Annotated in this window: 36 protein-coding genes, 1 tRNA gene and 1 pseudogene; 17 read left to right on the forward strand and 21 right to left on the reverse strand. The window is 59.3% G+C overall.

From position 1 onward, the window contains the following. Positions 1-169: 169 nt before the first annotated feature. Entirely contained in the window at positions 170-937 is a 768-nt protein-coding gene (locus tag BMY73_RS23330; protein WP_092410119.1) for a class II aldolase/adducin family protein, read from the reverse strand. A gap of 263 nt (positions 938-1200) precedes the next feature. Here BMY73_RS23330 and BMY73_RS23335 point away from each other — a divergent pair, with 263 nt between their 5' ends. The 5 genes from BMY73_RS23335 (at position 1201) to ppk2 (ending at position 6399) form a co-directional block, all read left to right on the forward strand. Further along, positions 1201-2220 (forward strand): 2-keto-3-deoxygluconate permease, encoded by a 1020-nt coding sequence (locus BMY73_RS23335; protein ID WP_305882060.1) that lies wholly within the window; start codon positions 1201-1203, stop codon positions 2218-2220. Beyond that, the gene (locus BMY73_RS23340; RefSeq protein WP_092410081.1) at positions 2217-3512 is read left to right on the forward strand and encodes a four-carbon acid sugar kinase family protein; all 1296 of its coding nucleotides are present in this window, start codon (positions 2217-2219) and stop codon (positions 3510-3512) included. Before BMY73_RS23335 ends, BMY73_RS23340 begins: the two co-directional genes overlap by 4 nt. Next, the gene (gene pdxA, locus BMY73_RS23345) at positions 3505-4506 is read left to right on the forward strand and encodes a 4-hydroxythreonine-4-phosphate dehydrogenase PdxA (RefSeq protein WP_092410083.1); all 1002 of its coding nucleotides are present in this window, start codon (positions 3505-3507) and stop codon (positions 4504-4506) included. The genes BMY73_RS23340 and pdxA (BMY73_RS23345) overlap by 8 nt, the downstream gene beginning before the upstream one ends. A 54-nt stretch (positions 4507-4560) precedes the next feature. Further along, entirely contained in the window at positions 4561-5325 is a 765-nt protein-coding gene (locus BMY73_RS23350; RefSeq protein WP_062385256.1) for a DeoR/GlpR family DNA-binding transcription regulator, read from the forward strand. A gap of 150 nt (positions 5326-5475) precedes the next feature. Further along, complete coding sequence (ppk2, locus tag BMY73_RS23355; protein ID WP_062385254.1) at positions 5476-6399, forward strand: polyphosphate kinase 2; 924 nt, start codon at positions 5476-5478, stop codon at positions 6397-6399. A gap of 22 nt (positions 6400-6421) precedes the next feature. Here the strand turns inward: ppk2 and BMY73_RS23360 are convergent, their stop codons facing one another. The 7 genes and pseudogenes from BMY73_RS23360 to rpsU form a co-directional block, all read right to left on the reverse strand. Beyond that, positions 6422-7468 carry an FUSC family protein gene (locus BMY73_RS23360; protein WP_092410085.1) on the reverse strand — a complete coding sequence of 349 codons (1047 nt, stop codon included), beginning with the start codon at positions 7466-7468 and terminating at the stop codon, positions 6422-6424. A gap of 34 nt (positions 7469-7502) precedes the next feature. Next, positions 7503-8207: a YniB family protein gene (locus BMY73_RS23365; protein ID WP_139214271.1), complete on the reverse strand. Its 705-nt coding sequence runs from the start codon at positions 8205-8207 to the stop codon at positions 7503-7505. Beyond that, positions 8194-8270, reverse strand: a tRNA-Ile gene (locus tag BMY73_RS23370). The genes BMY73_RS23365 and BMY73_RS23370 overlap by 14 nt, the downstream gene beginning before the upstream one ends. A 16-nt stretch (positions 8271-8286) precedes the next feature. Further along, positions 8287-11241: pseudogene (locus tag BMY73_RS23375) on the reverse strand (EAL domain-containing protein); the annotation flags it as partial. Between the two features lie 425 nt (positions 11242-11666). After that, positions 11667-13511 (reverse strand): RNA polymerase sigma factor RpoD, encoded by a 1845-nt coding sequence (gene rpoD, locus BMY73_RS23380; protein ID WP_062385225.1) that lies wholly within the window; start codon positions 13509-13511, stop codon positions 11667-11669. Positions 13512-13578: 67 nt separating this feature from the next. Further along, entirely contained in the window at positions 13579-15549 is a 1971-nt protein-coding gene (gene dnaG / locus BMY73_RS23385; protein WP_062385223.1) for a DNA primase, read from the reverse strand. A gap of 246 nt (positions 15550-15795) precedes the next feature. Then, positions 15796-16011, reverse strand: a complete 216-nt coding sequence (rpsU, locus tag BMY73_RS23390) for a 30S ribosomal protein S21 (RefSeq protein ID WP_002551877.1) — start codon at positions 16009-16011, stop codon at positions 15796-15798. Between the two features lie 196 nt (positions 16012-16207). Here rpsU and tsaD point away from each other — a divergent pair, with 196 nt between their 5' ends. Further along, on the forward strand, positions 16208-17233 hold the full coding sequence (tsaD, locus tag BMY73_RS23395) for a tRNA (adenosine(37)-N6)-threonylcarbamoyltransferase complex transferase subunit TsaD (protein WP_062385551.1): 1026 nt from the start codon (positions 16208-16210) through the stop codon (positions 17231-17233). Positions 17234-17287: 54 nt separating this feature from the next. On the opposite strand, the gene plsY is transcribed toward tsaD, so the two are convergent. After that, positions 17288-17857: a glycerol-3-phosphate 1-O-acyltransferase PlsY gene (plsY, locus tag BMY73_RS23400; protein ID WP_175500239.1), complete on the reverse strand. Its 570-nt coding sequence runs from the start codon at positions 17855-17857 to the stop codon at positions 17288-17290. A gap of 74 nt (positions 17858-17931) precedes the next feature. Here plsY and folB point away from each other — a divergent pair, with 74 nt between their 5' ends. Together folB and folK are read left to right on the forward strand one after the other, a co-directional pair. Beyond that, the gene (gene folB, locus BMY73_RS23405) at positions 17932-18285 is read left to right on the forward strand and encodes a dihydroneopterin aldolase (protein ID WP_092410091.1); all 354 of its coding nucleotides are present in this window, start codon (positions 17932-17934) and stop codon (positions 18283-18285) included. After that, on the forward strand, positions 18276-18809 hold the full coding sequence (gene folK / locus BMY73_RS23410) for a 2-amino-4-hydroxy-6-hydroxymethyldihydropteridine diphosphokinase (RefSeq protein ID WP_092410093.1): 534 nt from the start codon (positions 18276-18278) through the stop codon (positions 18807-18809). The genes folB and folK overlap by 10 nt, the downstream gene beginning before the upstream one ends. Before the next feature lie 97 nt (positions 18810-18906). Here the strand turns inward: folK and BMY73_RS23415 are convergent, their stop codons facing one another. From BMY73_RS23415 to BMY73_RS23465, 11 genes are all read right to left on the reverse strand, one after another. Next, positions 18907-20136: a multifunctional CCA addition/repair protein gene (locus tag BMY73_RS23415; RefSeq protein WP_062385216.1), complete on the reverse strand. Its 1230-nt coding sequence runs from the start codon at positions 20134-20136 to the stop codon at positions 18907-18909. Between the two features lie 70 nt (positions 20137-20206). Beyond that, entirely contained in the window at positions 20207-21769 is a 1563-nt protein-coding gene (locus tag BMY73_RS23420) for a SpoVR family protein (protein ID WP_062385215.1), read from the reverse strand. After that, a complete protein-coding gene (locus BMY73_RS23425) occupies positions 21766-23037 on the reverse strand; it encodes a YeaH/YhbH family protein (protein ID WP_062385214.1) in 1272 nt (423 codons plus the stop codon). The genes BMY73_RS23420 and BMY73_RS23425 overlap by 4 nt, the downstream gene beginning before the upstream one ends. A gap of 170 nt (positions 23038-23207) precedes the next feature. Continuing rightward, positions 23208-25130 (reverse strand): PrkA family serine protein kinase, encoded by a 1923-nt coding sequence (locus BMY73_RS23430; RefSeq protein WP_062385212.1) that lies wholly within the window; start codon positions 25128-25130, stop codon positions 23208-23210. 287 nt (positions 25131-25417) lie between these two features. Then, the gene (gene glpE, locus BMY73_RS23435) at positions 25418-25738 is read right to left on the reverse strand and encodes a thiosulfate sulfurtransferase GlpE (protein WP_092410095.1); all 321 of its coding nucleotides are present in this window, start codon (positions 25736-25738) and stop codon (positions 25418-25420) included. A 56-nt stretch (positions 25739-25794) separates the two neighbouring features. Further along, positions 25795-26676 carry a symmetrical bis(5'-nucleosyl)-tetraphosphatase gene (locus BMY73_RS23440; RefSeq protein ID WP_092410097.1) on the reverse strand — a complete coding sequence of 294 codons (882 nt, stop codon included), beginning with the start codon at positions 26674-26676 and terminating at the stop codon, positions 25795-25797. Continuing rightward, complete coding sequence (apaG, locus tag BMY73_RS23445) at positions 26676-27056, reverse strand: Co2+/Mg2+ efflux protein ApaG (RefSeq protein WP_062385205.1); 381 nt, start codon at positions 27054-27056, stop codon at positions 26676-26678. The genes BMY73_RS23440 and apaG overlap by 1 nt, the downstream gene beginning before the upstream one ends. Before the next feature lie 118 nt (positions 27057-27174). Beyond that, positions 27175-27981 carry a 16S rRNA (adenine(1518)-N(6)/adenine(1519)-N(6))-dimethyltransferase RsmA gene (rsmA, locus tag BMY73_RS23450; protein ID WP_092410099.1) on the reverse strand — a complete coding sequence of 269 codons (807 nt, stop codon included), beginning with the start codon at positions 27979-27981 and terminating at the stop codon, positions 27175-27177. Then, positions 27978-28967, reverse strand: a complete 990-nt coding sequence (gene pdxA, locus BMY73_RS23455; RefSeq protein ID WP_092410101.1) for a 4-hydroxythreonine-4-phosphate dehydrogenase PdxA — start codon at positions 28965-28967, stop codon at positions 27978-27980. Before pdxA (BMY73_RS23455) ends, rsmA begins: the two co-directional genes overlap by 4 nt. Next, positions 28964-30286, reverse strand: coding sequence for a peptidylprolyl isomerase (locus tag BMY73_RS23460; protein ID WP_062385200.1), 1323 nt, complete (start codon positions 30284-30286; stop codon positions 28964-28966). Before BMY73_RS23460 ends, pdxA (BMY73_RS23455) begins: the two co-directional genes overlap by 4 nt. Beyond that, positions 30267-33071 (reverse strand): LPS-assembly protein LptD, encoded by a 2805-nt coding sequence (locus BMY73_RS23465; RefSeq protein ID WP_092410105.1) that lies wholly within the window; start codon positions 33069-33071, stop codon positions 30267-30269. The genes BMY73_RS23460 and BMY73_RS23465 overlap by 20 nt, the downstream gene beginning before the upstream one ends. Positions 33072-33200: 129 nt before the next feature. Between BMY73_RS23465 and BMY73_RS23470 the strand changes: the two genes are divergently transcribed. From BMY73_RS23470 to BMY73_RS23480, 3 genes are read left to right on the forward strand one after another with little or no spacing between them, the layout of a single operon-like run. Continuing rightward, entirely contained in the window at positions 33201-34217 is a 1017-nt protein-coding gene (locus tag BMY73_RS23470) for an aminoglycoside phosphotransferase family protein (RefSeq protein ID WP_092410107.1), read from the forward strand. Positions 34218-34265: 48 nt separating this feature from the next. Then, positions 34266-34934 (forward strand): N-acetylmuramate alpha-1-phosphate uridylyltransferase MurU, encoded by a 669-nt coding sequence (gene murU / locus BMY73_RS23475; RefSeq protein ID WP_092410109.1) that lies wholly within the window; start codon positions 34266-34268, stop codon positions 34932-34934. Further along, positions 34935-35705 (forward strand): DnaJ domain-containing protein, encoded by a 771-nt coding sequence (locus BMY73_RS23480; RefSeq protein WP_092410111.1) that lies wholly within the window; start codon positions 34935-34937, stop codon positions 35703-35705. A 331-nt stretch (positions 35706-36036) separates the two neighbouring features. On the opposite strand, the gene BMY73_RS23485 is transcribed toward BMY73_RS23480, so the two are convergent. After that, positions 36037-37014, reverse strand: a complete 978-nt coding sequence (locus BMY73_RS23485; RefSeq protein WP_062385191.1) for an alpha/beta hydrolase family protein — start codon at positions 37012-37014, stop codon at positions 36037-36039. A gap of 191 nt (positions 37015-37205) precedes the next feature. Here BMY73_RS23485 and BMY73_RS23490 point away from each other — a divergent pair, with 191 nt between their 5' ends. From BMY73_RS23490 to BMY73_RS23515, 6 genes are all read left to right on the forward strand, one after another. Beyond that, positions 37206-39221 carry a PAS domain-containing sensor histidine kinase gene (locus tag BMY73_RS23490; RefSeq protein WP_092410113.1) on the forward strand — a complete coding sequence of 672 codons (2016 nt, stop codon included), beginning with the start codon at positions 37206-37208 and terminating at the stop codon, positions 39219-39221. Beyond that, positions 39218-39847 (forward strand): response regulator, encoded by a 630-nt coding sequence (locus tag BMY73_RS23495; protein WP_062385187.1) that lies wholly within the window; start codon positions 39218-39220, stop codon positions 39845-39847. Before BMY73_RS23490 ends, BMY73_RS23495 begins: the two co-directional genes overlap by 4 nt. Positions 39848-40137: 290 nt before the next feature. Beyond that, positions 40138-41262, forward strand: coding sequence for an ABC transporter ATP-binding protein (locus BMY73_RS23500; protein WP_092410115.1), 1125 nt, complete (start codon positions 40138-40140; stop codon positions 41260-41262). A gap of 91 nt (positions 41263-41353) precedes the next feature. Beyond that, positions 41354-42385 (forward strand): polyamine ABC transporter substrate-binding protein, encoded by a 1032-nt coding sequence (locus BMY73_RS23505; RefSeq protein WP_092410117.1) that lies wholly within the window; start codon positions 41354-41356, stop codon positions 42383-42385. Positions 42386-42603: 218 nt separating this feature from the next. Next, positions 42604-43851: an ABC transporter permease gene (locus tag BMY73_RS23510; RefSeq protein WP_062385184.1), complete on the forward strand. Its 1248-nt coding sequence runs from the start codon at positions 42604-42606 to the stop codon at positions 43849-43851. A 10-nt stretch (positions 43852-43861) separates the two neighbouring features. Further along, entirely contained in the window at positions 43862-44686 is an 825-nt protein-coding gene (locus BMY73_RS23515) for an ABC transporter permease (RefSeq protein ID WP_062385183.1), read from the forward strand. The last annotated feature ends 582 nt before the right edge of the window (positions 44687-45268 follow it).

The following is a 45268-nucleotide window of genomic DNA, read 5'->3' on the forward strand; positions in this document are numbered from 1 at the left end:
TTCAAGTAACCCGCCGAAGGCGGAACAGTTTGGCCGTCAGGACAAACCACACCGTCAGCGTCACCCCAAATAGTGGAAATGCGCACCATACAAGCCGGCTTGCTGACGAATGCAGTGGGGAAGCGGCATCAATGGAAGCTGGCTCGGCGCTTTCGCCAGAGACTCGCGATCAATCCTTGTAATCCGGTGCCACGCGGTCCAGCAGGCGCAGCAAGGCCGCCCAGGCAAAATCGACGGCATCCAGATCGATCAATTCACCTTCCGCGACGCCTTGCCCTGGTGCGTTGAACTGCCTTTCCGTACGCCGGCATACCTCGTCAGGCGGCAAGACCAGGTCGCCACTGGCTTGGGCCGCGACCTGAATCTCACAGGCTTTTTCCAGGTAATACATGCGCAGAAAGGCTTGTTTCACGCTGTCGCCCACGGTCAATAAACCGTGATTGCGCAAGATCATCACCGAGTTATCGCCAAGGTCGGCCACGAGGCGCTGTTGCTCACTGAAATCCAGGGCGATGCCTTCGTAGTCGTGATAACCGACACGGCCATAGAACTCCATCGAGATCTGATTCAACGGCAACAACCCGCACGCTTGCGCGGCGACCGCGCACCCTGCCTTGGTGTGCGTGTGCAGAACACATTGAGCATCTTCCCGCGCACTGTGAATGGCGCTGTGGATCACGAAACCCGCGGGATTCACCGGATAGGGCGAAGCTTCGACCTTGTTGCCGTGAAGATCGATTTTCACCAGATTGGAGGCCGTTATTTCCTCGAACATCAGCCCGTAAGGGTTAATCAGAAAGTGATGCTCCGGGCCGGGAATTCGCAGGGAAAGGTGGGTGAAGATCAGGTCGGTCATCTTGTAATGAGCGATCAGGCGATAACAGGCGGCCAGTTCTTGCCTGAGTTGCCATTCCTGCGGGCTGTACGGGTGAGACATGTCGGGCTCCAGTGATTTCGTTGTACGCCGGTGCAGCCTGCCAGCCCCTTTGGCCGACGTCGAGTGCCGGACCGTCAGCACGCGCAGCATTTCAGTTCGAATTGCTCAAAATGATCATTTTATTGATCGGTTTGCGCAGTTTGCTTGAATGGAATAAGCTGATTTGCGCGAACCGATCAAAAATATGATCGTTTCGCTCAAGATCAGGCATTCAGCCTGTTGCATAACATCACTGCCCCACTATAAAAATAAGGAGTGCTCCCGTGGCCCAGATTCCTATCAAGCGCACCATCGAACGTGTACCTGGCGGCATGATGATCGTGCCCCTGCTGATCGGTTCGCTGGTCGCAACATTTCTGCCTGACATGCCGAAGTTCTTCGGCTCGTTCACCAACGCACTGTTCACCGGCTCGCTGCCTATTCTCGCGGTGTTCTACGTGTGCATGGGCGCCAGCATCGACATCAAAGCCACACCGTATTTGCTGAAGAAAGGTGGTGTGCTGTTTGGCACCAAGGTCGGGACCGCCATCGTCATCGGCGTGATCATGGGGCACTTCCTGGGGGAGCAGCCGATCACCTCGGGTATCTTCGCCGGGCTGTCGACGTTGGCGGTCGTCGCCGCCATGAATGACACCAACGGTGGACTGTACATGGCACTGATGGGCCAATACGGGCGGTCCGAGGATGTCGGCGCTTATTCGGTCATGTCGCTGGAGTCCGGGCCGTTCCTGACCATGGTCACGCTGGGTGTCGCCGGGTTGGCGGCGTTTCCCTGGCCGACACTGGTGGGGGCCATCCTGCCGCTGTTGTTGGGCATGCTGCTGGGCAACCTCGACCGCGAGATGCGCGACTTCCTGGCCAAGGCCGTGCCGGTGATGATTCCGTTCTTCGCATTGGCGCTGGGCGCCAGCCTGGACCTGCACAAGGTCTGGCAGGCAGGCTTGCTGGGTATTGGCCTGGGCCTGGCGGTGGTTGTGTTGACCGGTATCCCGCTGTATTTCGCCGACCGTGTGTCGGGCGGAACCGGCGTTGCGGGTGTCGCGGCGGCCAACACGGCGGGCAATGCCGCCGCAGTGCCGGCGCTGGTGGCGGCGGCGAATCCGGTCTACACCGAGGCCGCGAACTCCGCGACCCTGTTGGTGGCGGCGTGTGTGGTGGTCACCGCTGTTCTGTCTCCGATTCTTACGGCGTCCGTCGCAAAGCGCTACAAAGCGCGTCACGCTGACATGCCATTGAATGACGAGCCGGTGAAAGTGACGACGGAGCGGGAGACGGTTCGATGACATTGCTGATCATTGCCGATGACCTGTCCGGAGCAGCCGACTGCGCGATTGCCTTCGCTGGCGCCGGGCTGAGCACGGTAGTGACCCTCGATGCGTCCCATGACACCGGCGATGCAAGCGTGGTCGCTATCGACACGGACACGCGTCGGCTGTCTGCAGCGCAGGCCGCCGAGCACACCTTGTCGGCGTACCGCACGCTGCTCAAGCCCGGGCAGCGGCTGTACAAGAAGATCGACTCGACCTTGCGCGGCAACTGGGCGTCGGAAGTCGCTGCCCTCCAGCCGGACGTGGGGCTGGCGATCATCGCGCCAGCCTTCCCGGCGACCGGGCGCACCACGCTGCAAGGCAAGGTGCTGGTCAACGGTCAGCCGCTGGAAACCACTGACACCTGGAGGCTGGAACACGCAGACCGTTCGGCCGACATCGATACTTTGCTTGAGCAGGCGGGTCTGCGCACCGCCAAGCTGTCGCTCGACACCCTGCGTGGCGACGCCGATGTGCTGGCCCGTCATATTGCCGAGATTACCGCCAGCGACACCCAGGCACTGATCGTCGACGCGCAAACCACCGAAGACCTGAGAACCTTGGCGATCGTCACCACGAGTTTGTCGGCGCCCCTGTTCTGGGTGGGCTCCGGTGGGCTGGCGCGTGAAATCGCGGCACTGCCCGATGTGTTATCGGCATCTGCGCCAAGCCCCGCGTTCACACGTGAGCAATACGCACCCACGTTGATTCTGGTCGGCAGCTTGTCCGGCGTGTCCGAGCGTCAATGCGCCCTGCTGAAAGAGCGTGCATCCATCGGCGAACTCGTCGTGCCGCCCGCAGTGCTGCGGCAAGGGATGGCGCACCCGGATTGGGCCGGCTGGGAAATTCGCATCGGCGAATACCTGCGTCGTGGTGAGGATCTGCTGTTGCGCATTGGCCGGGACGAGGCCTTTGATCCGGCGGAAGGTGCGCGCCTTTCGACGTTGCTGGCCGCGCTGGTACGACCTCACTTCGCCTGGGTTGGCGGTCTGGTCGCTACAGGTGGCGAAACCGCGCGCGCCATGCTTGAAGCGGTGGGTATCGGCAGCCTGCAATTGCTCTGCGAGATCGAAGCGGGTGTCGCATTTGGCCACCCTATCGCCACACGCCACGGTCACCGCCCCGGCATCGTCACCAAGGCCGGTGCGTTCGGCACGGACCACGCGCTCTACGCGGCGTGGCTGCACATGAATAACGCTGTAGAGCCTGCGGAATACGCCACAGGCTCGGTGAAGAATCCTGCGCTACAAGGTAACCATCATGAGTAACTATCTGCCCGTCATCGGCATCACCATGGGCGACGCCGCAGGCGTGGGTCCCGAAATCATCGTCAAGAGCCTGACCCACGACGTCGTGTATCAGCAGTGCCGTCCGTTGGTAATCGGCGATGCCGGACGTCTGGAACGGGCGAACGAGATCGTCAAAGGCAGCGCGAAGGTTCGCCGCATCAAGGAGGCTTCCGAGGCGCAGTACGAGCCAGGCACCATTGATTGCATCGACCTGAACCTCATCCCTGCCGATCTGCCATTCGGTCAGTTGTCGCCGGTGGCCGGAGACGCTGCGTTTCAATACATCGCGCGCGCCGTACAACTGGCCGAGGCCGGACAGATCGACGCCATCTGCACCGCACCGCTGAACAAGGAAGCGCTGCACGCCGGTGGCCACAAATACCCCGGCCACACCGAGATGCTGGCGCACCTGACCCATGTCGACGAAGTCTCGATGATGCTGGTCGCACCGCACCTGCGGGTCATTCACGTGACCACGCACATCGGCATCATCGACGCGATTCGCAAGATCGAACCGGGCCTGGTGCAGCGCACCATCGAACGCGGGAATGCGACGCTGATCAAGGCCGGCATCGCCAGACCGCGTATCGGTGTGTGCGGCATCAACCCGCACGCAGGCGAGAACGGCCTGTTCGGCTATGGCGAAGAAGAAGAGAAAATCATCCCGGCTGTGAAGGTGTTGCAAGCGCAAGGGCTGGATGTGACCGGCCCGCTGCCTGCTGACACCTTGTTCTTCCGCGCGGGGCGTGGTGATTTCGATCTGGTGGTTGCGATGTACCACGATCAGGGCCATGGCCCGGTGAAAGTGCTGGGGCTGGAGGCGGGCGTCAATGTCACCGTGGGCCTGGAAGTGATCCGGACCTCGGTAGACCATGGCACGGCGTTCGACATCGCCGGTAAAGGCATTGCCGATGAGCGCAGCTTGCTGGAAGCGCTGCGTCAGGGCGCCGAACTGGCCACGCGTCGGGGATGAGGTGTCAGGCCCTGGTCGTGTAAGATCAGCGGCCTTTCTCTTGCGAGCCCGTCCATGAAAGCCACCGATCGTCATCGCGCCATTCTCGAACTGGTGCGCGCCCGCGACACCAACGTCGAGCAATTGAGCGCTGCATTGGGCGTGTCGGAAGCCACCGTGCGACGCGATCTGGCCATGCTCGCCAAACAGCGGCATCTGGTGCGCACCCACGGCGGAGCCACGGCGCTGATCGGCGTGCATGAACCGGAAGCGTCGCTGGAAGAGCGCAAAGCAACCCGGCGCGATCAGAAAGACGCCATCGCCAAAGCGGCGGCGCTGCATGTTCTGGATGGCGACACGGTGTTGCTCGACGGAGGCACCACGTGTGCGGCCCTGGCGCTGCACCTGTGTTCGCGGCAAAACGTGCACGTGGTCACCAACAACCTCCTGGCGGTCATGACGCTGGCCAACGCGCCGGGGATTCGTCTGACGTTGATCGGCGGGGATCTGCGGGATTCGAGCATGAGCACGCTGGGCCCGCTCGCTGAGCTGACCTTGAGCCGATTGAGCGTCGACAAGGCGTTCATGGGCGCCGACGGTGTGGTCGCAGAGTTCGGTCTGTGCGAGGCCAGCGATCAACAGGCGTACCTCAAGGAATGCATCATCAAGCGCGCCGCGCAGGTGTTCGTTCTCGCCGATGCCGACAAACTCGGCCGCGCTCGTCAGCAGCACTGGACGCCCATTGAGCGTGAGTGGACGCTGATTACCGCATCCCAGGCGGATGAAGCGTCGCTGGCGCCGTTCCGGGCGGTTCAGCAGATCACGGTTGAGACGGTTTAGTCGCGACTTCTCCATACCTGAATGTGCAGCAACAGCATCTGTAGGACTTTTCCTCGCTGTCACCGCTTTGTCATTCAGCTGTCACTCCCGGCATGTCTAAATCGGCCTTCTGACGTTTAGACCCTCTCACTCCACGCCGGGAGCCCCGCCATGACCGATAGCCAGCATCTGGATTTGTCCGAAACCGCCCATTACATCCGCGCCGACATTCTCGACAGCTTCGACGAAGAGCTGGAGATGGAGTACGACGATGCGCGGATGGACGATCTGCTTTCTGGCCTGGGCGAAGAGGTGCCGAAGGGCATTGATCGACGCGTCTACTTCCGCGAGTTGCTGCGCCTGCAGGGTGAGCTGGTCAAGTTGCAGGATTGGGTCGTCAGCCAGAAGCTCAAAGTCGTTGTGTTGTTCGAAGGGCGCGATGCAGCTGGGAAGGGCGGTGCGATCAAACGCATCACTCAGCGTCTGAACCCTCGTGTTTGTCGGGTCGCCGCACTGACTGCGCCGAGCGAGCGTGAACGCACTCAGTGGTACTTCCAGCGCTACGTTTCCCATCTGCCGGCTGCGGGTGAAATGGTGTTGTTCGACCGCAGCTGGTACAACCGCGCGGGCGTCGAGCGCGTCATGGGATTCTGCAACAACGACGAATACGAAGAGTTTTTCCGCACCGTGCCCGAGTTCGAAAAGATGCTGGTGCGCTCGGGGATCATCCTCATCAAGTACTGGTTTTCGATCACCGACGACGAGCAATATCGCCGCTTCCTCATGCGCATCCACGATCCGCTGAAACAGTGGAAGCTGTCGCCCATGGACCTGGAATCCCGGCGTCGCTGGGAGGACTACACCCGTGCGAAAGAGGAAATGCTCACCCGCTCACACACGGACGTTGCGCCCTGGTGGATCGTTGAAGCGGATGACAAGAAGCGCGCGCGGCTGAACTGCATTCACCATTTGCTGGAGCAGATTCCGCGAGGCGATGTGGAGTCGCCGCAAGTGGTCCTGCCCGAGCGCGAATACAACGCCAACTACCTGCGTGCGCCTGTGCCACGCGAAATGGTCGTGCCTTCCCGCTATTGACCGAACCCGTTGACGGCGAAGATCAGATCTTCCACTTCTTCGCCGTCTTTGCGAGTCGCTGCTGAAGGCCTTCGATGTTCAACGCCAGTTGCCGGGTCATCAACTGATAACCCAACACCTCGGCTGAATCGGCTGGCGTCTCCGGGCCCACAGCCAAGGACTCGGTAGGCCGTTCCAGGCGCTCCGTCGCCCCTGTTTTCAACGCCCTCGCCATGCCGATGAGCATGCGTCGAATCCGCCGCTGCTCGGCATTCATGCTCACGTTGCCCAGGTCTGCCGGACGCAGGTTCGAGAGGATTTCCAGCGTACTGAGGCACATGCGGAAGTGCCCTTGAATCGCGTCCAGTTCGACCAGCGATATCTTCACTTCTTTTGACACCGACGGCATCAGCGAGCGCAGTTGCAGCATCGTGGCATTGAGGCGAGCCATCAGCTTCAGATGCTCGTCGGCCGAAATCGACTGCCCGCTGCTGATGCGCTCGTACACCTTGGCGCAGTCCCGCAAGCCACTGGCCAGGTTGTAGCGCCACGAATACACCGCATACAGCGGCAGAGCGAAGGAAAACGCCAGCGCCAGCGCGATGCCGATCAAGATATCCACCGTGCGCCAAAGGCCGTCAGTAATTGGGTTATCGCCATGCCCCGCCACGATGAACAGCGTAATCGCCGACAGCAGCGCCGTGTAACCACCCTTGCCGATGGCGTGATACGCGAAGAAGCCACAGATCAGCGACATGATCACGTACGTGAGCAACGGCATGCCCAGGTAACTTTCCTGCGCCACCACGGCCAGACCCAGCGCCGCGCCAATCAACGTGCCGTATGCCCGTTCTACCGACTTCTTGCCGATATTGCCGTGATGCTGCAAACCGCCGATCACGATCAGCATCGTGACCGACGCCCACTCACCATGCGGCAGATGAATCCCCGTCGTAAGCAGGATCGACACCAGCAGCCCGACCACGATGCGACCGGCATGAATGTAGCGCGCGTGGCGATAGCGGCGGTAAGGATCCAGCAAGGGGCGCAGGACCCGGCGAAGCCAGTGAGGCAGGAAAGGCGTATTCATGGGGTTACTGACCATCACTCAGGCAAATTTATCCTTAGGTCAATCCTGACGCTTTGGTGAGCAATGCGCCTATGTAAGTAATCAACAGCCCGACCAGAATAAGGCCCGCCGGACGCTCCCACCAGTTTTTGACTTCTCCAGGCGGCATCTGCAGCGCCAGGACCGTGACGCTGGCTGGCTGATTGATAACCGTTGCGGCTTGATCCTGCGGAAGCATGGAGCGCAACCAAAGCTCGTCTCGTGCTTTTTTCCTGATGGCGGCGACGTCATCTGCAAGCTGTTTGCCACACTCGCGAATGTATCCTCCGGTACCGATGACGACCATGATGCCGAGGAACATCAACGTTTCAAGCGTGAAGGGCTGGTGAACATTTACGCGAGGGGTGATGTCCCACAGCATCTTCAAGAAGCTGGTTTTCTGGTAAGCGATCAAGGAGAAGTTTTGCAGCGTATAGCCCACTTCAGAAAGAAGTGTTGCCTTGAGCTGTTCCCCCACATCGTAAATGAACAGGACCGAGAACATCGTCAGTTGAATGGCGCCCAGCAGCATCACCATCAGGCCCGACTTCTTCATTCTTGCGGCTTTTTTTATGGCTTCAGAAACCGTCATGTCGCTTCTACTTCCTTTAGTTAAAGAGATATTCAGTGTTTTCGCATCCTGCGAGCGATCATGGTTTTCAGATTCCTCATCAATAAAAAAGCCGCGCAGAGCGCGGCTTTGAAGGTGGTGGGCCCACACGGACTCGAACCGTGGACCAAAGGATTATGAGTCCTCTGCTCTAACCAACTGAGCTATAGGCCCTCAGTCAGGCGGCGGATTATAACGATGGTTTCCGAGCTGTGCTATCCGAAAAGTCCGAAACTGTTATACGAAGAAACGTCGCGCAGAATTCTTCCGGGGGCAGGGGGAGGCTGACGATGTAGCCCTGGATTTGTTCGCAGCCTTCATCGGCCAGGAATTGCTGCTGTTCGAGGTTTTCCACGCCTTCGGCGATGACGGTTAACTGCATGCTGCGGCCCAGGGCGATGATGGCGCGAACGATGGCGGCGTCGTGTGGGTCGTCGGGGAGGCCGCGTACGAATGACTGGTCGATCTTGAGGGTGTCCAGCGGCAGGCGCTTGAGGTAGCTGAGTGATGAGTAGCCGGTGCCGAAATCGTCGATCGCCAGTTGCACGCCGAGTTTTTTCAGGCGGTGCAGCACGGACAGGGCTTCCTCGGTTTGCGACATGATGAAGTTTTCAGTGATCTCCAGTTGCAGGCAGCCCGGTTGGAGTTCGTATTGTGTGAGCAGTTGCTCGATCCGCGTGACCAGATTGGGCTGGCGCAGTTGGGCACCCGCGAGGTTGACGGACAAGGGCCCGAACACGTCATATCCCTGGTTCCACTGGTGGAGTTGCTGGCAGGCCATCTCGAGCACCCATTCGCCAATCTGCAGGATCATGCCATTCTCTTCCGCCAGGGGAATGAAGCGCTCCGGCGGGACTTCTCCGAACGTCGGGTGGGTCCAGCGAATCAGTGCCTCTGCGCCAACCAGTCGCTGGGTCAGCAGGCTGACCTTGGGTTGGTAGGACAGCGTGAATTCATTGCGCTCGATGGCGCGGCGCAGTTCGTGTTCCAGCGCAACGCGTTCACTGGCCTGAGCGGTCAGGTCGCGGGTGTAATTCTCCACGCGGTTGCGGCCTTTGGCCTTGGAGCGGTACATGGCCGCGTCAGCGTTCTTGATCAGCGTCGCGACGTCCGCACCGTCACTGGGAAACAGCGCCGTGCCGATGCTGGTGCTGATGAAGAATTCGTGTTCCCCGGCCTGAAACGGCGCCGAGAAACTGTTCAGCAGTTTGGTGGCGAGGACATCGGCATCCGCTGCCGTTTGCAGGCCAGGCAGAAGAATGATGAATTCGTCGCCGCCTAACCGCGCAACCGTGTCGATATCCCGCAGGTTTTCCTTCAGTCGCTGGGCAATGCCCTTGAGCAACAGGTCGCCGACCGGATGGCCGAGACTGTCGTTGATGTGTTTGAACCGGTCGAGGTCCAGGAACAGCACCGCGCCCAGGCTCTTGGCCTCTTTGCAATGGGTGAGCGCGGCATGCAAGCGGCTTTCGAACAGGGTGCGGTTCGGCAGGCCGGTCAGCGGGTCGTGATGAGCCTGGTAATCCAGTCGCGCCTGAGCCTGTTTGAGGCTGGAGATGTCGGCAAAGACAGCGACGAAATGGGTGATGAATTTGTCACGATTACGCACTGCGCTGATGGTCAGCCAACTGGGGTAGATCTCTCCGTTCTTGCGTCGGTTGCTGATCTCGCCCTGCCAATGGCCTTCGGCGGTGAGCTGGTACCACATCGCGGCATAGAACGCGCTGTCGTGCAGGCCCGAGGCGAGCAGGCGCGGGGTTTCGCCGATCGCTTCATCTTCGCTGTATCCTGTGATTTCACTGAAGGCCCGATTGACCGCGTTAATGCGCTGGCGGGTATCGGTGATCAGTACACCCTCAGCGGTGCTCTCGAAAACAGTGGCCGCCAATTGCAGCTTTTCCTGCATCTGGTGCCGGTCAGTGATGTCACGGGCGATGGTCAGCATGCAATCTTCCCCGCCGATCGGCAGCGGTCGCGACGAAATTTCACACAGCCTGATCTGACCGTCCCTGCGACGAATATGGCTCGTGAAGTCTTTGACGAACCCGTCGCGGTTCAACTGCTCAAGCAACTGCTGTCGCTCGTTCAGGTCGACCCAGATGCCAAGGTCCAGCGTCGTTCGGTCCAGGGACAGCGCGCTGTGGTAGCCGGTGATGCGACTGAAACCATCGTTGATCTCCACCAGCAATCCATCGCTTTGCCGGGTAATCAGCAGACCGTCGGGGGAGGAGTGAAACGCTTTGGCGAACTTCTCCTCGGACATTTGCAGTTGCTGCTGGGCTTCCTTGAGTGGGGTGATGTCCCGCACGACCACGACGACGGCTGGCGTTGAGTCCAGATCGAAAGGTTCGGCCGATAACAGGCCGGTAAAGGTCTGTCCGCTCTTACGTCGGAAAGGCATTTCGAGGTTGCGGATGCTGCCTTTTTGCAGGCGTTGCAACAGGCTCGCTCCAATATCGGGAATCCCCCAGATATTCAGTTCACCCGGCGTTTTTCCGATGATCTCGCTGGTGGTCAGGCCGATCTGTTCGACGAAGGCCGGGTTGGCTTCCAGGAAGCAGCCGTCCGACAGCCGCGCGATCACCAGGATGTCCGGACATTGGGCGAACACGGAGGCAAATTTGCCTTCGGACAGGCGTAAGGCTTCTTCGGTTTGCTTGGTTTCGCTGATGTCGATCATCAGTCCGCGCATGACGGGCTCGCGGCCATATGTGATGAGGCTGACGATGTCGCGCACCCAGACCACTCGTCCATCGGCTCGGGTCACGCGGTAATCCAGGCTGTGGTCGTTGCCCAGCGAGGTTTGCTGGTGGCAATAGGTTTCGGCCCGCTCCAGATCGGCAGGATGCACGATGCTGCGCCAGAAGCCCGGTTGGCGCCACTGATGAAGCGGATAGCCCAGCAGGTTCTCGGCGTGTGGCGAAACGTAGTTGTAGGAATAGTCGTGAGTGTTGGCTTCCCAGGCAATGGCCGACAGGCTCTCGATCATGCCGCGATAGTGATACTCGCTGCTGCGAAGCTCCTGCTCGAGTGCCACGCGTCGCGAGATTTCGGAGCTGAGGCGCCGGTTGATGCGCACGACCACTACCAGAATGGAAGACAGCAACAGCAGGCCCGGAAGGCCGTAGAACAGAAAATCGCGCCACGAAGGCGGGTGTTCCGAGGGAAGTTCAGCGGACGAACTGGCCGAAGTTTGGGGGAGATCGCTCCCTGAGGTGACGAAGTAACCGCTAATGTCCGAGCGCTGATCTCCAGAGGACGCCGGTGTACGGTCGTCGCCTGGATGTTCGATGTCGGGCAGTGCAGCATCCGTACTGTTCATCGATTTCTCATGCGTGCCCTGCAAGGTCGTTTCCCCTTGGAGAAGGACCTGCGCGTCGACATTCGCCGACCCTATCAAGCACAAGAAAACAATGGCCGGCATCCAAACCATGGCAGCCTCGATAGTTTCAACGGTGAGAATGTGTCGAGTGTAGTCGGGCTGGAGGAAGGTGGCACACTGCCTGAATTTTATTCTTTAAAACGCAAAACCCCCGGCAGGGCCGGGGGTTCTGTTGATGCGTTTTTCGCTTACTCGTCCAGGAACGAACGCAGATGTTCGCTACGGGTCGGGTGACGCAGCTTGCGCAGCGCCTTGGCTTCGATCTGACGGATACGCTCACGGGTTACATCGAACTGCTTACCGACTTCCTCAAGGGTGTGGTCGGTATTCATGTCGATACCGAAACGCATACGCAAAACCTTGGCTTCACGGGCGGTGAGGCCCGACAGCACTTCGCGTGTCGCTTCTTTCAAGCTTTCAACGGTAGCGACGTCGATTGGAGACTGCATGGTGGAGTCTTCGATGAAGTCACCCAGATGCGAATCTTCGTCGTCACCGATCGGGGTTTCCATGGAGATCGGCTCTTTAGCGATCTTCAATACCTTGCGGATCTTGTCCTCAGGCATTTCCATGCGTTCGCCCAGCTCTTCCGGCGTCGGTTCGCGACCCATTTCCTGCAGCATCTGACGGGAAATACGGTTGAGCTTGTTGATCGTCTCGATCATGTGCACCGGAATACGGATGGTGCGGGCCTGGTCGGCGATCGAGCGAGTGATCGCCTGACGGATCCACCAGGTGGCATAAGTCGAGAACTTGTAACCACGACGGTATTCGAACTTGTCCACCGCTTTCATCAGGCCGATGTTGCCTTCCTGAATCAGATCGAGGAATTGCAGGCCGCGGTTGGTGTACTTCTTGGCGATCGAAATCACCAGACGCAGGTTCGCTTCAACCATTTCTTTCTTCGCGCGGCGGGCCTTGGCCTCACCGATCGACATGCGACGGTTGATGTCCTTGATTTCCAGGACGGTCAGGCCGGTTTCTTCTTCCAGCGCTGTCAGCTTTTGCTGGCAACGTTGAATGTCGGCTTGCAGTCGGCCAATGGCTTCGGCGTATTTGCTCTTGCCTTTGGCCAGCGCGTCGGTCCAGCCCTGATCGACTTCGTTGCCCGGGAACTGGCGCAGGAAATCGGCCCGTGGCATGCGTGCATCACGTACACACAGCTGCATGATGGCGCGTTCTTGTGCACGCAGACGCTCCAGGGCGCTGCGAACACGCTCGACCAGGCCTTCAAACTGTTTTGGAACCAGTTTGATCGGCATGAACAGGTCGGCGAGAGCCAGAAGCTCCTCGTTGGCCTGCTTGCTGCCGCGGCCGTGCTTTTTCAGGGCCTTGAGGGTGACCGCCATCTGATCGGCGACCGCACCGAAGCGCTGAGCAGCCACGACAGGGTCTGGACCGCTTTCGGCCTCTTCCTCGTCGTCGCCATCAGACTCTTCGTCATCATCGTCAGCGACGTCAGTCTTTTCGGCTTTCTGATCGATCGGCGGAGGGACCTCGGCTGGCGGCGCAATGCCGTCGTCCGGGTCGATATAGCCGCTCAAAACGTCGGACAGGCGACCGCCTTCGGTGGTAACCCGAGTGTATTCGGAGAGAATGTGCTCGACCGTGCCAGGGAAGTGCGCGATAGCGCCCATCACTTCGCGGATGCCTTCCTCGATACGTTTGGCGATTTCGATTTCGCCTTCACGTGTCAGGAGCTCGACCGTTCCCATTTCGCGCATGTACATGCGCACCGGGTCGGTCGTGCGACCGATGTCGGTTTCGACTGCCGCCAACGCTGCGGCTGCTTCTTCAGCGGCCGCTTCGTCAGTGTCAGCTTCGGCCAACAGAAGGGCGTCCGCATCCGGAGCACTCTCGAATACGTTGATCCCCATGTCGTTAATCATGCGGATGATGTCTTCCACCTGTTCCGGATCTGAAATATCCTCCGGCAGGTGGTCGTTGACCTCCGCGTAAGTCAGGTAACCCTGCTCACGACCACGGCTGATCAACTCTTTGAGGCGAGACTGCTGTTGCGCTTTTCCGGACATAACACCCTATCCACTGAAGGTCTTGGCGGGCAAAAAACAAGCCGAGGATTATACCCGAGCTCGGACCTCACGCGCCAGTTGAGGTCGGGGTTTGTGCAGGAACTTTGCGATTTAACAGGTTGAGAAGCTGAACTTTTTCATCTGCGCTCAACCCTGTCTGCCGTTCCTTCCTGATCAATTGATCCAGGCTTCGCTCGCGTTGGCGGGCGGACAAGCTAGTTATAGTGTCGAAAAACTGTTGTTCAAGGTTATCGGCCGAGATCAGCCATTCCTTTTCCGCCAGTTGTCTTAATAATCGTCCCTGATCGGTCCCGTGCCAGCGAGCGATCAATTGCAGCGATCGCAGCTTCGGGTTTTTTTGCAGTGCTTCGAGCAATGCGACCAGCAGTTGCGAGTAAACGTTGTCCTCGGCTGCAAAATGGCTGGCGTCTTCCACTTTCTGTGACAGTTCAGGGTGATGCAGCAGCGTCCTGAGTGCTGTCAGTGTCGGTGGCTCGACCGTTGCCGGTGTGCGGGGTGTTCGGGGCTCAAAGTCGGGCCGTTTTCCGTTCTTGTCCCACTTCTTGCCTTTTTCCCAAGGCTTGTTTTCCCATTTTTTCTGCTGGCCGCCAGAGGCTTTCGGCGTCCACTCCTGCTGAGGTTCGTACGCCTCGTGCGGGGGATAGTCGCTGTAATCCGGGACGGCATCGTAGTCGAAACCCGGGTCATAGACCGGCGGCGCCTCAGGTGGTGCGCTCTGCACCAGCTGGTTCACTGCGGCCGTGTCCAGGCCGGTAATCTCCTTGAGACGGCGGCGCATCAGTTCGCGCAAGTTGGCGCCCGGCACTTTTTCGATCAGTGGCGCAGCCAGCGTCACCATGTGCGCCTTGCCTTCCAGCGAGCGAGGATCGGCTTCCTTGGTCAGTTGCTCAAAGAAGTAATCGGCCAGCGGTTGCGCATGCTGGTTGATGCGCGCCTTGAACGCGTCCGTGCCTTCGGCGCGAACCAGCGTGTCCGGATCTTCACCTTCCGGCAAAAACAGAAACCGGGCGCGCCGGCCATCCTGCAGGCTGGAGAGCGTTGCCTCCAACGCGCGCCAGGCGGCGTTACGACCTGCCTGGTCACCGTCGAAACAGAACAGCACGTTCGGTACGACACGGAACAGCCGCTTCAAATGTTCTTCGCTGGTCGCGGTACCCAATGTCGCCACGGCGTTGCGCAAACCTTGCTGCGCGAGCGCGATGACGTCCATGTAACCTTCGACCACGATGATCTCGTCGAGGTTGCGGTTATATTTACGCGCCTCGAACAGGCCATAAAGCTCCTGGCCTTTGTGAAACACCGGTGTCTCCGGGGAGTTCAGGTATTTCGGTTTGTCATCACCCAGTACGCGTCCACCGAATGCGATCACTCGCCCGCGGCTGTCGCGGATGGGAAACATCACCCGATCGCGGAACCGGTCATAACGCTTGCCGGTTTCGGCATTTTCAATCAGCAAGCCGGCATCGATCATGGCTTTTTGCTGAAGGGTGTCGCTGCTCAGGTGTTTGTAGAGATTGTCCCAGCCGGGCGGGGCGAACCCCAGACCGAAGTCGCGTGCAATCTCACCGGAAAGGCCGCGGCCCTTGAGGTAATCCACTGCCGACTTGCGTGTCGGGTGGCTTTTCAGCGCAGCGCGGTAAAACTCGGCGGCGGCGGTGAGCAGCGGGTAAAGCGGCGAATCCGTCGGTTGCCTTGGCTTCTGTCCTTTGACGCCCTGTTCGCGAGGCACTTCCATGCCGGCGGCTTTCGCAAGGTCTTCGACTGCCTGGGGAAAATCCAGGTTGTCGTGGTCCATGATGAAGCCGAGGGCGTTTCCGCCTGCGCCGCAGCCGAAGCAGTAATAGAACTGTTTATCCGGGCTGACGGTGAAAGAGGGTGTCTTTTCCTTGTGGAAAGGACAGCAGGCACTGAAATTCTTGCCGGTTTTCTTTAGCTGAATGCGCGAGCTGACAACATCGACGATGTCGGTGCGGTTCAGAAGGTCGTCAATAAAACCTTGGGGAATCAGTCCGGCCATGGCGTTCTCATCATCAGGCGCCCCGCCAGAAAGATCGTGGCGAATCCAAAGCGTAACGACGGTTGCTTGGTCAGTGTAGACGGGTCAACGCGGCCTGAGTCAGGCTGGAAGAGTTCGACGGGGTGTGTCTCGGTCGCATCTGCGGCGTCGACAGCCTCTGTCGGTGCTGCTTGAGGCTAAAACTGCAACTGCCGGCAGCCCGGCTTTGGGGCCGGGCGAGGCAGAAGCTTGCGACGGACGTCTGTATTAATACAGACGAACGGCGCGGCGCTGTTCGCGCTGAACTTTCTTGGCGTGACGCTTAACAGCAGCAGCTGCTTTACGCTTACGCTCAGAAGTCGGCTTCTCGTAAAATTCGCGGCTACGAACTTCAGCCAGAACACCGGCTTTTTCGCAGGAGCGCTTGAAACGACGCAGAGCTACGTCGAAGGGTTCGTTCTCTTTAACTTTGACGGCTGGCATCCAGAGCTACCTTCATTCATTACCGGGGTCAACGCCTCGTGCAACGCTTGCACTAAGTACGTCGGTTTTTAAGGGTTGCGGATGTTAACCCCTCGCCGCGAGGAATGCAAAGCCTCTGATCGAAAACCGCTGGTCGCAGGCATGAGCGGCGACTATTATGCGCGCCTTCGAAATTGGCCTCTACAAGGCGTACCCCATGTTAGTACTGGGATTGGAAACCTCCTGTGACGAGACCGGCGTTGCGCTGTACGACAGCGAACGCGGTCTGCTTGCCGATGCATTGTTCAGCCAGATCGACCTGCACCGCGTCTACGGTGGCGTGGTGCCTGAGCTGGCGTCCCGTGACCACGTAAAACGCATGCTCCCCTTGATTCGTCAGGTGGTGGCCGAGGCTGACTGCGCCGTCACCGAGATCGACGCGATTGCCTACACGGCCGGTCCTGGCCTTGTCGGCGCCTTGCTGGTAGGTGCTTCCTGCGCTCAGGCGCTGGCGTTCGCCTGGGACATTCCCGCCCTCGGTGTTCACCACATGGAGGGTCATCTCCTGGCGCCGATGCTGGAAGCGCAGCCGCCTGAGTTTCCGTTCGTCGCTTTGTTGGTTTCGGGCGGTCACACCCAGCTGGTTCGGGTCGACGGCATCGGTCTTTATGAGCTGCTGGGCGAAACGCTGGATGACGCGGCCGGTGAAGCGTTCGACAAAACCGCCAAGATGATGGGGCTGAATTATCCCGGCGGTCCTGAAATTTCCCGTCTGGCGCTCAAAGGCGTTCCGGGGCGTTTCACGTTCCCGCGCCCGATGACCGACCGTCCCGGACTGGACTTCAGTTTCAGCGGCCTGAAAACCTTCGCCCTGAACACTTGGCAACAATGCCAGAGCGCTGGGGACGACGGCGAGCAAACCCGTTGCGACATCGCACTGGCCTTCCAGGAAGCGGTGGTGGAGACTCTGACCATCAAATGCAAGCGTGCGTTGAAGCAGGCTGGCATGAAGCGACTGGTGATCGCCGGCGGCGTGAGTGCGAACAAAGCGTTGCGGCAATCGCTGGAAAAAATGCTGAGCGGTCTGGGCGGCAACGTTTATTACGCGCGTCCTGAGTTCTGTACCGATAACGGCGCGATGATTGCGTTTGCCGGGTGCCAACGGTTGCAGGCGGGTCAGAAAGAAGGCCTGAGCATCAGTGTGCAGGCGCGCTGGCCGATGGAGCAGTTACCGGGGTTGTGAAGCGGGTTTCGCGTGATGAAAAAGGCTCGGATGAGCCTTTTTCATCTTTTGCATTCAGAAATGCCGTTCGCGCCCGGCAAACAGGTCGCGTAGATTGCCGCGATGACGCCAGACAATCAGCAGCGTCAGCAGCGTCATGGGCAACAGCGCATGAGGCTCCTGCCAGGCGAGGAGTGGCAAGGTCAGTGGCGTGGCGATCAGCGAAGCCAGTGAACTGGTGCGGGTCAGGTAGAACGTCAGCAGCCAGGCCGTGATCGCCAGCAGAGCAGCAGGCGGGTACAGGCCCAGCAGCATGCCGGCCGCAGTCGCTACGCCTTTGCCACCCCGGAAGCGGAAGTACAGAGGAAACAAGTGGCCGAGGACCGCGCAAAGTCCGATCCAGGCTTGTTCGCGAGGGTCGAGACCGACCCCGCTGGCAATCAACACGGGGATCAGGCCTTTGCAGACGTCGCCGATCAGCGTCAGGATAGCGAGCTTCTTGCCGGCCAGGCGCAGCATGTTGGTCGCGCCGGCATTGCCCGAGCCGCTGACACGCGGGTCCGGGTTGCCGGTAAGGCGACTGAGCAGGATGGCAAAGGACAGCGAGCCGAGCAGGTAGGCGAGGATCGCCAGTAACCAAAACATGCTAACCATTCCGGGCGGGGATGCCTTGATTCTAACGGCGCATCGCGCCCTTGTCGTGTAACGGAGAAAAAGGCTTGGACAGAGTTTTCATTGAGGGTCTGGAAGTCGATACGGTGATTGGCGCCTACGACTGGGAGCGCGGCATTCGCCAGTGCCTGCGCCTGGACCTGAGTTTTGCCTGGGACAACCGGCCGGCTGCGGCGGGTGACGACCTGAGCAAGGCGCTCGACTACGCCAGCGTTTCCGCTCGCATCCAGGCCTTTGCCGAAGTGGCGCAATATCAGTTGGTCGAAACATTCGCCGAGCGTCTGGCCGACGTCCTGATGAGCGAATTCGACATTCCCTGGCTGCACCTCAAACTGACCAAGCCGGGAGCCGTGCCAGCGGCCAAGGGCGTGGGTGTGGAGATCGAGCGCGGATGTCGCTGACACGAATTTTCCTCGGCCTGGGCAGTAACATCGACCGGGAGCGCCATTTGTGTGCCGGGCTGGACGCGTTAGCCGGTTTCCTGACCGACATGACCTGTTCGCCCGTCTTCGAAAGTCACCCGGTGGGCATCAAGAGCGGGCCTTTTTTCAATCTGGTGGTGTCGGCGCTGACTGATCTGCCATTGATCGAACTGGACCGTCGACTGAAATTCATTGAGGCCGACAACGGTCGCTATGCCCCAGATCGTAAAGGCTTGCCGCTGGACATCGACGTGCTGCTGTACGACGAACACGTTGGTAATTTCGACGGTTTGGTATTGCCCCGCGCCGAAATCCTGAAGAACGCATTCGTGCTCTGGCCGCTGTCGCTGATTGCATCTGATCGAGTGCACCCAGGCGTGGGGGTGCCATTTGAGCGGCTGTGGGCAGAGGCGCAGATTGATCAGAAGCTCTGGCCGGTCGCATTTGAGTGGCGCGGCGCGCCGTTGACACCGGATTCCCTGCTTCAGGCTTCTCCCCTGTAGGCGTGAGCTTGCTCGCGATAACGGTTAGCAGACCTGTTGCAGTGCCTGGAGCAATGCAATCGCGAGCAAGCTCACTCCTACAGGGATTGAATCCCCGTTATCCCTGATACGACGCCTTATAAACCATCAGTGTGTCCAGTCGCTCACGCTTCAGTGCTTCTCCCAGCGCTTGCCCTTGATATCCCTTGTCCAGAAGTGGCTGAACCGCGACCTGCCTCGCCGCCTGCGCCGCACCGCGCAAATACTCCGCCTGTGGATAACTCCGGTTCTCGAAGCCCTTACGGCCTCGCGCGTCCATTTCGCAGGCGACGATAAACTCTTCGAACCGCTGCGGGCGGCGGTAGACGTCAAACGTTTGCAGCAAGTCGAGCAAGGTTGAAGGCTTTAGCTCAAGGGCGCGATGGGCGTGCGTGTGATATTGGCCAACCAACAGTGCCAGCTCCTGGCAATCCCTTGGCACCTTGAACCGCAGGTTCACGGCCTTGATGGCCTTCAACCCTTTGTGTTCGTGGGCGATATGCCGAGGCCATTCCTCCTCCGGCGTCAGGCCTTTACCCAGATCGTGCAGCAGGCATGCCCAGCGAACGCTCAAGGGCTGATGATGCAGGGCGGATTGATGCAGCACGCTCAGAACATGCAGACCCGTATCGATCTCCGGGTGGTGCGCCTCCGGTTGAGGCACACCAAACAATGCGTCGATCTCCGGCATCAGCACCTTGAGCGCGCCGCATTCACGTAGCACCTCAATGAATACCTGAGGTTCACGCTCCATCAGGGCGCGGGATATTTCTTTCCAGCTGCGCTCAGGCGTCAACGCCTCCAGCTCACCGGACGCGCTGAGTTCGCGCATCAATGTCATGGTTTCAGGTGCGATGCTGAAACCGTCGGGGGCATAGCGGGCGGCGAAGCGGGCAACGCGCAGCACCCGCAGCGGATCTTCTGCGAACGCCGGAGAAACGTGGCGCAAAATGCGCGCTTCCAGATCGCGTTGGCCGTGGTAGGGATCCGTCAGGTGGCCCTCTTTATCTTCCGCCATCGCATTGATCGTCAGGTCGCGGCGGATAAGGTCTTCTTCGAGTGTGACGTCTGGATCGGTGTGAAACACGAAGCCACCGTAGCCCCGTCCGGTCTTGCGTTCGGTGCGCGCCAGCGCGTATTCCTCGCCGGTAAGCGGGTGCAAAAACACGGGGAAGTCCGTCCCGACCGGACGATAGCCCTTGATCATCATTTCGTCGGTCGTCGCGCCGACGACGACCCAGTCGGTATCCGCGACGGGCTTGCCAAGCAGGCGATCGCGAACGGCCCCGCCAACTTTATAGATCTGCATAAAAAACCTCCGTAAGCGCGACAGGATAAACCTTAAGTCGTGCTTGCGGAGGTGAGAATCGCGTTATCGGTCAGAGGTGAACGACGGCCAGATCGAGCCGGGGATACTCACTGTCAGCGTGTTCGCTTCTTGGGGGTACATGGTGGGTTTTCATGACCTGATCGCCTTGCAGCGTCTCCAGATGAATGTCGAAACCCCACAAACGATGCAGGTGTTTGAGCACCTCATCGGTGGAATCACCCAAGGGTTTGCGGTCATGTTGCTGGTGGCGCAGAGTCAGCGAGCGATCACCACGGCGGTCGATACTGTAGATCTGCACGTTCGGTTCACGGTTGCCCAGGTTGTACTGCGCGGCCAGTGTTTCGCGGATGATCCTGTAGCCAGACTCGTCATGGATCGCCGGGACCAGCAGGTCGTCTTTCTGGTCATCGTCCAGGATGCTGAACAATTTCAGATCGCGGATGACCTTCGGCGACAGGTACTGCAGGATGAAACTCTCGTCCTTGAAGCTGCTCATCGCAAACTTCACGGCTGTCAGCCAATCGGTGCCCGCCAGATCAGGGAACCAGCGGTAATCCTCCTCGGTAGGGTGTTCGCACATCCGCCGAATGTCCTGGTACATGGCAAAACCCAGTGTGTAGGGGTTGATACCGCTGTAGTACGGACTGTCGAATCCGGGCTGGAACACTACGCTGGTATGGGATTGCAGGAATTCGAGCATGAATCCGTCAGTGACCAGGCCCTCGTCGTACAAGTCGTTCATCAGGGTGTAGTGCCAGAACGTCGCCCAACCCTCGTTCATCACCTGCGTCTGACGCTGTGGATAAAAATACTGCGCGATCTTGCGCACAATCCGCACGACTTCGCGCTGCCACGGCTCCAGTAACGGCGCGTGTTTTTCGATGAAGTAGAGGATGTTTTCCTGGGGTTCAGCGGGGAAACGGGCGTTGTCCTCCTTGTCGTTCTTGCTGGCGTTCTTGGGAATGGTGCGCCACAAGTCGTTGATCTGCTTTTGCAGATGCTCTTCACGATCTTTCTGACGACGGCGTTCTTCTTCGGCCGATATGGGGTATGGGCGTTTGTAGCGGTCAACGCCGTAGTTCATCAATGCGTGGCAGGAGTCGAGTAAATCCTCCACGGCATCGATGCCATGGCGCTCTTCGCACTGCATGATGTACTGCTTGGCGAACACCAGGTAGTCGATGATCGAGCTGGCGTCGGTCCAGGTGCGGAACAGGTAGTTGCCCTTGAAGAAGCTGTTGTGACCATAGCAGGCATGGGCCACAACCAGGGCCTGCATGCAGATGGTGTTTTCCTCCATCAGGTAGGCGATGCACGGGTCGGAATTGATAACGATCTCGTAAGCCAGCCCCATCTGGCCCCGGGAGTAGGATTTCTCCGTGCTGAGGAAGTGTTTGCCGTAGGACCAGTGGTGATAACCCAGCGGCATGCCCACCGACGCGTAAGCGTCCATCATCTGCTCGGCGGTGATGACTTCGATCTGGTTAGGGTAGGTGTCCAGTGCATAACGTTCGGCGATGCGACTGATTTCCCGGTCATAGGCCTGGATCAGCTCGAACGTCCACTCTGAACCCGTGGAAAGGGGTTGGCGCTTCTGCTCTCTAGCGGTCATGTCACTAACCTGCGCTGGAAGAGTTCACGGAACACCGGATAAATATCACCGGCAGAAACCAGCTGCTGCTGGGCGAACGTGTCGGCGAAGGCCTCACCGATACGCTCGTATTCAAACCACAGCGCCTGATGTTCGCGCGGGGTGATTTCGACGTAAGTGTAGTACTGCACGAATGGCATGATCTGTTTGATCAGAATGTCGCGGCAGATAGGTGAATCGTCGTTCCAGTTATCGCCGTCCGATGCCTGGGCCGCATAGATATTCCACTCGTTGGTGGGATAGCGCTCAGCCATGATTTCCTGCATCAGCTTCAAGGCGCTGGAAACGATCGTGCCGCCGGTTTCGCGGGAATAGAAGAACTCCTCCTCGTCGACTTCCCGGGCGCTGGTGTGGTGGCGGATGAACACGACTTCAATCTTGTCGTAGTTCCGCTTCAGAAACAGGTACAGCAGGATGAAGAAACGTTTTGCGATGTCCTTCGTGGCTTGCGTCATCGAGCCGGAAACGTCCATCAGGCAGAACATGACGGCCTTCGAGCTGGGGTTGGGCTGCTTGACCAACAGGTTGTACTTGAGGTCGAACGTGTCCAGGTAGGGCACGCGCTTGATGCGCGCCTGCAGGCGTTGCGCTTCGACTTCGAGTTCTTGAATATCGCCGAAATTGTCGGGTTCTTCGCGTTTCAGGCGCTCAAGTTCAGCGAGCACTTCCCTGAGCTTGGCGCGGCTGCTGCCGGACAATGCAATGCGGCGAGCGTGCGCCGAACGCAGGGTGCGGATGATATTGATGCGCGACGGGTTGCCTTCGTTGCTGATACCCGCGCGTACGGTCTTGAAGGTGTCGGTGCCAGTCAGGTTACGTTTGACCAGGTTGGGAAGTTCGAGGTCCTCGAACATGAATTCGAGAAATTCCTCCTGAGTGATCTGAAAGACGAACTCGTCCATGCCTTCGCCGGAATTGCTCGCCTTGCCAGAGCCTTTGCCTCCACCGCCGCCTTGGGGGCGTGCGATGTGTTCGCCTGTAGTGAATTCTTTGTTACCCGGGTGGACAACGGTCTGTTTGCCGCCGCGCCCATGGTGCAGCACCGGCTCGTCGATGTCGCGCCCGGGGATACTGATCTGCTCGCCATGCTCCATATCGGTGATGGAGCGGCGACTGACTGCTTCTTCGACTGCTTTCTTGATGTGGTCACGATACCGGCGCAAAAAGCGCTGCCGATTTACCGTGCTCTTGTTCTTGCCATTGAGACGTCGGTCAATCACATAGCTCATAGGGGGCCCCTTCGGGGAGCTGCAAGCTTTAAGCCGCAAGCTGCAAGTTTGATTGCAAATTACCCGCCCCAGGCGGCAGGCCTCAACTCAGCCGGTGCCTCATCCAGCGCACCGGACTGCTTTTGGCTTGCCGCTTGAAGCTTGCAACTTGTCGCTGCTTCTCTGCTGCTTTATTGCGACTTCCTGACGCGCAGATACCACTCGGAGAGCAAGCGTACCTGTTTATCGGTGTAGCCCCGCTCGACCATTCGGGTGACGAAGTCGTTGTGTTTCTGTTGATCCTCTTTACTGGCTTTGGCGTTGAAGCTGATAACAGGCAGCAAGTCCTCGGTGTTGGAGAACATTTTCTTCTCGATCACAACGCGCAGCTTCTCGTAGCTGAGCCAGGTCGGATTCTTGCCGTTATTGTTGGCGCGGGCACGCAGCACGAAATTGACGATCTCGTTACGGAAGTCTTTCGGGTTGCTGATACCGGCCGGCTTCTCGATTTTCTCCAGTTCTTCGTTCAGCGCTACGCGGTTGAGGATTTCGCCGGTTTCCGGATCGCGGTATTCCTGATCCTGAATCCAGAAGTCCGCATACAGCACATAGCGGTCGAAGATGTTTTGACCGTATTCGCTGTAGGACTCCAGGTACGCCGTCTGGATTTCCTTGCCGATGAACTCGATGTAACGCGGCGCGAGGTATTCCTTGATGAAGCGCAGATAACGTTCGCGGGTTTCGGCCTGGAATTGCTCCTGCTCGATCTGTTGCTCCAGCACATAAAGCAGGTGGACCGGGTTGGCGGCCACCTCGTGCGGGTCAAAGTTGAAGACTTTCGACAGGATCTTGAAGGCAAACCGGGTCGACAAACCGTTCATGCCTTCGTCGACGCCCGCGCTGTCGCGGTACTCCTGAATCGACTTGGCTTTCGGGTCGGTGTCTTTGAGATTCTCCCCGTCATACACACGCATCTTCGAGTAGATGTTGGAGTTCTCGGGTTCCTTGAGCCGCGACAGGACCGTGAATTGCGCGAGCATTTTCAGGGTGTCGGGCGCGCAATGCGCCTTGGCCAGCGAACTGTTGAACAGCAACTTGTCGTAAATCTTGATCTCGTCGCTGACGCGCAGGCAGTACGGCACCTTCACGATGTAGATACGGTCGATGAAGGCTTCGTTGTTCTTGTTGTTGCGGAAGCTGTGCCACTCCGATTCGTTGGAGTGCGCCAGCAGAATGCCAGTGAACGGGATAGCTCCCAGGCCTTCGGTACTGTTGTAGTTACCTTCCTGGGTTGCCGTGAGCAGTGGGTGCAGGACCTTGATCGGCGCCTTGAACATCTCCACGAATTCCATCAGGCCCTGGTTGGCCCGGCACAACGCGCCAGAATAGCTGTAGGCGTCGGCGTCGTTTTGTGGGTATTCCTCAAGCTTACGGATATCGACCTTACCGACGAGTGCCGAAATGTCCTGGTTATTTTCGTCCCCCGGTTCGGTCTTGGCCACGGCGATCTGGTTAAGAATCGACGGATAGAGTTTGACCACCTTGAACTGGCTGATGTCGCCCCCGAACTCGGCCAGACGTTTGGTCGCCCATGGCGACATGATGGTGTTGAGGTAGCGACGCGGGATGCCGTAGTCCTCTTCGAGGATCGTCCCGTCTTCTGTGGGTTTGAACAGGCCCAGGGGCGATTCGAAAACCGGGGAGCCCTTGATGGCGTAGAAAGGTATTTTTTCAACGAGCTGTTTGAGTTTTTCAGCCAGGGACGACTTGCCGCCGCCTACGGGGCCGAGCAGGTAGAGGATCTGTTTCTTCTCTTCCAGACCTTGGGCGGCGTGGCGGAAGTACGAGACGATTTGCTCGATGCAGTCCTCCATGCCATGGAAATCCTCGAACGCCGGATAGCGCCGAATGACTTTGTTGGAGAAGATTCTGGACAGCCTGGAGTTGGTCGAGGTGTCGAACAACTCAGGCTCGCCGATGGCCATCAGAAGGCGTTCTGCGGCTGAGGCGTATGCGCTGCGGTCGGTTTTGCAGAGCTCCAAGTACTCCTGTAGCGAGAGCTCTTCCTGGCGTGTCGATTCAAAGCGTTGTTGGAAGTGGCTAAAAATACTCATGACGTCACCTCGCTCGATACGTGGAGCCGGCGGCGGATCGTCAGTCGATGCTGGCTGGCATCTGATCACTCAGAAACCATTACCCCCCAAACACCATAAAAGTAGCTACCGATGACCCACGCGCCGGTGTACCGGCTCTCCCCTGATTCGGATGGCCTGAGGCTAAGGATAGTTCGGATTCGCACACAGAAAGAAGGAAGGCGTATGAATGAAGGGGGACCGTTCGTCAGTTGGACGCGCGAAGCCGCGTAGAACGCGGCCTCGCGTACCGAAAAAATATTTTTCGATCAGCCTTGCGCGGTTTGGCTCGGGAAAGTGTTTTTCCACAGCTCGAATCCGCCATCCATGCTGTAGACCTCAGAGAAGCCCTGACCTACAAGATAGGCTGCTGCGCTCTGACTGGAGTTGCCGTGATAGCAGACGACGACGAGCGGTTTGTCGAGGTCGGCATTGCGAATGAAGTCGGCAATGGAATGGTTGTCCAGATGGTGCGAATCCGGGATGTGATTGCTGGCGAATGTCTGTGCATCGCGAACGTCGACCAGCACGGCGCCTTGTTCACGCAGGGCCTGGGCCTGCTCCGGCGGAATGCGTTTGAAGTCGGTCATGGCGTGGGCTCCTGGGCCGTTGGGTTCTCGGACTGTCGAGAACTAAAAGGGGGATTCTAACGCTGGGCAGCGACGCGGTCGCTAGCGGCTGAATGACCCGATGTGGATGGCGCGAGGTTGCCGCGTTCGTCGCAGTCGCATCGGATCAGCTCGCGGGTGTCGACGTTGAGCAGCGTCATGACGTTACCCCAGACACAGCCGGTATCGAGCGCATAGATGCCCGGTTCGTTGCAGCGGCCTTCGAGTGCGGCCCAGTGCCCGAAAATGATGTTCAGGCCTTTGGTCTTGCGATCCTTGTGGCTGAACCACGGGGCATATCCGGCGGGTGCGCTGTCGAGACCTTCCTTGCTTTTAAGATCCAGTTTGCCGTCGGCGGTGCAGAAGCGCATGCGCGTGAAGTAGTTGGTGATCACGCGCAGTCGGGTGACACCGTGAAGGTCCTTGTCCCACTTGGCAGGCTCGTTGCCATACATGCCGTCGAGAAAGGGTTCGAACAGGTTATCGTCCCGCAGGGCTTCTTCGACTTCCTCGGCACATCGCAGCGCTTTCTTGAGCGTCCATTGAGGCGGGATGCCTGCGTGCACCAGCGCGATGTCCCGCTGGGCGTCGTAATGCAGAAGTTTCTGCTGGCGCAGCCATTCGAGCAGCTCGCTGGCATCCGGCGCTTCAAGAATTTCTCGCAGCGTGTCGCCTTTCTTCAGACGCTCGATATTTCGACCGGCAGCCAACAGGTGCAGGTCGTGATTGCCCAGCACGCAGACCACCGAGTCACGCATCGCATAGAGAAAACGCAACGTTTCCAGCGACTGGGGGCCCCGGTTGACGAGATCGCCCACCAGCCAGAGTGTGTCTTTGCCCGGTTGAAACGACACGCGTTGAAGCAGGCATTTCAGAGGTTCAAGGCAACCTTGAAGGTCGCCGACCGCATAAATCGTCATCAGTGAAGCGCCCCCGGCACCGCCAGGCGGAAGGGAGCAATGATCGCGTCGAAGCGTTTGCCGTCTTCGGCCAACATCTGATAACTGCCCTGCATGTTGCCCACCTTGGTGGTCATGACGGTGCCGCTGCTGTACGTATGGCTTTGTCCCGCTTGAATCAGCGGTTGCTGGCCGACCACGCCTTCGCCGCGCACCTCTTCGACATGGCCGTCGCCATCGGTGATCACCCAATGACGCGACAATAGCTTGGCCGGCAGCTCACCGTTGTTATGCACGGTGACGGTATAGGCGAAGGCAAAGCGGTTTTGCTCAGGCTGCGATTGTTCTGCGAGGAAGCGGGTGACGACGCTGACGTCGATCTGATAACGAGGATCGGACATGCAAGAGGCCTTGAAAGCGAAAGCGGAAAAAGCCGGAAAAGCCCGGTGAGGACTCAGTCTAGGACATGTGGCGGGTAAAAAACCAATCGCTGCCTGGTCCGCCACCTGTCCTGAGGCATTAGCCGACGACAGGCTTTTCGGTGAGTTTGTCAGCCAGACGGACGAATGCGGCCAGGTCCAGTTGCTCGGGACGCAGGCTGCCATCCACGCCTGCCTCGGCGATTTCATCGCTGTTGAGCAGGGCCTTCAGGGTATTGCGCAAGGTCTTGCGCCGCTGGTTGAAGGCTTCGCGGACGAGTCGTTCAAGCACGCGATGGTCCTTGGCCGGGTGCGGAAGCGTTTCATGCGGAACGAGCCGGACAATGGCGGAGTCGACTTTCGGCGGCGGGTTGAACGCGCCAGGCCCCACGTTGAACAAGTGTTCCACGCGGCAGTGGTACTGAACCATGATCGACAGACGGCCCCAGTCGCCGCCGCCAGGACCCGCGGCCAGACGCTCGACGACTTCCTTTTGCAGCATGAAGTGCATGTCACGGATGAGGTGAGCGTTTTGCAACAGATGGAAGATCAGCGGCGTGGAGATGTTATAGGGCAGGTTGCCAACGACCCGCAGGCTGCCGGGGGCCGCGTTCAGGCGGGTGAAGTCGAACTTCAGGGCGTCACCCTGATGCAGGTTGAAGTTCGGCATGGCGCTGAACTGCTGCATGAGGATCGGCACCAGATCCTTGTCCAGCTCTACCACGTCCAGTTGAGCGCCGCTGCTCAGCAGGCCTTCGGTCAGGGCGCCCTGGCCCGGGCCGATTTCCAGCATACGGTCTTCGGTCTTGGCGCGAATGGATCGCAGGATTTTGTCGATCACGCCAGCGTCGTGCAGGAAGTTCTGGCCAAATCGCTTGCGCGCTTTGTGTTGGTATTGCTCAGTCATTGACGGGTCTCAGCCATCTGGTAGGCGGTTTGTAACGCGACCTTGAGGCTGCCGGTGTCGATCTTGCCACTGCCTGCCAGATCCAGCGCAGTGCCGTGGTCCACGGAGGTGCGAATGATCGGCAGGCCCAGGGTGACGTTGACGGCTGCGCCGAAGCCTTTGTACTTCAGTACGGGCAGGCCTTGGTCGTGGTACATCGCCAGCACCGCATCGCAGTGCTCCAGATATTTTGGGGTAAAGAGAGTGTCGGCTGGCAGCGGGCCGCGCAAATCCAGGCCATCGCTGCGCAAACGCTCCAGGGTAGGTTCGATGATGTCGATTTCTTCGCGGCCCAGATGGCCGCTTTCGCCCGCATGCGGATTGAGTCCGCAGACCAGGATGCGGGGGTGGGCAATCCCGAACTTGTTGACCAGGTCCGCGTGCAGGATGCGGGTCACGCGTTCGATCCGCTCCGGCGTGATGGCATCAGCGACGTCGCGCAGGGGCAGGTGAGTCGTCACCAGTGCCACGCGCAGATCGCCGGTGGCGAGCATCATCACGACCTGCCGGGTGTGCGTCAGGTCCGCCAGGAACTCGGTGTGGCCGGAAAACGCGATGCCGCTCTCGTTGATCACGCCTTTGTGTACGGGGGCCGTGATCATGCCGGCAAAGTGACCGTCCATGCAGCCTTGGCCGGCACGGGTGAGTGTCTCCAGCACGAACGCGCCATTGGCTGCGTTCAGTTGTCCGGCAACGACAGGCGCCTGCAGCGGGGTATCCCAGACATACAGGCTTGCGGCAGGTGCGGGGTTGTCAGGCCAGGCGTCTGGCGTAACGGGAATCAGCCTGACGGCCACACCCAGTTGCGCGGCCCGCTCGGTGAGCAGGTCGCAACTGGTGATGGCAATCAGGGGATGAGGCTGGGACTGTTCGGCGAGCAGCAGGCAAAGGTCAGGGCCTATGCCAGCGGGCTCGCCGGGTGTCAGTGCGAAACGCTTGGGTTTCACTTGGCAGCCTGGTCGGCGCCAGGAAGCTTGATTTCCACGTACGCTTCATCGCGGATCTGACGCAGCCAGGTTTGAAGCTCTTCGTCGTACTTGCGGTTACGCAGGATGGTCATTGCTTGTTGCTCGCGCGCCTGGGTGGTGCTGTCGGTTGCGCGACGACCCAGGACTTCCAGCACATGCCAGCCGTACTGCGTCTGGAATGGCTTGGACACGACACCCTGAGGTGTCTCGTTCATGACGTCGCGGAATTCCGGGACCAACGAACGAGGATCAACCCAGTTCATGTCGCCGCCGTTGAGTGCCGAACCCGGGTCTTCAGAGAAATTCTTCGCCAGCTCGCCGAAGTCTTCGCCGTTCTGGATGCGGTCGTAGATGCGCTGTGCCAGCAGCTTGGTTTCTGCTTCGCTACGGATTTCGCTGGGTTTGATCAGGATGTGACGAACATGAACTTCGTCGCGCATCTGGGTCTGATTTTCGCCGCCGCGTTTTTCCAGCAACTTGAGAATGATGAATCCACCCGGTGTACGCGCAGGTGGCGTCACCTGGCCCGGGCTCATCGAGCTGAGCATGTCACCGAACGGTGGAGGCAGTTGAGCGGCTTTACGCCACCCCATGTCCCCGCCGTCCAGAGCGCTTTCGCTGGCCGAAGAGGCGATCGCGATCTGCTCGAAGTTGGCGCCTTGCTGCAGCTTGCCGTAGATGTCCTTGGCTTTGACGGCAGCCGCCTGGATCTGGTCCGAGGTTGCGCTGTCAGGCGTTGGAATCAGAATGTTCGCCAGGTGAAACTCTTCGGAGAACTGCGCCTTGCCCAGGTCTGAGGCAAGGAAGTTTTTCACTTCCTGCTCCGTCACCTGAATGCGCTCGGCAACCCGGCGCTGACGCACGCGGCTGATGATCATTTCCCGACGAATCTGTTCGCGCGCGCTTTGGAACGACAGACCGTCGTGCGCCAGTGCGGCCTTGAACTGATCGACGCTCATGTTGTTGCGTTGAGCAATGGTGCCGACCGCCTGGTTCAACTCTTCATCGGTAATGCGGATACCCGAGCGTTCGCCGATCTGCAGTTGCAGGTTTTCCAGAATCAGACGATCCAGAACCTGCGGCTCCAAAGCGCTGGCAGGCGGAACACCTTGCCCACGCTTGGCGATGGTTTGCTGAACTTCACGGGTGCGCTGGTCGAGCTGGCTTTGCATGACCACGTCGTTGTCGACGATGGCCACAACCTTGTCGATGGGGCGCACTTCAGCGTGCGCCACGGTACCGATGAGTAGCGCGCCCAGCATTAGCGGGCGCAGACAATCAGAAAGCTTGGTCTTCACGTTCACGATAACCTTGGATGCCTTTGTCGAGGAAGCTTTCAACTTTTTGGCCAACGACGCCACCAAGCCCCTTCAACACAATTTGCAGGAAAATGCCGCGGTCGCCTTTCTCGTTCTGCGCAACCTCTTGAGTGGATTCGTCATAGTCAACCCAGTAACGGTTGATCAGACGCAGCTTCCAGCAGCAGTTGTCGTATTCAAAACCACCAAAGGCCTCAAGCGTGCGGCTGCGGTTGTAGTCGTACTGCCAGCGAGCAATGGCGCTCCACTGCGGAACCACCGGCCAGATGACCGAGAAGTCATGCTGCTGGATTTTGTAGTAATCCTTGATGACGGAGCCGTCAGGCAGAACCGCATCGCCGCCGCCTACAGACCAGCGACCGGTTGTCTGGTCGTAACGAACCTGGTCGTTGCGATAGCGGTAACCGGCGTTGATGATCTTCCCTGGCTCGTCTTCAGGCTGGTAGTGAACCATTGCGCTGCCGGAGCGGGTGCTGCGGCTGTCCGGGTCCCAGTTGAAGTCCGAAGTGAGGCGCCAGTCGCGGTTGTAGCGATATTCGTATTCCAGTGCGTACGGAGACACGTCGGACTGCGCATCTTTACGGTCTTCGTAGCTGATGCCTGGCAATTGCACCTTGCGGTCTGCAAAGTAAAGCGCCTGACCGATACTGAAGCGTTGACGCTCGAAGCCGTTGTCTTCGATCCAGCGGTTGGTCACGCCCAGCGAGAGTTTGTTCTCGTCACCGATGCGGTCGGAACCGACGAAGCGGTTATCGCGGAACAGCGAGGCGTAGTTAAACGTTGTCTCACCCGTATCGAAAATCGGGATATCGTTCTGATCTTTTTCAGGCACATAGAGGTAGTACAGCCGCGGTTCCAGGGTCTGGCGATAATCCTTGCCGAACCAGTTGGTGTTTCGGTCAAAGTACAGGCCGCTGTCGACGCTGAAGATCGGGATGGAGCGGTCTACAGAGTTGTCGAAGCTCTGCTGATAACCGGCTTCCAGGTTCCTTTGGGTGAGGAGGTCGGCCTTTCCTTGTCCGTCCAGATCCAGATCATATTTCGTGTAAACGTACTTCAGTTTCGGTGTGACGTAACCGTAGCTGGCGGTCAGCGGCAGACTGATCGATGGTGCAAGGTTGAGTCTGTTGCCGTTGGCACGTTCGATGCCGAAGACGGAGTTATCCAGGCGTGAGCTCGGGAAGCCGTCTTCATCAATGTAATTGCCGGTGCGCAGGTCACGATCAAAGCGAACCAGCTCAGTGTTGTAATCGAACTTCAGGCCACCTGGATTAAATGGAAGGGTCCCATCCAGCGTCAGCTGTGGGAGACGACCATAAGGCGTGGTCTGAGTGACGGTGGTCAACTGATACTGCTGAACGTTCAGACGTGCCTGATAGCTATCGCCGCGATACGTCAGATCACCCTGCTGATTCAGGTAGTCGTGCGTGCTGACGCCTTCCTGACCACTCTTCAGGTCCTTGAAGTAGTAAGGATCGCTGACCTTGGTGTAATCGACATGCGCAGTCAGGCGCTCATCCAGGCCGCTGCGGTTCTGCCAGTTGATCATCCAGCGCGTGTCTTTGTAGTCAGACTGCAGCTTGCGATCATCGTTGTCGTCGTTCAGGTAAGCCGCACCGAACTGACCTTCACTGCTCTTGGTCAGGTAACGGAACTCGCCTTCAAGCAACAGACCACGTTTGGCCATGTACGTCGGGTACAACGTGGCGTCGTAGTTGGGCGCCAGGTTGAAGTAGTACGGGGTGAGCAACGAGAAGCCGGTGTCGCTGCTGGCACCGATGGTCGGTGGCAGGAAGCCGGACTGGCGACGGTCGTCGATCGGGAAATAGATATACGGGGTGTAGAGGATCGGAATGTCCTTCACACGCAAGGTGGCATTGGTCGCGGTACCGAAACCGGTGGCCGGGTTCAGGGTGATGTTGTTGCCCTTTACCGTCCAGGCGTTGCTGTTTGGTTCGCACGTGGTGTACGTACCGTCCTTCAAACGGATGATCGCGTTCTCTGCGCGGCGAGCGTACAGCGCGTTACCCCGCACGTTGGATTTGTGCAGCACGTATTCGGCGTTATCGACCTTCGCTTCGCCGGTGTCCAACTGGACTTCGGCGTGGTCACCGACGATCAGCGCGCCGTTGTCGCGCAGACGGACGTTGCCGTTCAGCTCGCCACGGTTTTCAGCCTGGTGCAGGCTCGCTTCTTCGGATTCGACCTGCATGCTGCCCTGGCGCATGACGACGTCACCGGCCAGGGTCGCGATCTGTTCTTCCTGCTGATAACGCGAAGCCTTGGCGCCGATGAAGGTCGGCGCGTCGCTCTTGGCGGTCTTGTCGTCCATGCCCGGACGAATCGGCTCGATGTAGGCGCCGGAGCAGTAAGGACCGGTTTCCGCCAGTTGGGCAGCGGTCAGCTTCTCGCGTGGAACCCAGTCCAGGTGACTGTAGTCGGCACTGCGCGATTTCAGGCCACGACCCTTGGCTTCGGTGACGAGCATCGTTTTGGGCACCACCTCACCGCTTTCGGTCGTGGTCGTGCCCTCAGTCGCCGTGCTGGTGTTGGACGACACGCTGTTGGCGTCGTGCACCGGCCGCGGAGGCAACTGGGCTGCAGTGGTTTTTGGAGAGCAATCCCAGGAACCTGTTGCAGACACCGAGCAGTCATACTGTTCAGCTGCAACCACGTACTGGGTGGCCAGAGGTTGCATCGCCAGCAAACTGCCGGTTACGAGCAACGGAAATTTTTTACGAAACGCGGGGGATTTCAATGCCATCTTATTAGTCCGGGCTTCCTGCGCGCCATCTGCCCGCGGGGGGGCCGCACGCCTCTCGATGGGCTGAAAAAGATGTCGGATAATAAAGCATGACCCGCTTGACGGCTAGCGCCGTCGGAGACCCTTGTAATGCCAGATCAAGATGTACGCCTGCAACACCTGAAAAGTTGGCTCGATGAGCAGCTGCCGAAGTTGTTTTTGGCGCAAGGCTGGGGCGCCATACCCCCGGCCACGTTGACTGCGGCCAGCAGTGATGCAAGTTTTCGACGTTATTTCCGTTGGGAGGGCGAGGGCCGCACTTTTATCGTGATGGACGCTCCACCTCCTCAGGAAAACTGCAAACCCTTCGTTGATGTCGCTCATTTATTGAGCGAATCAGGCATTAATGTTCCGAAAATTTATGCCGAAGACCTGAATCAAGGCTTTCTCCTGCTGAACGATCTGGGCAGAAAAACCTTTCTCGACGTCATCGATGAACACAATGCCGATCAATTGTTCGCCGATGCCATCGATGCATTGCTGGCTTATCAGCGGTTGCCGATGGACGCGCCATTGCCCAGTTACGATGTCGCGCTGCTGCGCCGTGAGCTTGAGCTTTTTCCTGAGTGGTACGTGAAGCGTCATTTGGGTATCGAGTTCGACGCGGCTCAGCACGCCAGTTGGCAACGGGTCAGTGAACTGTTGATCGACAGTGCGCTGGCGCAGCCTAAGGTGCTGGTTCACCGCGACTACATGCCGCGCAACCTGATGCTCAGCGAGCAGAACCCTGGCGTGCTGGACTTTCAGGATGCGGTATACGGCCCGGTGACCTACGACATCACTTGCCTGTTCAAGGATGCCTTCCTGAGCTGGCCGGAAGAGCGCGTCGCAAACTGGCTAAAAGTGTATTGGGACAAAGCGGGTGGCTTGGGCATTCCCGTGCAAGAGGATTTCAACGAGTTTCGTCGTGCCAGCGATTTGATGGGCGTACAGCGTCATTTGAAGGTGATCGGTATTTTTGCGCGCATCTGCCATCGGGATGGCAAGCCGCGTTACATTGCCGACGTACCGCGCTTCTTCTCTTATATAGAAGCCGTGCTCGCGCGCCGGCCGGAACTGGTGGAGTTGAGCAACCTGCTGACCAGTCTCGGTCAGTCAAAGCAATAAGCCATCGTTTTAAGGAATGGATGTGAAGACTGTCTGGAAGAGGGACGCATGAAAGCGATGATTCTGGCCGCAGGCAAAGGCGAGCGCCTGCGCCCGCTGACCCTGCACACGCCCAAGCCGCTGGTGCGTGCCGGGGGTGTCCCGTTGATCGAATACCACCTGCGCGCGCTTAAGGCGGCGGGCTTCACTGAGGTGGTGATCAACCACGCCTGGCTCGGCCAGCAGATCGAGGATTACCTGGGCGACGGGCAGCGTCTGGGGTTGAACATCGCCTATTCGCCCGAAGGCGAGCCGCTTGAAACCGGCGGAGGCATTTTTCGTGCGCTGCCGTTGCTGGGCGATGAACCGTTTCTGGTGGTCAACGGCGACATCTGGACCGATTGCGATTTCGCGCCACTGAAGGCGCCGATCAACGGTCTGGCGCACCTGGTCTTGGTGGACAACCCGCTGCATCACCCTGCCGGTGATTTCGCGTTGGTGGGTGGCGAGGTTCGGGATGACGCCAGCCTGCCGCGGCTAACCTACAGCGGCATTGCCATTTTGCACCCACAACTATTCGCCGGCTGCAACGCGGGGGCGTTCAAGCTCGCGCCGTTGTTGCGCGACGCGATGGGCAAGGGGCGAGTGACCGGTGAGCATTTCACCGGGCGCTGGGTGGATGTCGGAACCCATGAACGCTTGGCGGAAGTCGAACAGATTCTTGCGGTGAAACCCTAGATGCTCTGGCCTTTTACTGTGATGGGCGGTGGCGTCGGGTATGCGATTGCGAGCATTCCGGGCGCCATGCTGGGGGCTTTGTTGGGGCAGGCGCTTGACCGGCGCCTGCATGTGCAGAGCCTGGCCGAACTGCGTGAGCGCATCAGCGGACGCAGTGTTCCGCGTGACGATGAGCTGATTTTCATCTTGCTGGGTCGGCTGGCCAAAAGTGACGGCCGGGTCGTTGACGGTCATATTCAACAAGCGCGCATCGAGATGCAGCGAATGGACATGAGCGATCCCGCCAAGCGCCGGGCGATTGCGGCGTTCAATCGCGGTAAGGACGGTCGCGATAATCTGCGCGTACACCTGACACGGCTGAAACCGCAGCCAAATGCGGCCGAAGGGGTGTTGCGCGCCTGCTGGCGTATGGCCTGGGCAGACGGCAAGGCCACGCGCGCGGAGCGTGAGTTGATCGTGCTGTGGGGCAAATGGCTGGGCTGGCCTGCCGACAAGGTTGAGGCGCTGTCCTCGAAGGAAGACGAACAGCGAGCGCGTGCGCCGGCGAGCAGTGGTGGCGAGTATCAAGAGGCGTTGCGCCTGCTGGGCGTCAGGGCAGATGCGGAGCCCGCACAGATCAAGCGTGCGTACCGCCGCTTATTGAGCCGTCACCACCCAGACAAGGTCGCCGGCCTGGGTGCCAATCCACTGCAGGTGCGTGATGCGACTGAAAGAACGCGAGAGCTGCACAGTGCCTATGCCGTGATCAAGGACAAGCGCGGGTTTCGGTGAACCTGTTTCCGTCTGATTTTTGAGCCGGATCACACAGTATCGGCGTCGTCCTCATGTATTCGGACCGACACGAACCCTGTGGGAGCCGTCCGAGGTTACGAGGGCCGCGAAAGCGGTGTGTCAGTTGCCATAGATGTTGCTGACCCATTGCATTCGCGAGCAAGCTCACTCCCACCGTATCAGTGGCGTGCTTAGGTATTCGGAACGACACGAACCCTGTAGGAGCTGTCCGAGGTTACGAGGGTATGGGCCGCAATTCGGACGAAGGCGGTGTGTCAGTCACTGTGGATGTGGCTGACCCACCGCATTCGCCAGCAAGCCTTCCGCGAACCTACTGCCCTTCAAGCCACCCGCGCACACGGCGGAACAGTTGATCCTGTTCCATCGCCGGGTTACCTGGAATCGAGCTCAGCGTGACTTGCGTGAAGCGTGCGTTTTTCACGCGTTTGCTTGCATCCAGGCGATCCTGGGCCTGCTGACGCGGGACGGTTCGCTCCTTGTTGACGAAGTCCGCTGTGGCGACTTTCAGGTTCGGTATCAGCTCCAGCAATGACGGCGTATCGTTTCCGGTGTCGACCGCTGTCACCAGCACCAGTTTCTGAATGGCAGGCGAAGCGTGTTCGCTCATGTACCGCGCAGCCCAGTAGGCGCCTGTGCCATGACCCAACAATACGACGGTACGCGCTTTGTTCTGTTGAGCGAACGCCACGGCACTGTCGATACGGGCGAAGATTTTTTCCGCGTGGGCTTTGGTCAGTTCCGCTTGCGCCGCCGCTTGTTCGGCAGCAGCGGCCGCATCGGCTTCGGCTGCGGCGGCTGGATCGGGCGCCTTGGCCTGTTCGTCCTTGGTCTTGTCGGCAGGTGCTTTGTCACCCGTTGGAGCCGGGTCGGCGGCGCGTGCGAAAACGTCGTTGTAGGCGTCCGGCATGCTCAGACTCAAGCTCGACCAACCCACGTCAGGGAACTTGCGACGCAACGGTCCTACGGCGTTGGGCCAGTCAGGCGATTCGTCCGCGCCGGGCACAATCACCACCGCGCCCTTGGGTTCGTCGACATTGGCGGGCTTCCACAAGGCCAGGAAGCGGTCGTCGCCAGCCTGCAACTGTTGTTGTTCGGCTTGTGGCACCGAGCGCTCCAGCGCCAGCGCATCTTCCTGGCTGCGTGAGGGCAGGGGAGCGCGCTCAATAGGCGTTTCGGCGGGCTTGGCATCTTTGGCCGGCGCAGGATCTGCCGCCATCGCGATCTGCGAGCAAGGTAGTATCAGCGTCAGGCAAATCGCGGGAAACATTGCGCGAATGGTGTAGGACATCGGATATTCCAAAAGCCAGAAACAATTCCGGCAGCCTAATGGGTTGATGACGGTTTGTCAGGCCGGTATCGGCGAGCACGTGGGCGACACGCGCGCCACATGATTGAACGAGGATTCAGGGAAGTGGAGATGACGGGTTGAGAATCCACGTGCGGTGCCTTCGGGTTATCGGCGGTGCGAGCGCGCGCTTGATGCTTCTGGTGTTGATCGTCCTCTCTTCACTGGCGCAGGCTGGCGTGCCCACCGCGTCGCCCGACCCGCTCAGCAGTTCGCAACGAGCGTGGCTCAATCAACGTGCCCAATTGCGGGTCGGGCTGGTATTGCAGGCGCCCTATGCGCAATTTGACCGACGGGCGCAGGTGCTGTCGGGCGCCAATGTCGATCTGGTTAACCTGATGGCCAGAACCCTTCAGGTCGAGTTGCTCTGGCGCCACTTTGCGGACCAGGCGGAGCTAGAGAAAGCGCTCGCTGACGGCGAGATCGACTTTGCTCCCGGCCTGACGCAAACCCCCGCGGGTCTTCGTCTCTGGTTGTACTCCGACCCCTATATGCGCGTGCCACAACTGGTGGTCGGCGAGCGCGATGGCTCAGGTGTTGTCGATCTGGAGAAACTGGATAGCCAGGTGCGCGTCGCCGTGCGCATGCCCAGCGCCACCGCGGACTATCTGCGCTCCAACTACACCCATCTCAATTTGCAGGGCGTGCCGATGGAGCGTCAGGCGTTGCAATTGCTGTTGAGCCAGCAGGCACGATACGCAATCGTGGACGAGGCGCAACTCAGTCGCTTGTCCCGTGAAAGCGAGTTCGCAGGCCTGGCCGTGGTGGGGGACATCGGCTTTCCGCAACTGCTGCGGGTCGCCTCCCGGCGCGACATGCCTGAGCTTGCCGAGATCATCAGTCGCGCGCTGAACGTGATCGCGCCGAAGGACCTTGACCAGTTGCATGCCCAGTGGCTGCAGCCCAAGTACCCGCAAGTCACTGACTCCCCGGGCCTGTGGAAAAACATCACGCTGCTCTTGGTGGTGCTGGTGTTGGCGAGCGCGGCCATCGTGTTCTGGCAACGCAAGCAACAGCAACTGCTCGAACGTGAATTGTTGGCGGCCCGTGAGGACATCGCCAGACGTCAAGCGGGTGAGGAGTCACTGCGTCTGGCGCAATTCTCCATCGACCAAAGCACCGTCGGCATTCTTTGGGTCAACTGGGACAGCCACGTGCGTTACGCCAATCGGGCGGCGGAAAGCATGCTGGGGTATGAGCAGGGCGGCGTGGTGGATCGGCCGTTGATTGATTTCGAGCCCGGCCTGAACATGGATCGCTGGCTCAATCTCTGGAAAAACGCACGCTCCAGTGATGAAGCCCCGCAGAGTTTCGAAAGCAATTGTGTTCGCGCGGACGGCAGCATCCTGCCCGCGGACGTGTCGCTGAGTTTTTTGCGCTTTCGCGAGGCTGAATACCTGGTGGTGTTCATCACCGACGTGACCGAGCGCCGTCGCTCGCTGGCCGCGTTGCAGGAAAGCGAAGCCCGCTTGCAGGTGCTGGCCGAGCAACTGCGGGACTTGTCGGCGCACCTGGAAACCGTTCGGGAAGAGGAAAAGGCACGCATCGCCCGCGAGGTTCACGACGAGTTGGGTCAGATGTTGACCGTGCTGAAGCTGGAAACGTCGATGTGCGAACTGGCCTACGCCGATCTCGATCCCGGGCTGCGGGATCGCCTGAACAGCATGAAGCGCTTGATCGCCCAGTTATTTCAGTTGGTGCGTGACGTCGCGACGGCGCTACGACCGCCGATTCTCGATGCCGGCATCGCTTCGGCCATCGAGTGGCAAGCCCGGCGTTTTGAAGCGCGCACGCAGATCCCGTGTCTGGTCCAGGTGCCGGACAACCTGCCGACGTTGCCGGATGCGACCGCCATCGGTCTGTTTCGCATCCTTCAGGAGTCGTTGACCAATGTCATGCGTCACGCCGAGGCGCACACTGTCGAATTGAACCTGAGCCTGAGCAACGGTGTGCTGTGCATGAGCGTGGCCGACGACGGCAAAGGCTTCGATCAACGAGCAGAGCGTCCGGCGTCGTTCGGACTGGTGGGCATGCGCGAGCGGGTATTGATCATGGGCGGACGATTGCATCTGGACAGCACGCTGGGCGAAGGCACAACCTTGCGTGTCTACATTCCGCTGGAACAGGTTGCGCAGGAGCAAGTGCAGTGATTCGTGTATTGGTCGCCGAAGACCACACCATCGTTCGAGAAGGCATCAAGCAGTTGATCGGTCTTGCCAAGGACCTGCAGGTGGTGGGGGAGGCCAGCAATGGTGAACAGTTACTGGAAGGCCTGCGTCATATCGAGTGCGAGGTCGTGCTGCTCGACATTTCCATGCCCGGCGTGAACGGTCTGGAAGCCATCCCGAGAATCCGTGCACTGAATAATCCTCCCGCCATTCTGGTGCTCTCGATGCATGACGAGGCGCAAATGGCGGCTCGCGCCTTGAAGATTGGCGCTGCCGGGTACGCCACCAAGGACAGTGATCCGGCATTGCTGCTGACTGCAATACGACGGGTAGCGTCAGGCGGTCGCTACATCGACCCGGACCTGGCCGATCGCATGGTGTTCGAGGTTGGCCTGACGGACAGCCGGCCGTTGCATTCGCTGCTGTCCGAGCGCGAGTTCTCGGTCTTCGAGCGCCTGGCTCAAGGCGCCAACGTGAACGACATCGCCCAACAACTGGCACTGAGCAGCAAGACCATCAGTACGCACAAAGCGCGCCTGATGCAGAAGCTCAACATCACTTCGCTGGCAGAGCTGGTGAAGTACGCGATGGAGCACAAGCTGGTGTGATCACATGTCTGAAAGCGACCGTTTTCAGCGCCCGTAATGCCCCCTTCGCGGGCAAGCTCGCTCCCACAGAAAGACTACGATCCCCTGTAGGAGCGCGCTTGCCCGCGAATGGGTTTCAACGTGCGAAATCCGTCTGACTGACTGCATGCCTATTCCCGCCATCCGTGTAGGGCAATTCCTACAGAGAACCTTCCACCGCACCTAGGACAATCTCTCCTGCGCCCCGATTTGCGCGGTCTGGGGGCTACTCTAGGCTTGCTCCCACGGTGGATTAAACAAAGGTGTGGGTAATGAGCAACGTCGATTCAAGCGCTGGGGCAAGTGATGTTCTGGTCTGCTTTCGTGGTGTGCAGAAGAGCTACGACGGCGAAGCCCTGATCGTCAAAGACCTCAACCTGGACATCCGCAAGGGCGAGTTCCTCACCCTGCTTGGGCCTTCCGGTTCCGGCAAGACCACCAGCCTGATGATGCTTGCCGGTTTCGAAACCCCGACTGCGGGCGAGATCCTGCTGGCGGGCCGGTCGATCAACAACGTGCCGCCGCACAAGCGCGACATCGGCATGGTGTTTCAGAACTACGCCCTGTTCCCGCACATGACGGTTGCCGAGAACCTGGCGTTCCCGCTGTCGGTGCGCGGCATGAGCAAGACCGACGTCGCGGAGAAGGTGAAGAAGGCGCTGGACATGGTCCAGCTTGGCGCGCTTTCCCATCGTTATCCGGCGCAGATGTCCGGTGGTCAGCAACAGCGTGTCGCGCTGGCCCGCGCGCTGGTGTTCGAACCGCAGTTGGTCTTGATGGATGAACCTCTCGGCGCGCTCGACAAGCAACTGCGTGAACACATGCAGATGGAGATCAAGCACCTGCACCAACGTCTGGGCGTAACCGTCGTTTACGTGACCCACGACCAGGGCGAGGCGCTGACCATGTCCGACCGCGTTGCCGTCTTTCACCAGGGCGAAATTCAACAGATCGCGCCGCCGCGTACGTTGTACGAAGAGCCGAAAAACACCTTCGTCGCCAACTTCATCGGCGAGAACAATCGCATCAACGGCACGCTGCTCAGCCAGGCTGGTGATCGCTGTGTGGTGACCCTGAGCCGCGGCGAGAAGGTCGAGGCGCTGGCGGTCAACGTAGGCGTACCGGGCGCTCCCGTCACCCTGTCGATTCGTCCCGAGCGTGTGCACCTCAATGGCCGGAGCGAGAGCTGTGTCAATCGTTTCTCCGGACGCGTGGCTGAATTCATCTACCTGGGCGACCACGTGCGTGTGCGCCTGGAGGTAGCCGGGAAAACCGATTTCTTCGTCAAGCAGCCCATTGCCGAGCTGGATCCGGCGCTGAGCGTTGGCGACGTTGTGCCCATTGGATGGCAGGTCGAACACGCGCGCGCGTTGGACCCTTTGCAGGACGCGCAGTGATTCATCCGCAGTAGTCGCAAACAGCAGCACCCAGAGGCGACCGAATCGCCCCCAATTGCTTAACCAACATTGTTCGTGGAGAGAAAAACAAATGCTCAAGACATTGAAGCTCACCGCTCTATCGGTCGGCATGACGTGCGCGGCGCAAGCGATGGCCGCCGACCTGACTGTCATTTCCTTCGGTGGCGCGAACAAGGCAGCGCAGGAAAAGGCCTTCTACGCACCGTGGGAAAAAGCAGGCAACGGCAAGATCATTGCGGGTGAGTACAACGGTGAGATGGCCAAGGTCAAAGCCATGGTCGACACCAAGAGTGTTAACTGGGATCTGGTCGAGGTCGAGTCGCCTGAGTTGTCTCGCGGTTGCGACGAAGACATGTTTGAGCAAATCGATCCGAAGCTTCTGGGCAATAAGGAAGACTACGTAAAAGGTGCTATCCAGTCCTGCGGCGTTGGTTTCTTTGTATGGTCGACCGTGTTGGCGTACAACGCCGACAAACTGAAAACCGCTCCGGCCAGTTGGGCTGATTTTTGGGATACCAAGAAATTCCCGGGCAAACGTGGCCTGCGTAAAGGCGCCAAGTACACGTTGGAATTCGCGCTGATGGCTGACGGCGTTGCACCGAATGACGTCTACAAAGTGCTGGCCAGCAAAGACGGTCAGGACCGTGCCTTCAAGATGCTCGACAAGCTCAAGCCAAACATTCAGTGGTGGGAAGCAGGCGCCCAGCCGCCTCAGTTCCTGCAGTCGGGCGATGTCGTGATGAGCTCGGCCTACAACGGTCGCATCGCTGCCGTGCAGAAGGAAAGCAACTTGAAAGTGGTCTGGACCGGTGGCGTCTACGATTTCGACTCTTGGGCTATTCCTAAAGGCGCGAAAAACGCCGAGGAAGCCAAGAAGTTTCTGGCCTACACCCTCAAGCCTGAGCAACAGAAGACCTATTCCGAGAATATCGCCTATGGCCCGGCCAACTCTCAAGCTGTTGCCCTGCTGACAGCGGAAAATCAGAAAAACATGCCAACCACGCCTGAGAATATCAAGGATCAGGTGCAGTTGGACGTGAGCTTCTGGACCGACAATGGTGAGTCGCTGGAACAGCGTTTCAACGCCTGGGCTGCCAAGTAAGTCATCTGCGATAACCCGCCTGGTCAGAACGTGTGGGCGGCTCGCTGGCGAATGCGGAGAATCATTCAACCTCGCGGGGTCTGGTCTGACCTCTTCGCCAGCAAGCCGCACACAGACCGATTTGCGTCCATGCCATTTTTGCGTCAGACCCGGATGTGCCTGCTTTCTCTCATCGATTGAACAGCCGCATCCTTTGTTGAAAGATTTCGGAGTTCGCTATGGCCACCGCCGTGCCCCTGACTGAAGGCGCCAGCCCGACCTTGAAGCAACGCCTGGCCCGTGCCGAGCGCGTCAATCGCTGGAAGGCTCAGGCGTTGATCGCGCCATTGGCGATTTTCCTGTTGCTGGTGTTTCTGGTGCCGATTGCGGCGCTGCTCTACAAGAGCGTGAACAACCCTGAAGTGGTTAGCGGCATGCCGTTGACCGTGGTTGAAGTGTCGAAGTGGGATGGCAAAGGCCTGCCGCCGGAGTCGGTCTACAAGGCCGCGAGTCAGGATCTGGCCGAGGCCCGCAAGAATCAGACATTGGGCGATTTGTCCAAGCGTCTGAACCAGGAACTGGCCGGTTACCGCAGCCTGTTGGCGAAAACGGCCCGCGCGGTTCCGTTCAAGGAAGAGCCTGCTTCTTATAAGGAAGCGCTGGAAGCGGTCGATGAGCGCTGGGGTGATCCTGCGTACTGGCAGGCGATCCGTCGCAACACCTCAAGCATCACCCCTTATTACTTGCTGGCCGCTGTGGACCATCGCATCGACGACCTCGGTGAGGTGGCGCCAGCGACCCCTGATCAGGCGATCTACATCGATATCTTTGCCCGCACTTTCTGGATGGGCCTGGTGATCACCGTGATCTGCCTGGTCCTGGCCTATCCGCTGGCGTACCTGCTGGCGAATCTGCCGGCACGTCAAAGCAACCTGTTGATGATTCTGGTGCTGTTGCCGTTCTGGACCTCCATTCTGGTGCGCGTCGCGGCATGGATCGTATTGCTGCAGTCGAGCGGTCTGATCAACGGTGCCCTGATGGCGCTGGGCATCATCGATAAACCGCTGGAGCTCGTGTTCAACCGGGTCGGCGTCTACATCTCGATGGTCCACATCATGCTGCCGTTCATGATCCTGCCGATCTACAGCGTCATGAAAGGCATCTCGCCGACGTATATGCGCGCGGCTATCTCGCTGGGTTGCAACCCGTTCGCCAGCTTCTGGCGGGTGTACTTCCCACAGACCTATGCCGGTGTCGGCGCAGGCTGCCTGTTGGTGTTCATTCTGGCCATCGGTTACTACATCACCCCGGCGTTGCTGGGCAGCCCGAACGATCAGATGGTCAGCTACTTCGTGGCCTTCTATACCAACACCAGCATCAACTGGGGTATGGCGACGGCGTTGGGGGGCTTGCTGCTGCTGGCGACCGTCGTGCTGTACCTGATCTATAGCTGGCTCGTCGGCGCCAGCCGCCTGCGTTTGAGCTGAGGAGACTGACATGTTGAGCCCTTATTCCTCGCCCATCGAGCGGGTCTGGTACTACGCACTGCGCATCCTGTGCGGGCTGATTCTGTTGTTCCTGGTGTTGCCGGTGCTGGTCATCGTACCGTTGTCGTTCAACTCGGGCAGTTTTCTGGTGTATCCGCTGCAAGGCTTCTCGTTGCACTGGTACCAGGACTTCTTCGGTTCGGCCGAGTGGATGCGTTCGTTGAAGAACAGCCTGATCGTTGCACCGGCTGCGACCCTTCTGGCCATGGGCTTCGGGACGTTGGCGGCGATCGGTTTGACCCGCAGCAACTTCCCCGGCAAGTCGCTGGTGATGGCGCTGGTCATCTCGCCGATGGTCGTGCCGGTGGTTATCGTGGGGGTTGCCAGTTACCTGTTCTTCGCGCCTTTGGGGCTGGGTAACAGCTACACCTCGTTGATCCTGGTGCACGCCGTGTTGGGTGTTCCGTTCGTGATCATCACCGTGTCGGCCACGCTGCAAGGCTTCAACTACAACCTGGTGCGGGCGGCCGCCAGCCTCGGCGCGTCGCCGTTAACGGCTTTCCGTCGCGTGACCTTGCCCTTGATTGCACCGGGCGTGATTTCCGGCGCCTTGTTTGCCTTTGCGACCTCGTTCGACGAAGTCGTGGTGACGCTGTTCCTCGCAGGTCCTGAACAAGCGACGCTGCCACGGCAGATGTTCAGCGGCATCCGCGAAAACCTCAGCCCGACCATCGCGGCTGCCGCGACCTTGCTGATCGGCTTCTCGGTGGTGCTGCTGCTCGCCCTGGAATGGCTGCGTGGGCGCAGCGAGAAACTGCGCACGGCGGTGGAGTGACCGGCTGGAACGCCCACCGCCCCCCAGTGATTGATCGTGCCCACGCTTTGCGTGGGTATGCATGCCGTGACGCTCCGCGTCACACCGACGCGGAGCGTCCAGCCAACCGTTACCACGCAGAGCGTGGGAACGATCAATGCAACACCCCTGTAGGAGCGTGATTCAGCAGCACGCGGCATACCGTCAGATCGGGATCAAGCGTTTATCACAACTCCGCTTCTGCCCGCAGGGCGTAGGAGCGTGGCTTGCCCCGCGATCTGCCGGGAACCGGCAGCAAACCCGATGCATGCGGAGTGTCAGGTATAACCAAGTCGCCTGATTTTGCTGCCGCTGCGCGCCAGATCGTCCGGATGCGGCCCAGAGACAAGCCACGCTCCTACAGGGTGGCGTGCGAAGGATTGATGCACGCATCAAAGAAAGCGAGGAGCGTTAGCTCCAGCCAGCGTTGCTCTTGTACACGACAGTCCAGACACCACAAATCGCGACTTGGGTGCAGGCCAAACGCAGACGACGCGCAGTGGGCCGAGCGGCATGGATGCCGCGAGAGCGCCGTCAGGGCATGGATGCCCGTTCGGCGCGGGC

Origin of the sequence: Pseudomonas sp. NFACC02 (assembly GCF_900110765.1) — a bacterium.
In the GTDB taxonomy this organism is placed as follows: Bacteria; Pseudomonadota; Gammaproteobacteria; order Pseudomonadales; family Pseudomonadaceae; genus Aquipseudomonas.

Coding starts and splice junctions, on each gene's coding strand:
- BMY73_RS23330 (WP_092410119.1), bottom strand. CDS start 937: ATGTCTCACCCGTACAGCCCGCAGGAATGGCAACTCAGGCAAGAACTG.
- BMY73_RS23340 (WP_092410081.1), top strand. CDS start 2,217: ATGACATTGCTGATCATTGCCGATGACCTGTCCGGAGCAGCCGACTGC.
- pdxA (WP_092410083.1), top strand. CDS start 3,505: ATGAGTAACTATCTGCCCGTCATCGGCATCACCATGGGCGACGCCGCA.
- BMY73_RS23350 (WP_062385256.1), top strand. CDS start 4,561: ATGAAAGCCACCGATCGTCATCGCGCCATTCTCGAACTGGTGCGCGCC.
- ppk2 (WP_062385254.1), top strand. CDS start 5,476: ATGACCGATAGCCAGCATCTGGATTTGTCCGAAACCGCCCATTACATC.
- BMY73_RS23360 (WP_092410085.1), bottom strand. CDS start 7,468: ATGAATACGCCTTTCCTGCCTCACTGGCTTCGCCGGGTCCTGCGCCCC.
- rpoD (WP_062385225.1), bottom strand. CDS start 13,511: ATGTCCGGAAAAGCGCAACAGCAGTCTCGCCTCAAAGAGTTGATCAGC.
- dnaG (WP_062385223.1), bottom strand. CDS start 15,549: ATGGCCGGACTGATTCCCCAAGGTTTTATTGACGACCTTCTGAACCGC.
- rpsU (WP_002551877.1), bottom strand. CDS start 16,011: ATGCCAGCCGTCAAAGTTAAAGAGAACGAACCCTTCGACGTAGCTCTG.
- tsaD (WP_062385551.1), top strand. CDS start 16,208: ATGTTAGTACTGGGATTGGAAACCTCCTGTGACGAGACCGGCGTTGCG.
- plsY (WP_175500239.1), bottom strand. CDS start 17,857: ATGTTTTGGTTACTGGCGATCCTCGCCTACCTGCTCGGCTCGCTGTCC.
- folK (WP_092410093.1), top strand. CDS start 18,276: ATGTCGCTGACACGAATTTTCCTCGGCCTGGGCAGTAACATCGACCGG.
- BMY73_RS23415 (WP_062385216.1), bottom strand. CDS start 20,136: ATGCAGATCTATAAAGTTGGCGGGGCCGTTCGCGATCGCCTGCTTGGC.
- BMY73_RS23420 (WP_062385215.1), bottom strand. CDS start 21,769: ATGACCGCTAGAGAGCAGAAGCGCCAACCCCTTTCCACGGGTTCAGAG.
- BMY73_RS23425 (WP_062385214.1), bottom strand. CDS start 23,037: ATGAGCTATGTGATTGACCGACGTCTCAATGGCAAGAACAAGAGCACG.
- BMY73_RS23430 (WP_062385212.1), bottom strand. CDS start 25,130: ATGAGTATTTTTAGCCACTTCCAACAACGCTTTGAATCGACACGCCAG.
- glpE (WP_092410095.1), bottom strand. CDS start 25,738: ATGACCGACTTCAAACGCATTCCGCCGGAGCAGGCCCAGGCCCTGCGT.
- BMY73_RS23440 (WP_092410097.1), bottom strand. CDS start 26,676: ATGACGATTTATGCGGTCGGCGACCTTCAAGGTTGCCTTGAACCTCTG.
- apaG (WP_062385205.1), bottom strand. CDS start 27,056: ATGTCCGATCCTCGTTATCAGATCGACGTCAGCGTCGTCACCCGCTTC.
- rsmA (WP_092410099.1), bottom strand. CDS start 27,981: ATGACTGAGCAATACCAACACAAAGCGCGCAAGCGATTTGGCCAGAAC.
- BMY73_RS23465 (WP_092410105.1), bottom strand. CDS start 33,071: ATGGCATTGAAATCCCCCGCGTTTCGTAAAAAATTTCCGTTGCTCGTA.
- BMY73_RS23470 (WP_092410107.1), top strand. CDS start 33,201: ATGCCAGATCAAGATGTACGCCTGCAACACCTGAAAAGTTGGCTCGAT.
- murU (WP_092410109.1), top strand. CDS start 34,266: ATGAAAGCGATGATTCTGGCCGCAGGCAAAGGCGAGCGCCTGCGCCCG.
- BMY73_RS23480 (WP_092410111.1), top strand. CDS start 34,935: ATGCTCTGGCCTTTTACTGTGATGGGCGGTGGCGTCGGGTATGCGATT.
- BMY73_RS23485 (WP_062385191.1), bottom strand. CDS start 37,014: ATGTCCTACACCATTCGCGCAATGTTTCCCGCGATTTGCCTGACGCTG.
- BMY73_RS23490 (WP_092410113.1), top strand. CDS start 37,206: ATGCTTCTGGTGTTGATCGTCCTCTCTTCACTGGCGCAGGCTGGCGTG.
- BMY73_RS23500 (WP_092410115.1), top strand. CDS start 40,138: ATGAGCAACGTCGATTCAAGCGCTGGGGCAAGTGATGTTCTGGTCTGC.
- BMY73_RS23505 (WP_092410117.1), top strand. CDS start 41,354: ATGCTCAAGACATTGAAGCTCACCGCTCTATCGGTCGGCATGACGTGC.
- BMY73_RS23510 (WP_062385184.1), top strand. CDS start 42,604: ATGGCCACCGCCGTGCCCCTGACTGAAGGCGCCAGCCCGACCTTGAAG.
- BMY73_RS23515 (WP_062385183.1), top strand. CDS start 43,862: ATGTTGAGCCCTTATTCCTCGCCCATCGAGCGGGTCTGGTACTACGCA.